Origin of the sequence: endosymbiont of Galathealinum brachiosum, assembly GCA_003349885.1 — a bacterium.
In the GTDB taxonomy this organism is placed as follows: domain Bacteria; phylum Pseudomonadota; class Gammaproteobacteria; order SZUA-229; family SZUA-229; genus SZUA-229.
Window position 1 is genome coordinate 346,028 of record QFXC01000013.1, and the last position, 57,671, is coordinate 403,698.

Here is a 57,671-nt window from a genome sequence, read left to right on the forward strand (position 1 = left end):
GTATCCAGCATTCTATTGAACTGACGAGCAAGCTGGGCAGCTTCATCAGTACCCTGTGCAGGTGCTCGACGATCGGTTTGTAACCCCTTTTCAATATCAGTAGCCACTTCCTGAATGCCATATAATTTTCGGGTTAATCGTATACCCATTATATTTGCGAGCACCATGCCCACAACAATTGCCACTAACGCATAAATTACACCATCTATAACTATATTTTTAATCTGCTCCTGAGTTGTATGTTGAGCAATACCAATTCGAATCCAGCCTACATGCTCTTCGGCTACAATTACCGGTGTAACTACATCAACTAACTCAGCTGTTTGAAAGAGAATAGTAAGCTCTAATCTATCAGGTAAATCAGTTATAAACTGACCTCTTCGTTGACGATCAGTATGGGCAAGAATCAGACCTTTTTCATCAACAGCCATAGCAAAATTTAATTCAGGGTAGGATCTTTGCGCATCGATAATTTCCTGAAGACCGGTCACATCATGTGATAATAACCAGCCACCTGATGATGTACTTACACTTTTAGCAAGTGCAGTTGCATAAGATACCTGCTCATTTAGTAATACATCCTGTTGTCGTAAACTAACATCCAGAATAAAAAGTGACATTAAAACTGCATGCACCATTACAACACCCAGAACGAGTTGTCGTCGTACACTTTTTGTTAAAAACGGCCAGATTTTATTTACAATCATTTTTGCTCTACTGGCCGAACTTTTGCTTCGAAGTTTTTAACAAACTCTCTAACAGGCGCATAGGATAAATCATTTGCCTGATGAAATTTTGATGTTGACATGTTTTTCAAAACAGCGAGCCCATCCGGACTATTCTTCAGGTTCATAAGTAAAAGCTGTACACGCTTTCCAAGTACATCGGGGATATCATCACGAACCATCACAGAATTATTCATAAGAGGAGCTGTTTCCCAGACCAGAGTAAGCTCAGCTGCTTCCTCTGGATGATCTCGCTGAAACAAACGCCATGGCGGGGGCCAGGTAACACCGACATCAGACTGTTTTAGATACGCATTCATAATGGCAGATTCCTGCGAACCAACGTAATTATTATTTATATCTTTATTCACATCTATACCCCGTTCATGTAAATGATACTGAGGCATTATGCAGGCAGCTAAAGCTGTATGAGATGGGTAACTTACCGTTTTCCCCTTAAGGTCTGTTATTTTAGTTATTAAACTATCTTTACGGACTATAAAAATTCCCTTGAAATCCTGTGCATCACCAGCCATCGCGATAACGCTATAACCCACCTTCATAGCCTCTAGTGTTTGCCAGGGATTGGGTAATATAAACTCGGGGTGACGTTCACGAAACTTATGTTCAAACGCCTGATAATCTCGGGACGATTCCAGCTTAAAGTTAACATCTTCAATATTTTTATTAAGATAGTTAACCAGGGGCTGGTATGCCTGTATTAGTTTTTTCGGATTATGTAATGGATGGATAGCCAGATAATAAGTTTTATCTTCCTGATCATTTGATTTTACTGAATACTGGGGGCCTTTTGATGCTCCATTATCATTATCACAAGCTGAGAGCACTAGAGCCAGGACCACGAGTAATACACTTTTCCATAAGTAACTGTATTTATTCATTTAGTTTCAATCCCTCACCTTTCACATGGTCAAAGTATAGACCAGAATAAGTGGCATTTACTGTATCAATTACCCCTTTATAAAAGATAATAATCTTATGTGACTTCATCACATACTCTCATCCTAAACTCCCTCAAAATAAGCCCATTATTAATAAATTATTTCTGAGGTGTAACTATGTGTAATGTTGGTGGAATCGATCGTATTTTACGTGTAATTGTTGGTCTGGCAGTTTTAAGCCTGGTTTTTATTGGTCCACAGACTCCATGGGGCTGGTTAGGTTTAATTCCTTTGGTGACGGGTGCATTTAGTTTCTGCCCGCTTTACCCATTACTGGGTATTAAGACCTGCGCAACTAAAGACTAATTTTAAGAATTCGGTGATACAGGGATTTATCACCTTTTTTAAAATTGAGCATTTTCTAATTAGTGCTCAACGGGTGGAGCAACTCTAAGTACTTCTTCGACAGTTGTTAATCCTGCCGCAACTTTCTGTGCGCCACTTAACCGTAATGGCCGCATGCCTTCAGCCATAGCCTGTTTTTTCAGATCCTGCATTTTAATATCGTCAACAATCAGATCTTTAATCTTATGACTGAAAGTAAACATCTCATAGAGCCCCATTCTCCCCATAAATCCGGTATTTCTACATTCCAGACAACCCACCGGTTTAAATACCTTTTTAGGCTTTGCCGGCTTCCAGGGTTTCACCAATGATTTCCAGATCCCTTCATCTATTTCAGCCTCCTGCTTACAATGGGGACACAATACTCTCACCAGACGCTGAGCCATGATACCCAGAATAGTTGACTGAATTAAATACGCTGGCACACCTACCTCCATTAAACGGGTGACCGCAGATGGTGCATCATTGGTATGCAGAGTAGAAACGACAAGATGTCCAGTTAATGCTGCCTGAATAGCAATATCAGCGGTTTCCCTGTCTCGAATCTCTCCTATCATAATGATATCTGGATCCTGTCGTAACAAAGTACGCACACCTGTTGAGAAATCCAGACCTATATTATGTTGTACCTGCATCTGGTTAAAACTACTTTCCACCAGCTCTATAGGATCTTCTACTGTACAGACGTTCACTTCCGGTTTCGCCAGCTGTTTCAAACTGGTATAAAGTGTCGTTGTTTTACCCGAGCCGGTAGGGCCGGTTACCAGAATAATTCCATTCGGCTTTTCAATCATTGATTGCCAGCGTTCATCATCAGACTGACTGAAACCCAGTTCTCTAAAGTTTTTAACCAGCACTTCTGGATCAAATATACGCATTACCAGCTTTTCACCAAATGCAGTCGGCATAGTCGACAACCGCAATTCGACCTCGATACCATCCGGTGTTCGTGTTTTTAAGCGTCCATCCTGGGGACGACGTTTTTCAGCCACATCCATGCGCCCCAAAATTTTAATTCGACTAGACACCGCGGCCATAACAGTAGAGGGCACCTGATAAACCTGATGCATAACTCCATCAATCCTGAAGCGCACATTACCCTGTTCACGTCTGGGCTCAAGATGAATATCACTGGCACGCTGATCAAAGGCATACTGTAATAACCAGTCAACAATATTAATTACATGCTGATCATTCGCATCCAGTTTTCCGGCACGACCTAGCTCCATTAAACTTTCAAGGTTACCAATTTCCTTACCGGTTCCCAGTGCTTCAGACTCTGCCCGGTTAACTGATTTAGAAACGGTATAGAACTCTAGAAGGTAACGAGAGATGTCTTCAGGATTAGATATAACCCGTTTGAATTCTTTATTATTGATACGGGAAAGCTCTTGTTCCCACTCACTCACATTCGGTTCAGCTGTAGCAATAGTAATGAACTTGTCATCAACAGAAACAGGTAAAATATTAAATCGAGCCGCATACGCATATGACATTACAGAGGTAACTTTTGCGACTTCAATTTTTAAAGGGTCTATTCGGTGATAAGGCATACCCACCTTATCTGCCAACCAGGTAGTTAGAATCTCTAATGATAGTAAACTACTGCCATTTCTTTGATCTATCCATTGACGCTCTGCAATAACACATAACGCATTTTTTTCCTGATATTCTTTACCCACCGCCAGTGTACGCAGCATATGTGCATTTTCACTGGTCACCATGCCGTCTTTTTCAAGCCAATTAAGCACCTCAATTATATCTAGCTTCTTATCGCTTTTTTTAATGACTGCATTCATATGGGGTTATGCCGTTTTGTTGTTTTTTATAAACTTTCAATGAGTGTAGCAAATAGAATAGCTCAAATCACCTTTTAACAGGTTCAGGAAAAACTCAATTAATAATTAAGCTTAATCAGTTTTTCGGGCTCAATCATTTTCGTGTAATAAAATACAGCTTCTAATTTATATTTATTATCTTTATCCGGTCGCATTGCAATAGACTCAATCTTTGCTGGAAATGCCTGTTGATCAACAATAACTTTTATTTCCTGACCTATATTAAATTGTGTTTTTTGCTGATAGCTTAATAAAGAAACTGCTGATGCCTGCTTCGCAGACACTAACTCAATAAATACTGCCGTTTTATTTTCATCTGAAATAACCATACTTTCAGTTATATTTGAGCTCAACACATAAGAAAAATCTCTTGCTTTTAATACTGAAAGTTTTGCCTGCCAACGGCTTAATAAACATTCAACATTTACTTCTTTCTGACTTTCAATTAATTTTTTATATTTTCCATCTATTATTTGCAACTCAACTTCAGACAATACTGTGCGTTCAAATAATTCTTCCGCCTGATCTAACTCAATTTTTGCATCAAATATTTCTGGATTAAACTTATCTGATTTTGCCTGACATTTTTTAATATGATAATTAAACGGAGTAATACCCAATTTTGCCAGAACCATACCTTCTTTAACTTTTTCTCCTACTTTAACCTGTACTTTATCAACAACACCATTCACGGCAAACCCATGTCTTTGGTAGTCGGTCCAGCCTAATTTCGCTTCAAGCTCGGCAGCCTGAGAAATCACATGAAATCCAATCAGCGTAATCATCACTAGTAATTTATTATTTTTCATAATCAATCCTCATTACTTATTGCAACAGATCTACGTCACCAGATAACAGTCGTAATTGCATTTTAGCTAAAGCCAGTTCAAAATTATTTTTAGCCTGTTTATATTGTATTTCTGAAATCGCGACCATCGAGTTACCCAGATTTGTTGCAACCTCCATTTCATACAAAGCACGACTTTTATCCAGCCTCAACTCCCTGAACTCCTGCGATGTTTGCAGCTGTTTTTTTCTTTGACTTAATACATTAATACTTTGCCACAGAGCCAATACACGTTTACGTAAATTAATTTTAATACTTAACAGTTTAGCTCGCAGCTTCATCCAGTCTGCCCTGGCTCTGGAAACATCTTTTTTGATACTGCTATTTTCATACAGGGGAATTACCAAACTAAGCTGAGCTCGCCATTCATCATTTGAACCCTTAATCCTTGCATATTCAGACACTTCAATTTCAGCATCTAAGCGGGGACCAAACTGATTACCTGCCGCTGATATTCTCTGACTCGCAGCTTCCAGCTGTTTCTCTACCAGTTTAATCTGAGGATTAGCCTGTAATACTTTTTCTAATAAAACTGAATATTCCGGTAATAATTTCTGAGAAGTATCTAAATCAGGCATTTTCAAATTTGAAGGCAATTCATCTGGTCTGTTTAACAGATCTGCTAATATTGCCCTGCTATGGCGTTGATTCATTTCACTTAACTGTCGCTGATGAAGAATATCTATATAATTATTTTCAGACTCCAGGAGATCCACATCAGATATTTGCGATAACGCATGCCGATCCTGTGCGGCCTCATAACTGATAAACGCGACAGCCATTGATTCATTATCCCATGCATATTTTAAATCGCTTAATATCACTTCAAAAAACTGTCTGGCTATATCAACTTTTCTTTGCCCAATGATAAAAGGTAAATGACTTTGTAGTGCCTGTTGTTCAGTTTGGGCTGCCAGTATATTTTCTGTAGACGAACCAAAATGATAAAGCGGCTTTATCACTCGTAATGAAACATGGCTATCATTAGATGACTGATCCAGAGCAATGGGTGATGGATCAATTAAAGCTGCTTCAAGCTCTAATTGTGCTCTAAAGCCTAAACTCGCTTCAGCCCGTTCAAGTTCAGATCTGGCCTCGACAATAGATGCCTGTGCTTCAATGATCTGGTAATGCTGAGCATCATCTGCCATATCCATTGCCTGCTTAAGAACAAGCGGATCAGGTAAAGGCTCAGCTATTAAAAGAGGAAGATAAATCAGGCCCATAAAAAAACTTAATATTTTATTTATAATATCCACTCTACTATTTTAAAATCTCGACTATTTTATTTACTGCAATTTTTAAATATTTAACAAAGTAATAATTTATTTAGTTATAGCAGCTTTACGCCTTGCACGTTTATAACGAGTAAAACTGGATTTTTTATATTCACCATTTACCATATATTCACCCAACCAGATAAACTCTTCAACACTGGATGTTGGCCCGGTATATTTAACTACTCTATTTCCATCTAAATCAAAAAAGGCGAATACTGGTGTTGCGCGAACCCGCTGCTGCTTAAATGAAAAATCTTTCTGTGTAGTCACATTACCCTGAAAGTCTGTCATTTCAACATCACCATCAATATTAACCAGAAAGATTTTAAAATGCTCTTTATAAAACGAAACAACTTCAGGCTGATTTAGAACGGTGGTTTTCATACGATGACAAAATGGACATTCATCCATTTCAAAAAAGATAAATACGCCTGCTTTACCTTCTTCTCTGGCTGTTTCGAGCTCTTCAGAAAAGTCGCCAAAGCCCTGATCAAAAAACACCAGCTCTTCTGCATGTATCCTGGTTTGTATAGAAACAGATAAAATGAAGATAAAAAATAAAAAACTACTTTTTGAATAATACTTAAACATACTTTTATTCTTTTCTAGCGACTCAGAAACTTCATTATAAGACAATCGTCTTAAAAAGTTATATATTTTTTACTTTTCTAATACATATTAAAATTCACTGAAAAAAAAAGGCCCGCATTTGCGAGCCCTCTTCAAAATCAGATCAAATAAGATTTTTGCTTATTGAGCAAGATACGCCTCATCAGAAGCCTCAGTTGAACCAACTGACCATGCACCACGTGTTTTAGCATGATCGATTGCAGCATCAACATCAGAACCAGATGCACTACGATCGATATCAAAAACCTGACCAGGATAAATCAAATCAGCATCTTTAATCTGGCTGCGATTCGCTTTATAAATTAATGGCCATTGGTAAGGGTTAGCATAAATGCTGTCTTTAGCAGAAATATTCCACAGATTATCACCACCAACAACTTCATATGAATTATCACCGTCCATCATTGCTCCACCCTGACGAGAAGAAGCACTGTCTTCAGAAGCGCCCGCTCCAGAAATAGCACCACTTTCCTTCAGTCTGGCATCCTGTTCTTTAGCCTGTTTCATAGCCATTTCAGCCTGACGCTGCGCCTGGTTAGCCAGTGTCACAGCTTTGTCATAATCACCAGCTGATAATGCTGCTTCAGCGCTCTTAATGATTTTTCCTGTATCACGCCATTCAGCGTTCATTTTCTTAGCCTGGGCATTAGTTGATTTTGCATCGGCAATTGCCTGCTCTGCAGTCGCCTGAGATGCGCCTTCATCTTCAGAGGTTGATGCACAACCTGCTACGAGGCCTAACACTAGCATCATCATAAAGAATGATTTAAAAAGGTGGTTAAATTTCATCTTAATACGTCTCCGGTAGACTTTTTTATAGTTAATCATAAGAAATTAGCAATGACACCCTGAAGTGTCAAGCAAATACCCTAAATAGGTTAGCTTTCATTAATACGTGTGACTTAAGTCATATTAAGCACTGTAGTAAACTGACTCCTAGTGATGCATCCGTAAATACGGTATTCTTGCCTCCCCCCAATAAAAAACACAGTCAGGTTCTCTAAAGATGACGGATACTACAAAAATATTCCATAATCCTAATTGTTCTAAATGTCGTTCAGCGATGGAACTGCTTTCAGAAAAAGGCATTCAGGCAGATGTAGTAGAATACCTGCAGGCTCCACCTGATAAACAGGAGCTTGAAGATATACTTAATATGCTGAAAATTGAGCCTCGTCAGTTAATGAGAACCCATGAATCTGAATATAAAGACAATAATCTGGCTGATGAGTCACTTAGTCGAGATCAACTCATTGATGCCATGATAAAATTCCCGATATTAATTGAACGCCCTATTGTCATCAGTAATGGCAAAGCTGCCATTGGGCGTCCTACTGAAACCATACTAGAGATTTTATAAGTGATTGAGATAATGGTCCTGTACTACAGTCAGGGTGGTTCTACCGCAGAAATGGCCCGCACGATCGCCAGAGGTGTTGAAGAAATTGAAGGCGTAGAAGCACGCTTACGAACAGTTCCGGCTATCTCAACCGTATGTGATGCAACTGCTCCTGTAGTGCCTGAAGCGGGTGCAGCTTATGCAGAGCACTCAGATCTGGAAGAATGTGATGGACTGATCCTGGGCAGCCCAACTCACTTCGGCAATATGGCTGCGGCTTTAAAGCATTACATAGATGGCAGTGGCAGCATGTGGATGTCCGGTGCTCTCATTAACAAACCTGCTGCTGTTTTTACCTCAACAGCCAGCATACACGGTGGACAGGAGTCCACTCTGTTAAGCATGCTCATTCCACTATTACACCATGGAATGATACTGATGGGTCTTCCTTACAGTGAAGCTTCATTACATAAAACAACAACAGGCGGCACACCTTACGGCGCAAGTCGACTCAACACGGATAGCAACACTCCACTAGATGAGGATGAAAAAAACCTGTGCCTGGCACTGGGGCGTAGAGTTGCAGAAACCGCAGTGAAACTAAAATCCACATCATAGAAAATAATGAATAATATAAAACTTACACGATTATGCACACTGGTTGGCTATTTTGGTTTACTGGTTTTCATTCCTGCCTGGCACTTACTGGTAGTACCTTTAAAGCCTGAATATATGTCAGTTACCTTGCTTGTGCAGGTAGGTCCTCTTATGTTTCCACTAAAAGGAATCCTGCATGGCAGGGTATATACCCATGCATGGGCGATGTACCTGGCATTATTTTATTTTATCTTAGGCGTCTGGTATGCAGGTGATGAAAGCACCCGCACTTTTGGCGTTATTTTTAGCCTGCTCAGTATCATGTTTTTTATTGGCTCCATGCTCTATACACGATTTCAGGGTATGGCAGAAAATGCCGCTGCTGCAGAGCGGACTGATACTGAAAATTGATCTAGATCATCTTCAAAATCCAACAACACGTTAGTCTATAAGGGCTTTCTATTTATAGGAAGGCCCTTACCCCTTATTTATGGAGCCGTTATGTATTCCCTCAGTGAGTTAAAAAAACAGAACCAGGAAATCAGTGATCTAATAGAAGTTCTGCGCGTATTATTCAATGATAAGAAACTGGTAAACAACCCTTTTGTCTGTGATCTGGTTTCACGTTTCAATGAAAAAGTATGGATGCATCTGGTATTTGAAGATAACACTATCTATTCCGAACTTGCCAAACACCATAATCCTGATATTAGTGAAATAGCAAAAAGCTTTCACGACAGTGCTAAAGAAATAAAAAAGGAATTTTCATGTTATGTAAAACACTGGTGTAAAGCTTCAGGTGCCGATCACCACCAGCAGGCTTTCTGTGGTGACTCATCTGCAATACTGGATAAAATCACACAGCGCATAGAATTTGAAACAGATAAGATATTTCCGCTGGTTGAGAAACACGTAGAAAATTAAACCCGCTACAGGATTAACAAATACACAAAGTACAGGCTTGAAACTCTGCACTCTGATAATATCGACAAGATAACAAATATCTTTTTCTGCTTATTATCATGACAGGCTTATTTATCTTTAATAATTAATGCCGCAAACGCATACTAAATAAATTAATACTCACATCTATTTTTACTTTTTTTGAAACTATGTCAATAAATACAAACAGAGTAAAAACTCAGCAAAACAACACTTTATTGTCTAATATTAAGCATATGTTTAATCGTCTCATAATATTTATATCAATCACCCTGCTTATTTCCGCCCCCTTTAATCAAAGTAACGCCTCAGACCTTGCTAAAGAAAAACGCATGATGGAGCAGGTTGCCGATTATGTTATGGACGGAGAAGTCACATTATTAAAAGACGGTTCACACGACTTCCTGTCCATCTACATGGAGTCAGATGAGCAACCTGCAAAAGGTGCCATTATCATTCTGCATGGTCGGGGTTACCACCCAAACTGGCCAGAACTTGTCTACCCTCTGCGCACTGGATTACCGGAGCATGGCTGGAATACACTTTCGATTCAAATGCCTGTTTTAAGCAATGATTCGACATTTTATGATTATATGAAGATTTTACCCGAGTCACACCCAAGAATAAGAGCTGCTGTTGATTTTTTAAAACAGGAGAACAATAAGAATATTATTATTCTAAGTCACAGCTGTGGTGTGCATATGGGCTTTGACTGGTTACACAAAAATCCGAAGGCAGGTATAACAGCTTTTATCGGTGTAGGTATGGGTTCAACTGATTATGGACAGCCCATGTTAAAGCCATTCCCACTAGAAGACATTAAAATACCCGTGCTCGATATACGAGGTGAAAATGATTACCCGGCAGTAAAAAGAAATGCCCCGAGAAGGCTGGAAAGAATAAAACAGGCAGGCAATCCTAAATCGCAACAACGTATTGTGCCTAAATCAGATCATTATTTTACAAATCGTGGTGATGCACTGTTAGAAGAAGTTGCTGACTGGTTAAATTCGCTATAACCCTATCTAACGATAAAAATTTAAACTTTAACTTTATCAATCACCCAATACAGATTTAACAAATGGAATAGTTAACCGTCTATGTTGCTGCAACTGTGCTTTATCGAGCGTTTCTAAAATCACAAACAGATCAGCAATGTCACGATGACAATTATTCAATAAATAGTTCGCTACATTATCTGCCAGATCAAAACCACGGCACTCCGCTCTTTGTTGCAATGCCAGACACTTTTCAGTATCACTTAACTCATTCAGTTTAAATACCGGACCCCATTGTAATCTTGAAATTAAATCATTGAGTTCAATGCTTATTTCAGTAGGCGGTTGATTTGCTGAAATAACCAGACGGGTATTATTTTCTCTGGCACGGTTTATCAGATCGAACAACGCTTCCTGCCAGTCCGGTTTGTCGCATAATAGCTGCACGTCATCTATGCAGCACACATCCATCTCTTCCTGCCCCTGAAACACTTCAGGCGAATAGCTTATTAACTGATGCAATGGCAAATAGCTGACGTTTATATTAGAGCCGGAATAATACTGACATAACGCCTGTAAAATATGCGTTTTACCGGCATTATGCATTCCCCAGATATAAACCTGTTTTTCAGAATCTAGTTTTTTATCTTTTAGTAGATCCACCAGCAACTGGTTATCACCTGTGACAAAATTATCAAAGGTAAAACTATCCTTAAGTGTGATATCCAGAGTTAATTGAGTAAACATTAATTTAAATTATCAGAAAAAATTTCAGGTAGCGTCATTAAAAATAGAACTGGATTTATACTCATTATGCATGTGACGTATCATTACTGCCAAAACAGCTGCAACCGGTAATGCCAGTAAAATACCCACAAAGCCAAACAATTGGCCACCAGCTAAAATAGCGAAAATAACAGCAACAGGATGCAAACCAATTTTATCACCCACTAACACGGGTGTTAACAGCATCCCTTCAAGCATCTGCCCAATACTAAATACAATAATAACCGGTATTAACTGCATCAAGTCATGGGTTTGCAATAACATGGCAACACTCGCAGCAATAATGCCAACAATAAAACCTAAATAAGGAACAAAACTAACCAGCCCTGCGAGCATACCAATAAGTAAAGCCAGTTTTAAATCAATAAACCACAGCCCTGTAGAATATACCGCACCTAAAGCAAGCATCACAATAAACTGACCGCGTAAAAACGCAGATAACACCTCATCAGATTCACGTGCAAGTTTTCTAATTATCGACTGGTTTTTTCTCGGCACCAGATCATCGATGTGTGTCATTAAGACATCCCAGTCACGTAACAGATAAAATGTCACTACAGGTATTAACACCATATTAGCTGCCCAGACTGTCAGAGCCAAACCCGATGATGCTACAGATGAGACCACCTGAGATATTATTCCACCTGCCTGAGCATAATGAGCTGCAAATAATTTTTTAAGTAAATCAAAGTCAAATACCGAAGTGTCTATGGCAAGATATTTAGCAACCTGAGGTAAAACATTATTTTGAATATGATCCAGGTATTCCGGCATATTTGAAACAAGATATGCTATCTGCTTACCCAATAACGGCAAGATTAAAAAAGCCATAATTGTTAATAAACTGAACAGCGTTATAAAAACAATAGTAACTGCTAAACTACGTGACAATTTAGATGAAAATCTGGGCTGGAATTTCATCTCCAGTCGATCTGCTATCGGATCGCCTAAATAAGCCAGTAATGCCGCAGCAAAAAAAGGCATTAATACGGGTGACAATAAATAAAAAACAAACCCTGTCAACGAAACGATCAGTAACATCATCCATTTTTGTGACTCTGAAATCTGGCTCATCCATTTAACCTGTAACGTAATATATATTTTGGTGTTTCTGGCAATTCATTTTCAGATTTTTTTTCACCAGTTTCATCACCATCCGGGTTTTCATTTAAAACCTGTTGTGTCGGCTCATCTGAATTATCAACTGGTAAATCTGCTGACACCTGTTTTTTCTCCTGATGATTGTCTGGACGCGTATCAGGCACCAGAACTTTACCCAGTGCAATAATACGTTTTAGATCACTTTCATCACCACTCAGCTCGATATGAAAATCAACCTGATATTGATTCACTTCAGTCGCATATACATTTTTAACTGGTGCCAGTGAAGACAGATAATGTGAAGCAGCTGCATATTTACTAACGCTATTTAAATCACTCACACGTAATAAAATCTCTCCATCGTTCTCATTGCCGGCAAAGACCGCAAAGCGACTGGAGATCTGATCAGTCGCCACGCCTACACCACTGCCCATAAGAATCTCCAGGTCCGGTGAAGTTAATTTCCAGCTCTCAGTTCTGTCTTCCATTAATAATGACCAGTTAACCGTCCAGCTTCCCTTTGACCAGTTCATGCGCCCAAGAACCACTGCATCCACCGAATAACGTTCACTAGCCTGTTTTACCGGACCCCAGAACTCGCCCCAGACATCAATAAACTTAATCATCTTTTTATCACGAGCATCATACTCGGGCCAGATAACAGGCAATCCCCGGCGTTTAGCCTCTTTACTCACAGCCTGTTTAATTTGTGAAACATCTGATTTTTTTAATAAATAACGGTTATTACCATCTTTAACCGCTAACCAGACAAGCACATTAGGACGCTGATAACCCCAGATAGGCATACTGTTATCCCGTAATAACTGCCTGACTTTTGCCCCGTCAAACTGCATCCATAACTTGTATTTAGGCGCAACCAGAGTACTGGTTTTTTTCATATAATCATCAATTTCAGGCTGACTCATGGCTTTATAATGATACTGGCGTACCATACGAGTCGCCTGTTTTAAATCAATCTGAGTAGGAGCCAGGCTGGTACCAGATACTCGCACTGACACCTCAATCAAACCTTGTTCAAATGCAGCGCCCCGAATCTGCTTTTCCTGACTGATTACAGGCAAACTTACTTCGTAAATTTGTTTAATTACAGCTGCCTGTGCATTTACTGAGAGGATAAATAAGCTAATTATGTTAAAAAATATTGTTTTACGGTTCATTTTCATTCGTGACTATTGCAAGGAAGATGTACAATACCACATCTTTTAATAGTGATGGTTTATCAGGTTCGCAATGTCTCAATCAGATTCACAAAATTCTTCAAAACAATCCCTTAGTTACCGTGATGCCGGTGTCGATATAGACGCAGGTGCTGATCTGGTTGAACAAATAAAGCCCCACGTTAAGCGCACTATGCGCCCGGAAGTGTTGGGTGGACTAGGCGGATTTGGTGCCTTATTCGAAATTCCTCTTGATCGCTACCAGAAACCGGTACTGGTTTCCGGCACTGATGGAGTGGGCACCAAACTTAAACTGGCATTAGAATTAAACAAGCATGACACGATCGGTATTGATCTGGTGGCTATGTGTGTAAACGATATACTGGTTTTAGGTGCTGAGCCGCTCTATTTCCTTGATTATTATGCAACTGGAAAGCTTGATAACGCGGTTGCTACAGATGTAATTAAGGGAATTGCAGAAGGCTGTATTCAATCGGGCTGTGCTTTAACAGGTGGCGAAACCGCAGAAATGCCGGGCATGTACAGTGAAGGCGATTACGATCTTGCCGGCTTCTGTGTCGGTATTGTTGAAAAAGACCAGATCATTGATACCAGCAAAGTTGAAGCGGGCAATGTTCTCATTGGTATCGCCTCATCTGGCCCGCATTCCAACGGTTACTCTCTTATTCGTAAAGTAATCGAAGTGAGTAATGCCGATTTAAGTGAAACCTGTGGTGAACAGACACTGGGTGAAGCATTACTAGCACCTACTCGTATATACGTAAAAAGCATTCACGCTCTACTTGAACAAATTGATATCCACGCCATGTCTCACATCACCGGTGGTGGATTAACTGAAAACCTGCCTCGTGTAATGCCTGAAAATACTCGTGCACAGCTTGATGTGAATAGCTGGGAATTACCTGAAGTATTTAAGTGGTTACAGCAACAGGGCAATATTGAAGATCTGGAAATGTATCGCACATTTAACTGCGGTATTGGTATGGTATTAATCATTAATGAAGAAGATGCAGATACCGCCATCGATGTGCTGAACAAAGCAGGTGAATCTGCATTTAAGCTGGGTTCAATAACAAGCTCCAACGGTGCACCAGACGTAATTATTGAATAAGTTCTGTTTTAATGAGTACACCCAGTTTAAATATCGTTGTACTGATTTCAGGCAGCGGCTCGAATTTACAGGCCATTATTGATGCTGTTACTGCAGGTCAGTTACATGCAAACATTAAAGCGGTTATTAGCAACCGCCCGGATGTTAAAGGGCTAGAACGAGCCCTGTCTGCAAACATCCCTGCTCTCACACTTGATCACAAACAGTTTGATAGTCGGGAAGCTTTTGACCAGCAGCTTATTCAGGAAATAGACCAGCACCAGCCAGACCTGATAATCCTTGCAGGTTTTATGCGTATACTCACTGATGATTTTGTTAAGCATTACAACGGTAAAATGCTGAACATTCATCCTTCGTTATTACCTGAATTCACGGGCTTAAATACCCACCAGCGAGCACTTGACGCGGGTGTTAAACAACATGGTGTCACTGTGCATTATGTCAGTAATGAACTCGATGGTGGCCCACTTGTCTTACAGGCAGTCATTGATGTAAATGAAAATGACACAGTTGAATCATTACAACAACGCATTCACCAGCAAGAACATATTATTTATCCAATGGTTATTGAATGGGCCGCACAACAGCGACTCGAAGTCATTGATCAACAGGTTTATCTGGATAAACAACCACTGGAAAACCCGGCCAAATGGATAAACAACCAACTCATCAATTAAATCTGGATAAATCTGCAATCGTTTATCTCCTGCTACTGTCTGCTTTACTGTCATTATTTACATCTAAAGCAATAGCAGAAAATTCACCTGTAAAATCAGATACCTATTTAACTGAAACATTAGAAGAAACGAGCTTTATTCTGCCCCCTAACCATCAAAGCCTGTACAGCATGGAGAAATATGGTTCGCATGTGGGTGAAATGAAAAATAAATTACACTATAAAGATGGCACAATTAACTATACCTCCAGCGCTGAAGCCAAAGGTCTGGCTTCACTTTTTATAAAAGCAGAGCCCAAAGAAACCAGCATCTTAAACTGGCCAGAAAATAAACAGTCATCTCTCCCTCAACAGTTAAGTTTTAGTTACATTCAGGGTAAAAAACATAAAAAAAATCAACAGATTATGTTTGAGCATGTGGAAACAGGTGAAACACAAATTACAGGCAGCTATAAATTCAAGCCTTATTCATTACAAAGCACCCAAACTGTCTGGGGCAGACAGTTATTACCCCTGTTAATGAGTAGTGATCTGCAGCTTGACCCTCATACCACCAGCAATAGTTTTTATATTACTGACAAGGGACATCTGCAAAAATACACCTATACTCTGGTAACGAGTGAAGACATAAAATTTAAAAACAAAATACAGCCTGTTTTAAAATTTAAACTAAGTAGAGAAGGTAGCCGACGCATGTCATATGTCTGGTTATCCAGAGATCATTACTACCTTCCTCTAAAAATTGAACAATATAAAGACGGTGACTTAAACGTCCGTATGTTAATGACACACCTGAACCTGGATTAAACAGAATTAAGATGACTGATATAAACGAAGAAGATGACGACTGGGTAAGTAAAAGCCAGCGCAAAAGAGAATGCGATGATGTTCTGGAACTGGGTGAAAAGATGATCACCATGAACCAGGATGAGCTTGATCAAATCACCATGGATAGTGAATTGCGCCAGGCTCTTGATGATGCACAGCGTATAAAATCCAATAACGCGCTTAAACGTCAAAAACACTATATAGCCAAAGTTATGCGCGGCTTAGATGATCAAACACTCAGCGGTCAGGTAGAGCGTGTATTACATAAACATGACATCTATAATGCTGAATTCAAACGCATGGAAAAGTGGCGTGATTCAATAATAGAAAATGGTGACAGGGGAATTAATGATTTTCTTGAACAATACCCTCATGCGGATCGTCACCACCTGAGACAACTGGTTCGAAATGCCGTCAAAGAGAAAAAAAACAACAAACCACCCGCAGCTTATCGTCAGATATTTAAATACATAAGAGAAGTTTCTGATGAAGCCACCAGCAACGATGCGAATGACTATTAGCTCTACTATACTAAAACTACCTATAATAAATTAATTTGAGTAATTTTCATGGACTTTACCAGCATACATAATTTCTACGAACATCTGGTGATTGATTACCTTCAGGCAGAGGTTATTCCTAGTCATGAAGATCAGTCTACCGATTTCTTTCTTGATGTCGCCTGTTATGCGCTCTCAAAACTACCGTCACGATATATGCGTCACGAAATTGATATGGCCTTTTATCTGGAATCTAAAGAGCGCGCTGAGATGATGGCTGAAGTAAAAAAACACGTAGATGAAGCAGTTCAATACATCACACAGAACTTTAATAAAAACGAACGTTACGAGCCTTAATTAAAAATAGCACGATACATCACAATTAAGGACTGACCTCACTTTTTGAGTTCTGTCCTCGATTGTGATTCCACAGACGTTATTCAGTGCAACTAACTTAAGCTGCCTTAAAGCTCAAACCTTCACCATCCAGCTCAACATCAATTACATCACCCGGTGAAAAATCACCTTGCAATAACTTTTGTGCAAGTGGGTTTTCCAGTTGTTGCTGAATAGCTCTTTTTAATGGCCTTGCTCCATATACCGGATCAAAACCTGCTTCACCCAGCCTGTCTAATACCGTCTCACTTAAATGTAGATCAAGATCTCTATCCTGCAAGCGCTGGCGTAGGTTTTCGATTTGAATAGCAGTAATCGAACGTATCTGTTCACGACCCAGAGTATGAAATACAACAGACTCATCCACCCGGTTAATAAATTCAGGCCTGAAATGCTGACCGACAATCTCCATAACAGCAGATTTCATTCCATCAAAATCACCCTTTTCAGTAAACTCCTGGATATGTTGCGAGCCAAGATTCGATGTCATGATAATAACGGTGTTTCTAAAATCAACGGTACGACCCTGACCATCTGTTAAACGACCATCATCAAGAACCTGTAATAACACATTAAAAACGTCCGGATGTGCCTTTTCAACTTCATCCAGCAAAACAACTGAATAAGGTTTACGGCGCACTGCTTCCGTTAAGTAACCACCTTCCTCATAACCTACATATCCTGGAGGCGCTCCAATTAATCTGGCCACTGAATGTTTTTCCATAAATTCCGACATATCAATGCGCACCATTGCATCTTCGGTATCAAACAAGAATTTAGCCAGTGCTTTTGTAAGTTCCGTTTTACCTACACCAGTAGGCCCTAAAAATAAAAATGAGCCATTCGGGCGATTAGGCTCAGACAACCCTGCACGTGAACGTCGTATTGCATTTGATACTGACTCAACAGCTTCACTCTGCCCCACCACTCGTTTGCCTATTTCATCTTCCATGCGTAAGAGCTTTTCTTTTTCACCTTCCATCATTTTTGCAACCGGTATTCCGGTTGAACGTGAAACGACTTCAGCAATTTCCTCTTCGGTAACTCGATTACGCAGTAAAGTCATTTCCTGCATTTCTGCCTGCGACGCCATATCAAGCTCTTTTTCCAGCTCGGGAATACGCCCATACTGTAATTCAGACATACGAGTCAGGTCATTCGCCCGACTTGCGGTTTCCAGTTCCAGTCGTGCCTGTTCAAGTTTTTCCTTAATACTGGCACTGCCATGCAGCGCCGCTTTTTCAGACACCCAGATTTCATCCAGTTGCTGATATTCCTGCTCAAGCACATCTATCTCTTCCTGAAGTTTTAACAGACGATCCCTTGAAGCCCGGTCATCTTCTTTTGTCAGTGCTTCACGTTCAATTTTTAACTGAATTAAACGCCGTTCCAGTCTATCCATCACCTCTGGTTTAGAATCAATTTCCATACGAATACGGCTGGCCGCTTCATCAATTAGATCAATCGCTTTATCTGGTAACTGTCGATCAGTTACATAACGATGAGATAAAACCGCAGCTGAAACAATTGCAGGGTCTGTAATATCAACACCATGATGAACTTCATAACGTTCTTTTAATCCACGTAAAATTGCAATGGTATCTTCAACCGTAGGTTCTTCTACCAGTACTTTTTGAAAGCGTCTCTCCAGTGCAGCGTCTTTCTCAATATACTTACGATATTCATCCAGTGTTGTCGCACCCACACAATGTAACTCACCTCTAGCTAATGCAGGCTTCAACATATTACCCGCATCCATAGCACCTTCGGATTTACCCGCACCCACCATCATATGAATTTCATCAATAAATAAAATCACCTGACCTTCCTGTTTAGAAAGATCATTGAGCACTGCTTTTAAACGCTCTTCAAATTCACCTCTAAACTTTGCACCGGCAATTAATGCAGCCAGATCAAGAGAAAGCAAACGTTTACCTTTTATACCCTCAGGCACTTCACCATTTACAATACGTTGAGCCAGACCTTCAACAATAGCCGTTTTACCTACACCCGGCTCACCAATTAATACTGGATTATTTTTTGTTCTGCGCTGCAATACCTGAATTGTTCTACGAATTTCTTCATCACGACCGATAACCGGATCAAGCTTTCCCTGCTCCGCTCGTTCAGTTACATCTACAGTGTATTTTTCAAGTGCCTGACGCTGTTCCTCTGCATTCGGGTCATTTACATTCTGCCCACCACGTACTTTTTCTATGGCATCTTCGAGTGCTTTTTTATCCGCACCAAATTCACGTAAAATTTCACCAATTCGTGATTTTTCTTCCATTGCAGCAAGCACAAACAACTCGCTCGATATGTAATCGTCTTTACGTTTTTGCGCAAGCTTGTCTGTTACATTTAATACACGCCCCAGATCATTAGACAGATGCACATCACCCGCATTACCTTCCACCTGAGGTAGATGCTCTATCTCCTCACCTAACTTGGAACGCAAACCATTTACATTTACATTACTCATGGTTAATAAATGACGTACCGTTCCACCATCCTGGTCAAGTAGAGCCAGCATTAGATGAAGTGGTTCTATAAACTGATGATCTCGTCCAACCGCGAGAGACTGCGCCTCAGAAAGCGCCATTTGAAATTTGCTGGTTAATCGATCCATTCTCATGGCATTGCCTCATTTAAATTTTCTATTAATCAACAGATATGGGTATTAACATTTTTTTCAAGGGGGTATTAATCAGAATAACTAAAATCTAATCAATATAACAGGCAGATTCAATGTCTGGAAAAACAGGGGTTTTATTATATTTAATAGTTAACTCAGACAGGTTACACCTTAATTAATAAAACCTTTAACTTTACGTCTCTGAGCTAATAATATTATTTTTTAATCAGCGAACAATTTAACCAGTTCATCAGTTAACATTGGTTTTCCCATCAAATACCCCTGCGCAATATCACAGTTGTTTTTTTCTAAAAAGGCCCAATGTTCTTCAGTAGAGACACCTTCAGCTACAACTTTTAAACCGAGTTTATGCGCCATAGCAATGACCGCAGCAGATATTTCCATATCATCTTTATCGTTCGGTATATCACTAATAAAATCTTTGTCTATTTTTAACGTATCAATTGGTAATCGTTTCAAATAATTTAATGATGAATAACCGGTACCAAAATCATCTATAGTAAGCGAGATACCTAGTGCTTTTATCTGGTCAAGTAATTCTATCGCATGATCTATCTGCTCCATTAACGTGGTTTCTGTAATTTCAAGTTCCAGGTTTACTGCTTTAAAATCTGTTTCAGAAAGAATATTCTGTATCGTCTCTAGCAGATACGGATCTCGAAACTGACGCGTTGACAAATTAACAGCTAACTCAAGATCACGCATACCCTGATTTTCAAGATTTTTTATTTCTTTACAGGCCGTTCTTAAAACCCACTTACCCAGTTTAACCATCAACCCTGCAGTTTCTGCTATTGGTATAAAGTACTCGGGTGACAACTCACCTTTTTCTGGATGATTCCATCTAATTAACGCTTCTACACCAACCAGGTCTTTAGTTTTAATATCACACTTTGGTTGATATTTAATGTAAAGCTGATCCGTATCCAGTGCATGCCTTAAATCATTTTCAATCGTTAAGTGATCTACAATTTGAGTATTCATTTCCTCCGTGAAAAACTGATAATTATTTCTTCCTGAAGACTTGGCTTTATACATTGCCATATCTGCATTTTTCAATAATATATCTGCATTCAAACTGTCAACTGGTGCCAGAGTAATCCCTATACTTGGCGTTATTAATATTTCTTTCTTTAATAACTGTATCGGATCAGACATCTTATTCATTATTTTTCTGGCCACAGAAGATGCACCCGACATACCATCAATATCCGTCAACAGGATGACAAATTCATCACCACCCATTCGTGCAACCGTATCCTGATACCTTACACACTGGCGTAACGTTTCAGCAACTTTCATTAATACAGCATCACCCACATCATGGCCTAGTGAATCATTAATACGTTTAAATTCATCTAAATCCAGATACAATAACGCGGCAGTAGCTTCTGTTCTCTTTAAGCCTTTTAATACCTGCTCAAGTCTGTCCCTGAATAAAATACGATTTGCTAGCCCGGTTAAACTATCGACATAAGCCAGCTCCTCCATTCGTAAATGCGCTTCTTTAAGCTGTGACACATCCTCAAAAACAGTTACAAAATGAGTGATTTTAGATTGTTCATTAGTAATAGAAGATACCGACATTAACACCCATATTTTTCCACCATCTTTTTTTCTAAGCTGCATTTCTCCCTGCCATTCCTGCCCAAGATTTATTCTTTCCCATAAATCATTTACTACCTGCATATCTATATCTTCCGGCTGAAATATACGTGCATTCTTATTCAATAATTCATCTTTTGTATATTCTGTTACCGAACAGATTTTGGGGTTAGCATATTCTATATTTGCATCTTGATCAGTAATTACCACCATCGAGCCACTTTGCTCAACAGCTGATGACAACATTTTTAACTTAAGTTGTTGACTACGAACATCTGTCATATCCTTGATGCCTTCAACTACACCATCATATTTTTCCTGATCATCAAGAAACGGTGCAGATTCAACCTGAATTAATACTGCATGTCCCCGTTTATGTAATACCTCTATTTCATAAATACTTGAGTTACCTTTTTTACGTTCGACAATCTGTTTTTTTATAATTTTCTGATTATTTTTATTTTCAAAATCAAATACTGAACGACCTAACATTTCATCTATGCTATAACCCAACATATCTGCCAGCGCCTGATTTACAAATCGAATATTATTATATCGATCAATAACCCATATGCCTTCGTTCAGGTTTTCAACAATTCGTTTATATCTGTTCTCACTTGCTGCCAGATCCCGCATAACGGTAAACACATGCTGAGCCCAGCCTTTTTCATCTCTTTTTATAACACTGGCAAACACTTCAACTTCGCACCAGTCACCCTGCTTACGTTTAAAACGTAAATTACAATTGAGTTTCTTAATTTCACCAGAATATAATTTATTAAACAGGCTTATTATTCTGGCATGATCATTAGGGTGTATTTGCTGCCCCCACCAACTTTGAAAAATTTCAGCTGAGGGAATTTCTTCGGGTTTATAACCCAGGATTTGAGCCCATGAATTAGAAAAATTCAGGCTAGGTGAAGGGGGTAAACAAAAATCACATAAACCAACATTGCACAGGCTGATGGCCAGAGCATTGGACTGCTGAATATCTAAACTTAATCCCTGTGACATATATGTTTTTTTAACCCATTACTTATTACTTTAATAATAGGTGATAAACAGAGAATATGTTGATATGGCTAGTTTTCTGCGTGTAAATTTTATTTTTTATATTTTTTACGTTTAAACAAGTCACTGCGACGACTAACTAATCGGTCCAGAAACAGCAGACCATCCAGGTGATCCATTTCATGCTGTATTGCTCTAGCTTCAAAACCGCTAGACTCAATTTCATGTGATTTACCGGTTTCATCCGTATAGTTCAGTTTGATTTTCTCAGCACGAATAACATTACCCGTAAAATCTGGAACTGATAAACAACCTTCACGCCCCATATCCATGCCATCCCAGGCAGTAATTTCAGGGTTAATCATTATCATATGACCGTGGTTATCGACAGGTTTTCGCATATTGGAAACATCAACTATCACTACGCGTTTAAACATATCTACCTGAGGTGCTGCAATACCAACGGCACCCGGTCCCTGCTTTCGAGTTTCTTCAAGCTCTTTTATAAAGTCGAGTATTTCTTTATCAATTGTTTCAACACTTTCAGATAATTGTTTTAAGCGCTGATCAGGATAGATCAAAATTTCCATTTAACGACTAACCCCTTAATGTATTAATTTCATCGAGGTTAATTTCAATATCCGTATTTAAATCATCAAGTGCTTTTTGCAAAGGATCAATGCCATTTTTTGCGATACCTTCCATTGTCATAATGTAAATCGGCTTATCTTTACTTCCACCAACATCTGTTTCCAGATCAATAATATTCAAACCGGCAAGCGCTAATGCTGATGTTACCTGCGCAACAATGCCACCTCTATCGGCTCCATAAACGGTAACCTGAACATCCGGTTCTATTCTTGATACATCAGTATTTACATCTTCATCAATATGTAGATGCAAATTCATTTCTTTACAAATACCATCCAGTATCTGATGCAGGTCTTTATCACTCTCATGAGAAACACGTAACATAATGGCGAAATTAGCACCTAGTCGCATCATAGATGCCTGAGCCAGATTGCATCCTCGCTGATACAGAGCATCTGTCACCGCTGCAACAATGCCCGCCTGATCTGCCCCTACCAATGTTAAAACCGACCACTTCATTAACTGTCTCCAGATTTAATTTATATAAAATCATTCAAACCAGATTAGACTGGCCTGACGTCCTGTTTTACCATCTCGTCGAAAGGAATAAAAGCGATTCGCATCATTGTAAGTACAATACTCACCACCATATATTGCTCTTATGCCCATGTTTTCCAGTCTTAGTTTTGCCAGTAGATAAATATCAGCTAAATAATGCCCCGGTCGATTTTCTTTAAAAGCCTCTATCGATTTAGCCTGATTATCTATAAAAATATCACGAACTTCTTTACCCACTTCGAAAGCCTGTGCACCTATAGCCGGCCCCAGCCAGACCAGCAATTGTCCATGCCTTTCATTTAGCGCAGCAACCGTAGATTCAATCACGCCATCAGCCAGCCCACGCCAGCCTGCATGTGCAGCAGCTACTTTTGTGCCCTTTCGGTTACAGATTAAAATAGGCAAACAATCCGCCGTCATTACCGTACAGATCGTATTCGCTGCCTCACTAAAGGATGCATCGGCATCAGTTAGAGCCGAAGATTGTTTTGATTTTATATATTGCGCATTGACGGCACGATTACCATGCACCTGATCGAGCCACACCGGTTCATCAGGAAGATGAAACTGCTGTTTTAATAATTCACGATTAGTTAGAACCTGCTGTGCGTCATCCTCCACATGCAGTGCCAGATTCAAACCGGCATATTCTCCTGTGCTTACCCCATCATTACGAGTAGTACAAAATGCATGAACATTATCTGCTGCGGGCCAGTCAGGTTTAATAACCTCTATGATTGGATCTTTAATGTTGACTTTAATGCTCATCCGTAAATTCATCTGAAAACTCTTCCATGAAATCACTCTGGTAATATTCGTCATCCTGACTTACCTGTGCAATATCATCTTCCAGTACTTTTACGAGCTGTTTCATATCATCGGGTAAAGGGGCGCTCCACTCCATGTGTTTGCCTGTAGACGGATGTATAAGCCCAAGTTTTCGAGCATGTAGAGCCTGACGATCAAAACCACGTAACATTTCTTTTAACTCATCACCACATCCCGGTGGAAGCTGCAATCGGCCACCATAGGTTTGATCGCCCACTAGCGGGTGTTTCACATGAGCCATGTGCACACGAATCTGATGGGTACGCCCGGTTTCAAGATTAACCTTAATACGACTATGCCCTCGATAACGATCCAGAACACGAAAATGCGTTATAGCCTGTTTACCTTCGGGCTTTACTGCCATTTTTTTACGATCACGACCACTTCGGCCAATTCCTTTATCAATTGTTCCACCCGAAGTGAATACCCCTAAGACTATAGCGAGATATTCACGGTGCACAGTGCGTTCCTGCAACTGCTCTACTAACAATTTATGTGCTTTTAGGGTTTTGGCAACCACCAGCAAACCGGAAGTATCTTTATCCAGCCGATGCACAATGCCTGAACGGGGCACCCCATGTAATTTTTCATCATGAAAAAGCAGTCCGTTCTGCAAAGTACCGTCCGGATGTCCTGCACCCGGGTGCACGATCAACCCTACGGGTTTATTGATAACCAGAATATCATCATCTTCATAGATGATATCCAACGGGATATCCTGAGCAATAACCTCTTCATCACACATTTCATGCTCAATGCTAACCTCAAGTAACTCACCACCAATCACCTTGTCTCTGGCCCTTGGAGTAGCTCCGTCTAACTTAACCCGCTCGGCTTTAATCCACGCCTGTAGACGGCTACGGGAATAATCAGGGAACATTTTCACTAAAACCGCATCTAATCTCTGAGATGCATATTCAAGTGGAATACTTATTTTTACTGTTTCATGGTTTATACCATCGGACATAGACGACTTCTCTTGTATAATGTCTGCTTAATCTGAACTGAAAGCATTTTAACCGGCTCAATATTAAATAACACTGCTTAACTTTTTTATTTACACAACATGCTACACCGAGAATTATGACACGATTACTTTCTACCCTTATTTTATCTTTGTTTCTTATCGCCTGCAGCGATGACGGCGTTAAAAGCGACCCTTACGCCGACTGGAGTGCACTCGACTTTTATGATGAAGCCAGCACAGCTCTGAATGCAGGGGAGTTCGAGGAAGCCATTAAAAACCTTGAAAACCTCGAAGCACGCTTCCCTTTCAGCCCTTATGCCAGACAGGCCCAGCTGGATGTAGCATATGCTTATTATAAATTCGAAGAACCGGAATCAGCTATAGCCGCTGCGGATCGTTTTATTAGAATTAACCCAAGAGACAAAAATGTTGATTATGCCTACTACTTAAAAGGCCTGGCTGACTACAACCGGGGCACAGGATTTCTGGACAGCTACTTCCCCCGCGACCTGTCACAACATGATAACAAATCAATGGGCGATTCTTTACGCAGCTTTTCCACACTGGTTGAGCGTTTCCCAGACAGCCGTTATGCCAATGACGCATACCAGCATATGGTATTTTTACGCAATAAACTGGCAGAAGCCGAAATACATGCAGCTGAATATTACATAAAACGTAAAGCCTGGTTAGCCGCAGCCAAGCGCGGTCAATACGTACTGGAAAACTACCCGACAACCCCAGCCAGCCGTAAGGGTCTGGCCATTATGGTGCAGTCTTATAAAGAACTAGGGTTAAATGACCTGTCAGCTGATGCACAATCTGTTCTGGATGCAAACCCGATTGTGACCGAAAATCTGGCGGATAATACAAATACAGAGCTGGAAGCACCTGAGAAGTAAACTTGAAAGGCATAAGTCACTGCTCAGGCACATAACCATCGGGGACTGAGCATCTTTCCCGCTCTGTCCCCTGTTGTGATACCATCAAGAGCTTTACAGAGTCAGTTTACTACCACTGTCAACGCATAGTGGTATGCGTTAAAGGGCACTTTCACTCTACTCCCAAAACTATAAATATTATTATTTTTAATTAAGCCTTCTTCACATGTTTGGATTTAAGCTTTAATCCGCCTAGCCCTGAAATTTTACAGTCAATATCATGATCTGCATTCTCAGCAGGATCAATCAAGCGAATATTTTTAACCTTAGTACCCACCTTAACCACGGATGAAGAACCCTTTATTTTTAAATCTTTTGCGACAATAACCGAGTCGCCACTATTTAGAATATGTCCGTTCATATCACGCACTAAAGACTCATCAAGCGATTCATCTTTAGGCCACTCATGTCCGCATGATGGACAAACAAACATGTCTCCATCTTCATAGGTATATTCAGAAGCACATTCAGGGCATTTAGGTAAAGGCATAAGATTAGACAGTCTTGAAATAAGTTACGCTATTGTAATAGTTAACTACGTTAAAATAAAACCAATTGGAATTTTACTCTGCCCACAATATTATTTTCCATCGGGGAAAGAGCATCTTTCCCGCTCTGTCCCCTGTTGTGATGCCATCAAGAGGTTTACGGAGTCGGCTTACTACACTGACAGGGCATAGTTGTATGGGTTAAGGGGACGGAGCGCACAAAGCAGCGTTCCATCCCCGATGGCTATGTACCTTAGCAGGGTAATTAAACCCGACCGGAAAAATTGACTAAACCTAACCTCTCCGATAACCCGACGTAATCGGATATCGTCTATCCCTCCCAAACGCTCTTTGTGTAATCCTTACCCCCGGTGGTGCCTGCCTTCGTTTATACTCGTTGATTTGCACCATTCTTAATATTTTATCCACAGTCTGTTGCTCATAACCCGCATCAATAATCTGTTGTCTGGGTTTATCTTCTTCAACGCTCATTCTTAAAATGGCATCCAGTATGGCGTAATCTGGCAGACTATCCTGATCTTCCTGATCTTCTCTTAATTCAGCTGAAGGAGGCCTGTCTAAAACCCGTTGCGGGATAACCTGTTTAACTGAATTTCGATAATCACACAGCGCATACACCAGTAGTTTTTCAACATCTTTAAGCGGCGCAAAACCACCTGCCATATCACCATATAAAGTGCAGTAACCCACCGCCATTTCACTTTTATTACCTGTGGTCAGCACCATTCGACCCAGCTTGTTAGACAATGCCATTAATATCACACCCCGACAACGGGCCTGAATATTCTCTTCTGTCGTATCCACTTCAGTATTAGCAAATTCATCTTTCAATGTTTCAAGAAAAACCTGAAATGTGGGCTCAATTGAAATCACCTTATAATCCACACTCATTATGTCGGCCTGAGCAGCTGCATCATCCAGACTCATTTGTGCTGTGTAACGAGATGGCATCATCACCGCATGCACCTGATCACTACCCAGCGCATCAACCGCTACTGCCAGTGTTAATGCTGAATCAACACCTCCGGACAACCCAATAACCACACCATTAAATCCATTACCCTTTACATAATCTCGAACTGACGTAACCAGCGCTTTATAGATATTAGACAAATCACTTTCTGGTTGATGAAACGGTGTGTTTACAGCGGTTACCGATTGATCTTCATGCAACTGATAATGCAATAAGGCCGGTTCAAAATCGGGCCCTCGGCCCACTAGTTCAGACTGGGCATTCATCACTAAAGAGTCACCATCAAACACCAGCTCATCCTGTCCACCAACCAGATTCAGGTAAAACATAGGTAAAGCAGCCTGTTTTTGACGATGACGTAACATATCCAGACGTTGTTGATGTTTATTTCGGTGATAGGGAGATGCATTTAGTATAACAATCGCCTGTGCGCCGGCATCTTTAGCTTTTTGAACCGGTTCATCAAACCAGGCATCTTCACAGATAATAATGCCTATTTTCTGCTGTTTGATTTCAATTAACAGCGGTTCCTTACCCGACTGGAAATAACGTTTTTCATCAAAAACAGCATAATTTGGCAGGCTATATTTGTGATACTCACCCGTCACCTTACCTTCAGAGCAAACAACAGCGGCATTAAATAACTCATGCTGATGTAATCGCGGTGCACCAAAAACAACGATTAAACCAGCTGTATTAATCGCAATTTCATTGATTGCAGCTTCAATTTGATTAATAAACCCCTGACGCATAAGAAGGTCTTCAGGTGGATATCCACTCAGCGCCAGCTCGGGAAAAATAACAATATCGGCACCTGCCTGTTTTGCCAGATGCGATTGGGATATGATTTTCCGGGCATTCGCTTTAATATCACCTACCAGAAATTGTTCCTGAATCAGGCATAGTTGTACGGCTTCAGTCATAGTGTGTGTTAGTTTAGAATAGTTTCAATTACTTAATTTTATCAGAGATAAGGGCTGTTACCGAAAATGTTTAAAAGTGTTTTAATTATTATTTTTGTTATTGTCATGCTTTTTGTTATACGCACCGTATTACAACGTCTAAAACAACCTGCCACTAAAGCTAAGTCACTCAATACTCAGGACACTGTCAAATGCCTGCAGTGTAATACTTACATACCCCGTAACGATGCTATTGTTAAAGGTGACACGGCTTTTTGCAGCACACAACATCTTGAAGACTGGAACCAGAACCATTGAGTTACGACACTAACAGCCCTGATTACTCCACCATGACTAATCAAGGCGATGAAATTACCTGGCGAGCGCTGAAGCAACTTAACTTATACCGTTTAGTTCTGGCAACCGGATTACTGGCAGCGTTTAATAACAGCGAGTGGATGATTTTTCTTGGTAGCCAGAGTCCAGAGGCTTTCGTATTTACAGCTTCTATTATGCTTATTGGCGGCCTGCTTTATGTGGTAACCGGTTTAAGAGGTCGCCCCAATTTTGAAACACAGATAGTTATTACAAATGCCAGTGATATTCTGTTAATTACTCTGTTATCGCATTTCAGTGGTGGTTTAAGCAGCTCTTTAAGCGTTTTATTAATCATCAATGTCACAGCTACAGGCACATTCTTACGTGATCGTGATTCTTTTTTATTCGCTGCTTTGGCTTCCATTGCGGTACTCAGCGAACAAACCTACAGTATGGCGCAGGGTATCAGTAACGCAGCCGAATACACCCGTGCCGGTTTGTTAGGCCTTGTATTCTTTGGCACAAGTTTTCTTGCATCTATATTATCTAAACGCGCCCGTGAATCTGAAAAACTAGCTATAGAGCGCGAAGCGGACATTATAAGTCTGGAAATTTTAAATGAAGATATTATTCAAAACATGCGAACAGGTATTATCGTAGTAGATATTGACGGACATATTCGTTTGGCCAATAGCTCAGCCGAAGCCTTACTAGGAAACATTTCTTTACAGGACAACCCTTTACTGGAAAACATTCTACCCGCTTTAGACGCGCGTTTTCTTCAATGGCAGGAACAACCCTATACTCATCACAAAGCAATTCGTCAGGAGCACGGATTACCGGATATTCAGCCCGGGTTTCGTAAGTTACAACGTACAGAACATGAAACAACGGATGACGATAGCGGAGGAACGAGTGATACATTAATTTTTCTGGAAGATGCAACCCAGCTAAACCAGCGTTTTCAACAAATTAAACTTGCTTCGTTAGGCAGGTTAACAGCAAGCATTGCCCACGAAATACGCAACCCCTTAAGTGCGATTAATCATGCTGCGCAACTACTAGATGAAGGAAACCTAAGCCCTGGCGATAAAAAATTATCCTCCATAATAACTACACAAGTGCAACGATTAGACAAAGTGATAGAAAATGTATTACAACTATCGCGTCAACAACAGGGCAATATAGAAACTATAGAATTAAAACGATGGCTGCAGTATTTTTGTGATGATTTTTTGCAAACTAACAAACTAGGTAAAGACCAGTTACAGCTCGATATATTATTAGATGAAGTCATCATTTTATTTGATTCCAGTCACCTTACTCAAGTAATGTGCAACTTATGCACGAATGCTATCGTACATAATGACAAAGCACTTGAAAAAATTAAAATTATTATTAGATGTGGTCACGATAAAAAATATGATCAACCATTTATCGAAATCATTGACAACGGTCCTGAAATCCCTAAAAAAATAGTTCAACAAATTTTTGATCCCTTTTTTACTACAAGCACAAAAGGTACAGGTCTGGGTTTATATATCACCAAGGAAATGATCGAAAGCAATAGAGGTAAAATAATCTATACTAAATCAGGCGATGGCGAAAATTGCTTTAAATTATTATTTATTAGCAGAAAATAAGCTGCAAACAACGCACCTAATACTCACCTGACATTCGGTTTCAATTACTGAATAATAAGTAAATATTAACTGTCCCGTCCTGAAATACGTTGACGGTTAAATTAAGCCAGCTGCATTTCGCAGTTGGCTTTTTTATGCACTTCATCTGGTGTTTTCATATCCAGACTCAAGTGCCGCCTAAATCGATTATAAGCTTCAATGGATTCTTTCACCAATTCTTTTAAATCATCGAACGTTTTACATCTATAAATTAAAAATTCCTGTTTTAATATCCCGTTAATGTGCTCAGCCGGTGCATTCTGGTAGCAATCATATCCGTCTGTCATTGAAGGCGTGATTTTATATTTATGCAGGGCATCCTGATATAAAACTGAACAATATTGTGATCCTCTATCAGAGTGATGCAGCAACGGCAATTGACTTTTTCTGTTACTTGCCGCTTGATCAAGTGCTTTAACCACATCACTGGCTTTCATTCCATGGTTCAACTCATGCCCCATTGTTTTGCGTGATAACGCATCTGTCACAAGAGATAAATAATGTACATCTTCATCACTTTCAACATAGGTAATATCACTGAACGAAGACCTGTTCCGGTCGTTTTATATTAAGACCCTTAAATAAGTTAGGGTGTTTTTTCATCCAGTGTTTGCTGTAGGTTGTCTTGGTGTAACTACGTCTGTGCCTTATTAATAGCTTTCCCTCGCGCAAATAATCAAACAAACCATCACGGCCTATTTTAATGCCGAGATCCTCTAGCTTGGGTTTAAGCAAAAAATATAATTTCCTTGTTCCAAGGTGAGGCAGGTATCACCGTATATCAAGTACGAGAGCTTTGATTGGCTCCCATTTTTTTTACGTTGTTGATCACGCTGATGTTGTTGATAAACAGCTTGTCTGGATATCCCGAAGAGACGACATGAAGCCGCCAGGCTTACACTCTCTTTTTGCTGGAGGCTCCTAGCGCTTCGGGTAAAAGCTTTTTTCGAATGGCGCCTCCAATTTGTTCATCGATGATATCAACCATTTCATTAAGAACTAGATTGCGTAACCGCTCATCGTCAAGCTCGCTCTCTAGCCGTTTAATTTGTTGAGGTGGGGTTTCTTTTGAAGGGTTCATGGACAACTCACTGGGTTTTAGACCAGTCTAATTTACCATGTTTACGCAACCAGACTAAAACAGTGCTTCTGCCTTGAATACCATAGGTGGACTATGCTTGTTTATACGTTAATTCACCCGACTCAATGCGTTCTATAATGCCCAATTTAAAGCCCGGGCTATAATCTTGTTGAGTACGTTTACGTGCTATAGGGTTATTCTTTTTCATCAATAAGTCCTCAGAGTGACAACTTATCTCAGGACGGGACATAGGCAAATAAAAAGCCCCGCTTTACAGCGGGGCTTTTCAAACTAAACTAACTAGCTAAGTTTTAAAGCCCAGCACCGTCAACACATTGAGGTGTCGTTGCACCACCTGACATACTTACCGCTACATAAGAGATCTCACCGCTAGTATCTGCAACAGTCGCTGTAACTCGGCAAGCACCTTCACTGTAAATGATATCACCGCCTACACCTATAACTCCAGTGAAGTCAGCCGCAGCTATCGCCGTCACCTCAGCCGCCGCCGCAGCATCTGTAACCAAACCTGCACAGCCTACACCCGTTACAACACAAACCTGTCCTTTCTGTGCCCAACCAATCGCACCTTTCATAGCTGCACCACCGTGAGCACCACCGATGTAGTCCTGATACGCTGGTACTGCTACCGCTGCCAGAATACCGATGATCGCAACAACGATCATTAATTCGATTAGTGTGAAACCCTTTTGGGCTGTTGCCTTGATAGACTGTAAATTTTTCATGTTGCCTGCCTCTTTAAGTTTGATCAGAAATTTTACAAGTAAGCCGCTTATTCGCTTAACTTCACCTGTAGAAACTGTATAGCTTTCGTTTTAGCTTGTATGTAGTGTTGCAGAGCATGTGCCAACTCTGTTAAAACAACCTGAAAATATTTTAATTATCAATAGAATCAATAGGATAAGACTTTATATTCGTAATTTTAATATTATTTAAAACTATTCAAACTGTGACAATTTTGTAGAAAACCTACCATTTTGTCACTTTGTAACAAACATAATTGTCATATTCAATATTATTCTGTTTGTTAATTGCTTAGCAAAGGCTAGAATAATGAAAAACTCTTTGTGGAAGTAATAGAAACATTGAAATCAACCGTTACCCCATCAAAAGCACTCATTGTTGACGATGAACCTGATATCTGCGAATTAGCTGAAATAACGCTTAATCGTATGAACATTGATACTCGCTCGGCCAATGACCTGCAAACAGCCAGGCACCTACTTGAGACTGAAAAGTTTGATATCTGCATTACTGATATGAACTTGCCTGATGGTAATGGTATTGAACTGGTTGAACATGTACAAAGTGTTTATCCTGATTTACCCATCGCTGTGATCACGGCATATGGCAGCATGGACTCTGCAGTTCGTGCTCTCAAAGCAGGTGCTTTTGATTTTGTATCTAAACCAATAGACTTGCATATATTTCGCAGCCTTATCAATTCCGCAATAAAACTAACCCGAAGACCAGACAGCGACACAAAATTTCTACCGCCTGACAATGAAGCAAGATTATTAGGCCACTCAAAATCCATGAATGAGCTCAGAAACAAAATATCCCGACTAGCTCGTAGTCAGGCCCCTGTATTTATACATGGGGAGTCAGGTAGCGGCAAAGAAGTCGCTGCGCGTTTAATTCACCAGAAAAGCGCACGTGCAGACAAACCTTTTATTGCGGTTAACTGTGGCGCTATACCCGCTGAATTAATGGAAAGTGAATTTTTTGGTCACAAAAAAGGCAGCTTCACCGGTGCTTCATCAGATAAAGAAGGCTTATTTAAAGCAGCCGACAAAGGCACTCTCTTTCTAGATGAAATTGCTGATTTACCCCTTCAGATGCAGGTAAAGCTACTACGCTCCATACAGGAAAAATCGATTCGCCCTGTTGGTGAACACACAGAACAGACCGTCGATGTTCGAATTCTCAGTGCCAGCCATAAAAATCTGATGCAACTGGTTGAACAAAATGAATTTAGAGAAGACCTGTTTTATCGTATTAATGTTATTGATCTTGAAATCCCCCCACTTAGAGAGAGACAGGAAGATATAGCTGAACTGGCTAATTATCTATTAGTGCGTATTTCACTTAAATCAGAAATCAATAACTTAAATCTGGCTGAAGATGCACTTACTTCTCTCTGCCAATATCACTTCCCAGGCAATGTCCGTGAATTGGAAAATATTTTAGAACGCTCTATCGCGCTTACAGATAGTAATCAAATTGATGCGAGTAACCTTCAATTTCCACAAACGAAAAGTATCGTTGAAACAGAAGATGTGACTCCTTCCAGCCAAACGACTAACGGTAATCATAATAATTTACATCTTGTAGATCAGGAAATAGCGACCATCAAACAGGCTCTGGAGAAATCACGTTGGAACAAAACAGCCGCTGCGTTATTGCTAGGCCTGACCCCAAGACAATTAAGCTATAGAATTAAAAAGTTAAATATAAAATAAATCCTTAGTCCTGTTTTTTATACCCGCAACAACTAAATTAAAATACCGCTATATAAGAATACAATTAAATAAAAAACCACAAACACTAATCTAATGCTTTTTATTTTTCTTCAAGCCTGTTTTAAATACATCCATGATGAAACATGCACATTTGTTAAACACTCTACAGATTCATCAACATATTAAAATGGTTTATAAATTAGCTAGCTAAATACTTGATTTCAACTACAATTCTCTTGTATAAACGTATACTCTTAACATTAATAATTATTATTGAGCTCAAATATGGCACCAGACCAAAAACTCAGTGGATTGACCCGTAGACTGGTGTTAGATGGACTTTTAGAAGAAAAGCAGGCTTTAGAAGCGCAAACCGAGGCTAAGAAAGAAAAACTCAATCTTAGCCAGTATCTGGTATCAAAAAAACTCATTGCCGCAAATAAACTCGCAACCATCGCATCTAATGAATTCGGAATTCCTCTACTCGACCTGGATAGCCTTGATGCTGAATCAATACCCAATGGCCTTGTTAATGAAGATTTAATTAAAAAACATCAGGTTCTTCCTCTTTATAAACGTGGGAACCGTCTCTACGTTGCAACCTCTGAACCCACTAATTTGCTCGGTATCGATGAAATTAAATTTCAGACCGGTATTAATACCGAAGCGATTCTTGTAGAAGCTGACAAGCTAACTAAAATTATAGAAAAAAGTCTGGAAGCCAAAGACGACGGCATGAACGAATTGCTGGACGATGATCTGGATGATCTGGACTTTGAAGATACTGAAACTACTGCCTCTGAAGACGATTCTTCATCTGAAGCAGATGATACCCCGGTTGTTCGTTTTGTTAATAAAGTACTACTGGATGCAATCAAAAAAGGGGCTTCAGATATACATTTTGAACCTTATGAAAAACGCTATCGCGTACGCCTCAGAATTGATGGTGTTCTGCGTGAAGTTGCTTCGCCTCCGAATGCAATGGGCGGACGATTATCTGCACGTATAAAAGTTATGTCTCGCATGGATACTGCTGAACGACGTATACCGCAAGATGGTCGTATAAAAATGCGTATTTCCAAAAATAAAGCTATCGATTTTCGTGTAAACACCTGTCCCACTTTGTTCGGTGAAAAAATTGTTTTGCGTATATTAGATGCATCAGCAGCCAAACTGGGTATCGATATGCTGGGTTATGAACCAGCGCAAAAAGAACTTTACATGGAAGCACTGGCAAACCCTTACGGTATGATTCTGGTTACCGGCCCAACTGGTAGTGGTAAGACGGTTTCTCTATATACCGGTCTGAATATCCTGAATACAGAAGATAGAAATATTTCTACTGCGGAAGACCCGGTAGAAATAAATCTCGAAGGTATCAACCAGGTTAATATGAACCCGAAAGTCGGCCTTGATTTTAACTCAACATTACGTGCTTTTCTTCGACAGGACCCGGACATCATTATGGTGGGTGAAATACGCGACCTTGAGACAGCGAGCATCGCAATCAAAGCCGCACAAACCGGTCACATGGTTATGTCCACACTGCATACTAATGATGCACCGCAGACATTATCTCGTCTCATTAACATGGGTGTTCCTCCCTTTAATATAGCATCTGCGGTTAACCTGATTATTGCCCAACGTCTTGCACGACGTTTATGCGAAAACTGTAAAACTGAAGAAAATATACCTAAAGAAGCTCTGGTAGAAGAAGGCTTCCCTCAGGAAGATATAGATAAAGGCATAAAATTATACAAAGCTGTTGGTTGTGAGCAGTGTGATAAAGGATTTAAAGGGCGAGTAGGTATTTATCAGGTAATGAAAATTTCAGAAGAAATGGGCCGAATTATTATGCGTGAAGGTAATGCTTTAGAGCTTGCCGATCAGGCCCAGAAAGAAGGCATTCCAGACCTACGACAATCCGCAATAGTAAAAGCCATGAGTGGTGTAACCAGTCTGGAAGAAATTAACCGCGTGACCAAGGATTAAAAATGGCACAGAAAAATAAAAAAATTGAGAAGAGTTCTTTTCTTTGGGAAGGAAAAAACAAAGAAGGCAGGGTCATGAAAGGTGAAATCCATGCCCATAGTATTGCTCTGGTAAAAGCTGAGCTTAGAAAACAGGGAATACTCCCAAAAAAGGTTAAGAAAAAATCTTCCAGTTTATTTAAGTCTAAGGGCAAAAAAATTACACCTGCTGATATTTCTATATTCAGTCGTCAAATGGCGACAATGATGAAAGCTGGCGTACCATTAGTTCAATCATTCGATATAACCGCCGGCGGCCACTCCAATAAAAACATGTCCGATTTGATTTATGCAATTAAAGCAGACGTTGAAGCCGGTGGCTCATTTGCAGAAGCCATCTCAAAACACCCTTTACAATTTGACGATCTATTTGTCAATCTTGTAGCCGCAGGTGAACAATCTGGTGCACTGGAAACTCTGCTTGAAAAAATTGCGACTTATAAAGAGAAAACTGAAGCATTAAAAGCCAAAATTAAAAAAGCATTAGTTTACCCAGTCTCTGTACTGATTGTTGCTTTTATCGTTTCCGCAATACTGCTTATATTTGTGGTGCCTATCTTTGCTGATTTGTTTTCAGGTTTCGGTGCTGATTTACCTGCATTTACTTTGTTTGTTGTAGGTATTTCAGATTTCATGGTCGCATACTGGTGGATAGTTTTTGGCATTATAGCCGGTTCCATTTTTAGTATAAAAAACCTATTCCGACGCTCTAAAAAATTCCGGAACACTTTAGATAGAGCCTATCTAAAGTTACCCGTAGTTGGTAATTTAGTATTAACCTCATCAGTCGCCCGGTTTTCACGTACGCTGTCTACCATGTTCGCTGCTGGTGTACCACTGGTTGAGGCTCTAGATTCGGTAGCAGGTGCATCGGGTAATAATGAATATGTAAAAGCCATTTTAACAATGAGAGATGACTTGGCCAGTGGCCTGCAATTACAAAGCAGCCTACAGGCTTTTCCTGAACTATTCCCTAATCTTGTTGTACAAATGGTATCCATTGGTGAGGAATCAGGTGCACTAGATGAAATGTTAGGTAAGGTCGCTGACTTTTATGAAGCAGAAGTCGACAATGCGGTTGACTCACTTACAAGCTTGATGGAACCATTAATTATGTCCTTCCTTGCCGTTGTCATTGGTGGTCTGGTTATTGCTATGTACCTGCCAATATTCAAAATGGGTCAGGTTGTTGGTTAATTTTATACAAAACACCCTGATTGAGTTTCAAAATAATCCATGGTTGTTTTTTACAACGGTTACTTTAATTAGTTTGAGTGTTGGAAGTTTTTTAAACGTTGTTATCTATCGCCTGCCCGTTATGATGCAAAACGAATGGCGCACAGACTGCAAAAACTTTCTGGAACTAGAGCCCGATAAAAAAACACCAGAAATTTTTAATTTATCCAAACCGGATTCAAGTTGCCCTAATTGCGGACATAAAATTCGTGCCTGGGAAAATATTCCTGTGATTAGTTATATGGTTTTAGGTGGTAAATGCTCATCATGTAAAACACATATTTCAATTCAGTATCCTGTTATTGAAATAGTAACCGCATTATTGTCTGTGCTTATTGCAATTAAATTTGGCGTTAGTGGTGAAACATTTTTTGGTTTAATTTTTACCTGGGCATTAGTTTCTCTCACTGTGATTGATGCTAAAACCCAGTTATTACCAGATGATATTACGCTACCTCTACTCTGGCTCGGTATTTTAGTAAATACCTCCGGACTTTATACAGATCTTGAATCATCAGTATTTGGCGCAATAGCGGGTTACCTTATACTCTGGTCTATTTATAAATTATTTAAATTAGTTACCGGTAAAGAAGGCATGGGATACGGTGATTTTAAATTACTTGCCGCCCTGGGCGCATGGATGGGTTGGGTAATGCTGCCGCAGATAATTTTACTTTCATCACTTGTTGGTGCTGTAATAGGTATATCTATGATTATGATACGTAAACATGATAAAGGTGTACCAATTCCCTTCGGACCTTATCTTGCTATTGCTGGCTGGATTGCATTTGTCTGGGGTGCAGAAATAAATCAGTTATGGCTTAATATTCAGGCATGATTAAAATTGCCTTAACCGGCGGTATAGGTTGTGGAAAAAGTACTGTCTGTGAACTATTTTCACAACACGCCATTCCTGTTATTGATACCGATATCATTGCACGCGAGCTGGTTAAACCAGGCGAAGATACTTTAATTGAAATAATTGATTATTTTGGATCAGAAATATTATTACCTGACAGATCACTCGACAGAAAAGCATTAGCCGGTAAAGTTTTTAATAACTTAAAAAGCAAAAAAGCTCTGGAATCAATACTCCACCCTAAAATTAGAAAAGCGACACAATCACAGATAAATAGCTTAAATACCTGTTATGTCATTATTGCTATCCCCTTATTAGTTGAAACTAAACAACTGTCTGACTATGACTATGTACTTGTAGTTGACTGTAGTGAAGAGCAACAAATAGAACGAACAATCTACCGCGATCATAGAACCTTAGATGAAGTACAATCGATTATAAACTCACAGGTTTCGCGAGAAGAACGAAACTCGGTTGCAGATGATATTATTGATAACTCTGGAGACAGAAAATCACTTGTCACACGCATTGATCAGCTCCATGCTAAATATATGAATTTTTGCAAATCAGCTTAATCTGCGCCCTTAACAGCGAAGCACATAACCTTGTTTATTAGAAATATACTTCAATATAGATAAATAACCAAATTCTATGACATACCTTCAATACACCAGTTTGTTTCACACAACTATAGTTAAGGGCTTATGTTAAGACCTGTTTTATGTCAGAATGGCGTATTAGCACTTAACTCCCTACAAACATGTCTGAGCAACTCATCTTTGAGCAACCCCTGAACGAACACATTCGTACATTTTTACGTCTGGAACATTTATTTAATCAGTTTCATCAACATGTTGATCATCAATCTGACTGGGATACACATAGCGCTGTAAAAGCTATTCTCGATATACTGAGCATGCTAGGACGTGGCGACATCAAACGTGAAACAATCAAGGAGCTCGAACGCCAGAACGTCAACTTACAGTCATTTGTTGAAATACCCGGCATTAACCACGACAAATTAACTAAAATCATCCATGATCAGAAAAAATGTTTGCAGGAATTGCATGCTATTGGCGGTATTGTTGGTCATGAGTTGCAACAACATGAATTACTAAATGCCATTAGACAACGATTAAGCATGCCTGGTGGATTATGTGAATTTGACCTACCTGTCTATGCTCATTGGCTAAATCAACCTTTTGAAAAGCGCACTGAGATCTTAAACCAGTGGTTTGCTCCATTCAAAACATTAAATACAGCTATTGATTTAATTTTACAGGTTATCAGGGACAGCACTGATGCAATAGATGAATCAGCAGAAGACGGCTTTTATCAAAAAAACCTTGATGCTAATTTAACCTGTCTAATGATAAGAGTAATACTGCCTGATGATACAACAGTATTTCCCGAAATTAGCGCGGGGAAACACCGATTCACTATTCGTTTTTTGAAGGCAGGAAATTTAGCAAATAGACCTGAACAGGATAAAAGCAATATAGATTTTAAATTAGCCTGTTGTATTTTATAAAACGTCTTTCACGGTTATTTATAAATTCTACACAACTAATTAAATTCAGTTACATTATTCAGATTGTGAAAATTTATACTGAGTAATAACAGATTTATTATCAAACATCATTTTTACATTTAAAATCCAGTCATTTCTGCCTAATGTGCATACAGGTAAAATAACTTTAGCCTGCCAGTCAGTTTTATTTTTAACCAGACTATGCTTGTTATAGCCCATATCCATCCCCTCCATATCAAAAGCCAATTCAATAAAGTCCGGCTGTAATCCATTTATTTTTACCAACACTAAAAATGGCGAAAGGGCTGAGGGCACACCATTAAACTGAAGATTATAATGGATATCATTTTTATCCATTATACAAATCTGTTTTGTCGGGTCACAATATGAAATATGAGTAATTTCACTTGTATCTATTTTTTTAATATTAGCCTGTCCCAACCATTGACCCGCAAAATACGTAAGCACAATAACCATAACAAAAAGAAAAATCGTTTTCATTTCCTATGATTTCCAGAAACTTGAAATTGCAGCGACACCTTGTGCACCTGAAGATTTTGCATCACATATATCAGACTCTGCCATCCCACCTAAAGCGTAAACTGGTACTTCAACATTTGACGATATTTGAGCAAATTTCTCCCAGCCTATACCTTCAACACCGGGGTGACTTTTCGTTTCTCTTACTGGTGACAATAATATAATATCAGCTTCAAGTTGTTTTGCTTTTTCAATTTCCTGCTCTGTATGGCAGGATACTGAAAGTAATGACTCTTTATCAATAGGGCGCTGCTGAATTGAATGCAGCATTTGACTACTTAAGTGCAATCCATTTGCATTAGTATCTAAAAAAACATCTAACGTTGTATTTAATAACAGTATTGCACCATGCAATTCACATAATAAAGTAGACATTTTTACAAGGTGTTTATATTCAGTCACAGATGTATTTTTACATCTTAACTGAACCAGTGATATACCACTTTTAAGACTATTCTCTAATTTTAATTTGAAATCTTCAGTATTTTCAAAAGACCCTGTAATCATATATCTCTCAGGTAATTTTAATGTCTGAATTATTTCACGATTTGCAGTAGGAAATTCTTTTGCATTTAAATCAGAAATCAACCGCCACTTGAGCTGCTGACCTTCAGCACCCTGTGGTTCCCCTGAATAAGATTCAACTTTCCATATATCTAGTAGAACTTTTTTATCAGGATACTGATATGTGATTTTTTTAAACGATGAAGCTTTATCAATAGAAATACCAAGTTCCTCATCTATTTCACGCTTTAGAGCATCTAACGCAGACTCACCGTCTTCAAGTTTACCTCCAGGAAATTCCCAAAGTCCTCCCTGATGCACACCTGCTGGTCTAAGTGAAATCAACACCTGATTTTTTTGATTGATAATTATTGCGACTGCAACATGGATTAAAGCAGACATGTCTACCTCATATACTCTATTTTATTAAGCGCTTAACTACGATACTCAGAATTTATTTTTACATAATCATAAGACAAATCACTGGTCCAGACACAGGCAGATTGATCACCCGTTTGCAGCTCTATACGAATTGTAATTTCCTGTTGATTCATAACCTGTTGCCCCTGCTCTTCTGTATAAGCCACATCTCGCCCACCATTAGAAACGATACAAATATCACCCAGGAATATTTTAATTTTATCTATATCAAAATCAACACCAGCACGGCCGACAGCAGCAAGAATGCGCCCCCAGTTCGGGTCACTGGCAAACAGAGCCGTTTTAACAAGTGGGGAATGGGCAACAGTGTATGCAACCTGACGCGCATCGGATATTGAACTTGCAGAATTAACCTGTAAGGCAACAAATTTTGTTGCCCCTTCAGCATCACGAATAATGGCCTGAGCAAGATACAGGCAGACCTCACTAATGACATTTAATAATGCTTTGTAATCATCATTAACCTGAGTAATAACATCATTTCCAGCATGACCTGTTGCCATCAAAACACAGGCATCATTCGTTGATGTATCACTATCGACCGTAATCGAATTAAAAGAGATGTTAACCGCAGAAGTTAAACACTGTTGTAACAGGTCTTTATTAATCACCGCATCTGTAGCGATGTAAGCTAACATAGTAGCCATATTTGGCTGTATCATGCCTGCACCTTTTGAAAGACCGGTAACAGTTACTGTTTTGCCCTGTAATGTTATCTGACGTGAAATACCTTTTAATTTAGTATCTGTTGTCATTATGCCACGGCCCGCATTAAGCCAGTTATTCTCAACTAACTTCTCATGCAACACAGGTAAGGCAGTTTCTATTTTATTAACAGGTAAGTTCTCACCTATAACTCCCGTTGAAAAAGGTAAAACCTCATCAGGTTCACACCCAGCCTGTTGTGCAACCAGAGCACAGCTTTCAAACGCATCCTGCATACCCTGCTCACCGGTACCAGCATTTGCATTACCTGAGTTTACTAATAAATAACGCGGTGTTTTTGATTGCATATTTTTTTTTGCAACACTAACAGGTGCTGCACAGAATTTATTCTGAGTAAAAACAGCTGCACATTGACTATTATCTGCTAGCTCTATTAAAACAAGATCATCCGACTGATTTTTTTTAATACCTGCAGCGACTGTTGCCAGCCTGATACCTTTAACAGGTAAAAGCGAATCTGGTTCAACTAAATTTACAGCCATATTTTAATTACCTTTCGCTTAACTTAACTTACCGTGGCATTGTTTGAATTTTTTACCTGAACCACAATAACACGGATCATTTCGGCCAATTTTCTTATCATTTCTTACAAAAGGTTTTTGTCCTGGTTGCTGCTTTTCTGCATCAGACCTTTCTTCATCTGTTGCCATTGACGCATCAGCATGCTCATAACTCATATCCATTGGCATATGCTGTTGACGTTCCAGTTCATCGATTTCTTCCTGAGAACGAATTTCAACTCTGGCTAACGTTGACATTACTTCCTGTTTTATTTGCTCCAGCATTTCAGTAAACATTTCAAACGATTCACGCTTGTATTCCTGCTTTGGATTTTTTTGTGCCATCGCGCGTAAATTTATACTCTGACGTAAATAATCCATTGCCGCCAGATGCTCTTTCCAGTGCGAGTCCAGTACCTGTAATAGAATATATTTCTCAAATCGGCGTAACTCATCGGCACCAATAGCTGTTTCTTTTTCTTTATAAATATTCTTCAGCTCTGTATCAACTTTTTCCGCCAAAGTATATTCATTCAGCTGATCATCATCATCAAGCCATTGCTGAATACTTAATACTCTTCCTGTTTCATCTTCCAGCGTTTTAACAAGCCCTTCAATATCCCACTGCTCTTCAAGCGTTCCTGCAGGCACATAATTTGATACCAGTGTATTAATCACATCAGCACGGATAGATTCGATAATGTCATTCAAATCATCTTCAGCCATCATTTCATTACGTTGCTGATACACAACCTTACGTTGATCATTCGCAACATCATCATATTCAAGTAACTGTTTTCGAATATCGAAGTTATGCCCTTCAACTTTACGTTGTGCATTTTCTATCGCTCTGGATACCCACGGATGCTCAATCGCCTCTCCTTCTTCCATACCCAGTTTTTTCATTAAACCAGACATTTTATCTGATGCAAATATTCGCATCAGATCATCCTGTAATGAAAGATAAAATCGAGTAGATCCGGCATCACCTTGACGACCTGAGCGACCTCGTAATTGATTATCGATACGACGCGACTCATGGCGCTCACTACCGATAACATGAAGACCACCCGCAGTTAACACAGCTTCATGCCTTTCCTGCCATTGCTCAGTAAATTTTTCTTTTTCTGAATCTGAAATTTCACCTTTTTCAGCTAATTCAACATCAAGGTTTCCGCCTAGAACAATATCTGTGCCACGACCAGCCATATTTGTTGCAATGGTTACTGCACCAGGAACACCTGCTTCGGCAATAATACCAGCTTCTCGTTCGTGCTGTTTTGCATTCAATACATTGTGTTTTACTTTTAATCGGGTTAACAGTTCAGAAAGGTGTTCTGACGCTTCTATAGACGCAGTACCAACCAGGACAGGTTGCTTGCGTTCAATACAGTCTTTTACATCTTCAGCGATTGCATTAAATTTTTCTTCAACAGTAAGAAAAATAAGATCGCCATTATCAACTCTGGCAACATCAAGATTAGTGGGTATAACCATCACTTCCAGGTTATAAATGGACTGAAATTCAAATGCTTCCGTATCTGCTGTACCAGTCATACCGGCTAATTTATTATATAAACGGAAATAGTTCTGAAACGTGATACCGGCTAATGTTTGATTTTCATTTTCAATATTTACGCCTTCTTTCGCCTCAATTGCCTGATGTAAGCCATCTGACCAGCGACGACCTTCCATTGTACGCCCCGTAAACTCATCAACAATAACAATTTTTCCATCACTAACAATGTAACTTACGTCTTTTTGAAATAAAACATTTGCTCGTATTGATGCCGTTAAATAATGAATGAGATTAATATTCGTCGCACTATAAAGGCTGTCATTATCATCTAGAATGCCTTCTCTAATAAGTAACTCTTCAACTTTTTCATGGCCTTGTTCTGTGATTGCTACCGATTTATTTTTTTCGTCAACCGTATAATCACCCGTAGGTTCTTCTTCTTTTGTTTCGCCCTCTTCACCTTGTTCTAATTCTTTAATTAACCCATTAAATTTCACATAAAGTTCAGAGTTATCATTAGTTGGTCCGGAAATAATTAGCGGCGTTCTCGCTTCATCAATTAAAATCGAATCAACTTCATCGACAACAGCAAAATTTAATTCACGCTGAACTTTTTCTTCAACACTAAATGCCATGTTATCGCGCAGATAATCAAAGCCAAATTCATTATTGGTTCCATAAGTAATATCAGATTCATAAGCCTGTTTTTTAGCTAACGGCTCCATACCGGATATAACAACTCCGGTGCTCAAACCTAAAAAGGCATAAAGCTTACCCATCCAGCCTGCATCACGTTGTGCCAGATAATCGTTTACAGTAATAACATGTACACCCTTAGAAGACAGGGCATTTAAATAGGTAGCAAGCGTTGCAACCAGCGTTTTACCTTCACCTGTACGCATCTCGGCAATATTGCCATTATGAAGAACGATGCCACCGATCATTTGCACGTCGAAGTGGCGCATACCCAGCACACGTTTACTTGCTTCTCTTACGGTAGCGAATGCTTCTGGTAACAGGTCATCAAGTGATTCACCCTGATTAAATCTCTCACGGTATTCAACTGTTTTAGCCCCTAGCTGCTCATCGCTTAAGCCTTCATTATCAGACTCATAATTATTAATTTTATTTACGACTTTGCGATATTTTTTTACCTGACGATCATTGCGGCTGCCAAAGATCTTTCGCATTAGGGTGGATGCCATTGTGAATCCTTATAACTACATGTTTTGCTTAAAAAGAGAGGCTGTATTATGCCTTAGAAAGCCCTGTGGCTTAAGGGTAAGAGTGCAAATAATTGAATTTAATCGGATTTATTTGATGTTTTACCGAGATGAGGCGCAAATAGAATATGTTAGCAACAATCATTAACTGCTTTTAACCAGCAGTAGAATTTTTTCAATTTAATTGACTGGTTGTTTTTCGCCCTGTTAAGACACATATCCATCGGGGATGGAACGCATTTTTGGCGATCCGCCCCCTTACCGATGCCATCAAGAGTTTTACGGCGCCAGGAATTCACACCGTCAGTACCTGGTGGTGCGGATTAAGGTAATAACTAAATTTTGACTCTATTTTCTTTGAACAAATTTCTGTGGGTTAATCTGACGACCATTCTTTATCACTTCAAAATGCACATGAGGCCCTGTAGATCTGCCTGTTGAGCCCATGAGAGATATTACCTGACCCTTTTTAACCGTATCACCTACTGATACAAGATTGGTTTTATTATGACCATATCGCGTGATATAACCATTACCATGATTGATTTCTACTAAATTCCCATAACCATAACGTTTACTGGACCAGGTAATCACTCCGCCTGCAACAGCTAACACATCAGATCCTGATTTAGCCGCGAAATCCATACCTTTATGAAATTGAAGCTTGCCTGAAAAAGGGTTTGTACGCGTACCATAATAAGACGAAATCCAGCCTCGCTTAATGGGGCGACCAGCAGGAAATACTTCTTCCTGCATGTTACTGCTAATTAGAATATTTTCTAAAACACGCAACTGCTGCTCTCGATCCTCTAACTCTGAAATGACAGCATCTATTTCACTACCAAAATCCATTTCCTGTAATCCCGGCTCATCCGGTCCACCTAACCCTGGATTATCTTCAAAATTAAATTCACCTCTATCAAGCTTTGCAATGGTGACAAGTTTTTGACCTAATGCGTTAAGACGCATGGCATGAGCCTGAATTTCACCTAATCTTGCTGCCAGAGCATCAATATCAGCTCGAGCATTAAAGCGAGTCTGATTAATCAATTGCCTCTGCAGTTTAATTTCCTGCTGAATTGAGCTAACACTGGAAGATGATGCCTGAGATTGACCAACCCAGTAGCCCATCATGCCTAGCGCCCCTGAAAATAACACCGCAAATACTGACAGCATCATGAATTGCACAGGACTGCCGATTTGTACACGACAGGGTCGACCTCTAAATTTACTTAATAATATTATATCCATGCACGAAAACTTTAATGTAATGTATAACCTTAAGAATACCCTATAAGCTATAATAGCCCAAATTCGATCAAAACTTAAAATATTTAACTCGAACAGGTGATTTTGACATAAAATGACTAAACCACAAGTAATTGATCACTTTTATACAACAACTTTGAACAACGGTTAAAATGGACAACATTTCAGAAAAACTCAACCTGAGATTTATAAAAAAAGCGCTAGAACTTAAGCGCCTTAACCATGCCGTAAAGATTTCATTACCCGTAGACTGCCATGATCACATGGAAGTTGCTGATGTAAGAAGCAATCAACTCATTATATTAACAGACTCTCCTGTCTGGCAGACACGATTACGTATGTATAGCCAAACGATATTAGAAGCCCTGCATCAGCACGCGGGAGTGAAATTAACACGAGTAACGTTAAAACTCATTCCGCCTAAACGTATTGTAAAAGAGAAATCACCGGTTTTTCGCACATTAAGCGAAGATAACGCTAACCTTATAGAGCAAACCGCAAACTGCATTTCTGACCCTGCATTACAGGCTGCTCTGCTACAACTCTCTCGTAAAACAAAAAAGCCCTGAATTAGTTCAGGGCTTTTTTGTTTTTAATAATTAAATACTATAAATTAAGAATAGGCATTAAGCCTGTACTGGTTTTGAATATGAAATCGGAGATATCGACTCTTCATCTTCAAAGGTAACTTCTTCCCATGCTTCTGGTGTTGCTATTAATGTTTTTAACAATGCGTTATTTAGCGCATGACCTGAACGATAACCAGAATAAGCACCAATCAAACTATGACCCAATAGATAAAGATCACCAATTGCATCTAATATTTTGTGTTTTACGAATTCATCCTGATAACGCAAACCATCTTCATTCAGTACACGAAACTCATCCACACCGATTGCATTATCTAAACTTGCGCCTAATGCCAGGTTACTTTCACGTAATTTTTCAAAATCACTCATAAATCCAAAAGTTCGCGCACGACTGACTTCTTTTACAAATGAAGTTGATGAGAAATCTATTTCAGCCTGTTGAGGTGCTCCATTAAAAACAGGGTGATCGAAATCTATAGTAAAACCTACTTTAAAGCCTTCAAATGGTTCAAATTTCGCCCATTTGTCTTCTTCTTCGACTAAAATTGTATTCTTGATTCTAATAAAACGCTTAGCGGCCTGCTGCTCTACTATACCTGCTGACTGCAGTAAAAACACAAATGGACCTGAACTACCATCCATAATAGGCACTTCATCTGCACTCACATCAACATACGCATTATCAATACCTAAACCTGCCATTGCTGAAAGCAGATGCTCTACTGTTGATACTTTTGCGCCATTTTCACCAATTGTTGTTGATAACTTGGTATCACATACATTTTCTGCTTTTGCATGAATATCTACAGGCTGATCAAGATCTACACGTCTAAATACAATGCCTGTGTCTGGCGATGCCGGACGTAAAGTTAGATATACCTTATTACCTGTGTGCAAACCAACGCCGGTTGCACGGATAACATTTTTGATGGTGCGTTGACAAATCAAGTCAATATTCCTTAATAATGGCCATTATTCATGGCGATATTGCCCACTGGACAAATTTGCACGAATTATACATGCTTTTGTCACAATTTGAACATAATTAAATGTTAATAAAAGAATATTATAGGCAAGTTTACTAACAAAACATTAAACTTGCGCACAGTTTTTAGATATTACCTTAGCTTGATAATATCTTACCTGAGCAATTTATACCTTTTATTGAGCACTTTTAATCAGCCTGACGTCGCAAAAATGCAGGAATATCCAGCATTTCATCATCCAGTGAGCCAGACAAACCATCACCCACAGCTTTTTTACGCTGAATTGTAGGTTTATCATAATCCCCATAATCAACATCACCGGTGGTAGTTCGCTTCACAATCTTCATAGGGTCTTTACTCATACCAGCAGGCGCCTGACCTAAACCAGTTGCAACAACCGTTACTCGTAACTGATCTTCTAATTCAGGGTCTATAGCTGTACCCATTACAACGATGGCCTCATCTGATGCAAATGAACTTATTATTGCACCGATATCTTCAAACTCACCCAAAGTTAAGTTAGTACCAGTTACATTAACAAGAATACCTCGTGCACCCGAAATATTTACATCTTCTAATAATGGACTAGCAACCGCAGCTTCAGCAGCTTCTGCCGCACGACTCTCACCACAAGCAATACCTGATCCCATCATACCCATGCCATTTTGTGACATTACTGTACGTACATCCGCGAAATCCACATTGATCACACCAGGGTGTGTAATTAACTCAGTAATACCCTGAACCGCATTATGCAAAACATCGTTTGCACCGTTAAATGCATTCATTAAATCAAACTCACGCCCATAAACACTTAATAATTTATCATTGGGAATAGTTATTAATGAATCAACATGCTGACTTAGTTCCTGTATGCCCTGCTGCGCAATCTTCATTCGATTAGCGCCTTCAAACACAAATGGTTTTGTTACTACACCAACACAAAGTATGCCCATGTCTCTGGCAATTTGAGCTACAACTGGAGCTGCACCGGTACCGGTTCCACCACCCATACCAGCAGTAACAAAAATCATGTCGGCACCCATAATAATTTCCTGGATACGCTCACGATCTTCTAAAGCTGCCTGACGACCAACATCCGGGTTAGCACCGGCACCAAGACCTTTAGTTATATTGGTACCAATCTGTAACGATGTGGCTCCACTGATTTTAGTCAGTGCCTGTGCATCTGTATTTGCACAAATAAAATCCACGCCCTCTATACCTGTGGACATCATGTGCGTTACAGCATTACCACCGCCACCACCAACGCCTACTACTTTTATGACAGCGTCTTGAGCAACTGAATCCATCAATTCAAACATGTGTGATCTCCTCATTTGTATTATTATTCAAACAAAAATTAATTGTCTGAGATTTAATTTTAAAATTTTGTTGTACCCCGTACTTCAAAGGGCATTTTATTTTCGGTTTTAAAAGTTCCCCTGGAACCAGTTTTTCATTCGTCCCCATACGCCTTTCATGCCCCCTTCTGTTGAGAAATATTGAGTACCGCTACTTTGATGTTGCTCACCAAATAACAACAGGCCTACACCCGTTGCATGGATTGGATTTGAAACCACATCAGCTAAACCACTAACATACTGTGGCGATCCGAGTCGTACTGGCATGTGGAATATTTCTTCCGCCAAATCCACAACACCTTCCATTTTTGAACTGCCGCCAGTCATAACAATACCCGCAGCAATAATATCTTCAAATCCGCTTTTTCTTAACTCAGCCTGCACCAGACTAAGTAATTCATCATAACGAGGCTCAACCACTTCGGCTAAAGTCTGGCGTGATAATTTACGTGCTGGTCTGTCACCCACACTGGGCACTTCAATGGTTTCATCCGCATTAGCCAACTGGCGTAAAGCGCATGCATATTTAATTTTTATTTCATCTGCATATTTAGTCGGTGTACGTAAAGCAACAGCAATATCATTTGTTACCTGATCACCTGCTATTGGTATCACTGCAGTATGTTTTATTGCGCCTTCTGAAAACACAGCAATATCCGTTGTACCACCGCCGATATCAACCAGACAAACACCTAACTCTTTTTCATCTTCTGTTAATACAGAATAACTGGAAGCAAGTTGCTCTAAAATAATATCGTCAACTTCAAGCCCGCATCGCCTTACACATTTAATAATATTTTGAGCCGCACCAACCGCACCTGTCACAAGATGCACTTTAGCTTCTAAGCGAACACCAGACATACCAATAGGTTCACGTATACCTTCCTGCTCATCTATAATAAATTCCTGTGGAAGAATATGAAGAATGCGCTGATCTGCAGGAATAGCGACGGCTCTCGCTGCATCAATAACACGATCTAAATCCATCTCACTTACTTCACGATCTTTTATCGCAACAATACCGTGAGAATTTATACTTTTTATATGGCTACCAGCTATACCAGCGTAAACCGAGTTGATTTGACAACCAGCCATTAATTCAGCTTCTTCAACCGCTCGTTGAATAGATTGCACTGTAGATTCGATATTAACTACAACACCTTTCTTCAAACCTCTAGACGGATGCGAACCCAGACCTATAATCTCAACATCACCTTCAGGTGTTATTTCGCCTACTATTGCAACGACCTTAGAAGTACCAATATCCAGCCCAACAATTAAATTTTTATCTGTTTTTTTTGTCATTATTCCTATGCCTCTTTCCAGGCTACTGAAAAGCCGTTGGTATACCGCATATCTATATGTTTAATTTTACGTTTTTGTGTTTCCAGCGTTTCTTTATAAACTGAAACAAAACGATTTAATCGCTCATGCATTTGTTTACGCCCCAATCTTAATTCCATTCCAGTTGTCATTCTTAATGTCCAGGATCTTCGTGCATTCATTTCTATTTTTTCTATATACAAACCTGTTTCTAATAACCAGGCCTGCATTCGCGCAAGCTCCTGCAACATTAACTTGTGCTGCCCCTGAGGCCCTGATAAATGTGGCAATTTAACAGTCGGTTTATTTGCAGGCTCAAACAACTCACCCTTAGCACTGACAACTCCATTATCACCCCATAATACAACCGGCTTTTTCTCAATAACTCTAACCAGTAGCTTGTCTGGCCATTGACGTCTTACCGAAACATCTTCTACCCAGGGCAAATCCACTAATGCATTTCTTACCTCTGGTAAATCAACATTGAAAAACCCACCATTTACAACAGGTATCGCTTTATCCTGCAATTTCCCTTTATCAAGAAAATCAAATTCACCTTCAATCTTTACTGACTGTATGGGTAACATTTGATCTAGATTGATTTTGTTATGCACAATCAATACAAGTAACAAAGCAGCCATAGCTGAAAGAAACTTCGGCTTCCATATAAAAACAATAAACTCTTTTAAACGATTCGTGATTTTACCAATATCACGTTTTTTTATTATTTCACCTCTAACGGCCTGACGTTTATTTAATTTGTTTTTTTTGTTTTTATTTATACCTACCCTATATTTGTTATCCATGAACTGATGCACCCTTAAGTATCTCTAACACCAGATTTTCAAATGTTAATCCCGCCTGTTTTGCTGCCATTGGAACCAGACTATGATCTGTCATTCCAGGAATCATATTTACTTCTATTAACCATGGATGTTTATCTTTATCTAACATAAAGTCTACTCGACCCCAGCCTTCTCCCATTACAGCTTTGAATGCTTTAAACATTAATTCGGCTAATTCAGTTTCAAAACTTTCATCTAGACCGCACGGACAGATATAACGAGTATCATTTGAAACATACTTAGCCTGATAATCATAAAATTCATTATCTGTCTCAAGACGAATCATTGGCAAAACCTGCTCACCTAATATTGCAGCAGTATATTCTTCACCCTGTATAAATTTTTCAGCCATAATAACCCCGCCACAATCACATGCTTTTTTCCATGCGGGTATCATTTCATCATGCGAATTAACTTTACTAATACCAATACTCGAACCCTCTAATACAGGCTTGATCATCAATGGCAAACCTAAAGCGTCTAACGCTCTATCACAGTCCGATTCATTCTTTAATTCAATAAAGTCTGGGGTAGGCAAACCCATTCCACGCCACAACTGTTTACAACGTGACTTATCCATAGCCAGAGAAGAACCTAGTACACCAGAACCTGTATAGGGCATTTCCAACACATCTAAAAGCCCCTGAATAACACCATCTTCACCGCCACGTCCATGCAACACATTAAATACATGACTAAAATCACCTTCACGCAATTGCTGACAAATATCACGACCAACATCAATTGCCGTAACTTTAACTCCCTGCTTTTTTAAAGCTTCATAGACTGCCTGGCCACTATTTAAAGAAATCTCTCTTTCAGCTGACCAGCCGCCCATAAATACAGCCACATTTTCAAAATTACTCATCATCAGCTTCTCCGACAATTTTCACTTCTGTTTGTAACTCGACACCCTGGTCTTTTTTTACTGTTTTTTGTACGTGATTTATTAAATTTTCAACATCACTTGCTTTTGCATTATTCTCGTTAATAATAAAATTAGCGTGTTTTTCAGATACAACCGCACCACCAATTGAGTAACCTTTCAATCCACACTGCTCAATCAACCTTGCCGCATAATCATTTTGTGGATTTTTAAAGACCGAACCACAACTAGGCAGCCCAGTTGGTTGTGTTTTAGCTCTTTTATCCAACAAATCTCTAACTCTTAATGCTGCCTCATTTCCATCACCCGATTTAAACTGCAACTCAGCACTAATGAACCATTCATCTTTATGCCCACTTACACTGCGATAATTTATCGCATAATCTTTATTTGTTCGTGTATAAGTATTTCCCTGTTTATCAATAGTAATAACAGACTTAACAAGAGGCCATGTTTCACCACCAAAAGCACCAGCATTCATAGCTAAAGCCCCCCCAAACAAACCGGGGATTCCTGCAAAAAACTCACCTCCAATCAGATTATTTCGGTGACATAGTCTCGCCAGCTTCGCGCAGCTTGTTCCCGCTCCTACTCGCAGACAGTTATCGTCCAAAACTTCAATTTCAGACAAACTTCCTTTTAAAGAAATAACCGTACCTCTGATACCCTTATCCCTAACCAGTAAGTTACTACCAAGACCCAGAAACATAATATTTTCATCTTCTGGTAACTGATTAATAAAAGCAGCAAGATCATCCATATCTTCAGGCGTGTAAAACTTATCAGCCGCTCCACCAATTTTCCAGCTGGTGTGTTTAGCCATAGATTCATCAATCAGCAACGTACCTTTGAAATTATGTAAGCTGGAAGCAGCCATCATTTTGCTAATGCCTCCGGTAATTTCTCAGCTATTGAACCAATACTTCCTGCCCCTAGAGTAAGCAGTACATCACCTTTATTAATTATATTTATTATCGAGTTATTTAAATCTTTTAAATTTTCTACAAAAACCGGATTAACGCGGCCTCTTGCACGAATAGCTGCGCACAGTGCACGTCCATCGGCCCCTGCTATATGCTCTTCACCCGCTGAATATATTTCAGTTACTATTAATGCATCTGCCATAGATAACACATTACTAAAGTCTTCAAATAAATCACGTGTACGCGTGTAACGATGAGGCTGAAAAACAACAACAATCCGACGCTCACTCCAAGCATTTTTTGATGCTTCAAGTGTCGCTTTTATTTCAGTTGGGTGATGCCCGTAATCATCTACTAGTAACACATTCCCTTTAACGGTTTCAATCTCACCATACTGCTGCATTCGTCGACCAATACCATCAAACTCCTGCAATGCTTTTTGCATCTTATCTGTACCTACACCTAACAGGTGAGCAACTGTAATTGCAGCCAGTGAATTTAATACATTATGTTTACCCGGCATGTTCAATGTTATTTCTGTTACTTCATCAACCTCAGGTAACACAAGATCATAATGACATTGCATGCCATTACATTTGATATTTACGGCTTTGACATCCGCCTCTGACTCAATACCATAGGTAACTACAGGTCGTGATATTTTATTCATGATCTGTTTGTTTTCTGAATCATCCAGACAGATTATGGCTTTACCGTAAAATGGTAAATGATGTAAAAACTCAACAAATGAATGCTTGTAACGATCAAAATCACCATCATGTGTTTCCAGATGATCTGCATCGATATTAGTTACAACGGCCATCATCGGCTGCAACAACAAAAATGAAGCATCACTTTCATCTGCTTCAGCAACAAAATATTTGCCTTCACCCAACTTTGCATTTGTTGCAGCACTATTTAATTTACCACCAATCACATATGTTGGATCAAGGCCAGCCTCTATTAACAAACTCGCAGTTAAACTGGTAGTTGTTGTTTTTCCATGCGTACCCGCAATGGCAATACCATGTCTGAAACGCATAATTTCAGCTAACATTTCAGCACGTCGAATAACAGGAATACGGTGTTCTTTTGCTGCCACAACTTCAACATTGTCAGTCGATATTGCTGTTGAAACCACAACCACTTCTACATCTTTTACATTACTGGCTTTCTGACCAATATATACAGTCGCCCCCTGAGCAAGCAGACGTTCTATAGCTGCATTTTTTTTAACATCTGAACCAGAAACTTTATATCCAAGATTCAATAAAACTTCTGCTATGCCGCACATACCGACACCACCGATACCAACGAAATGTACTCGCTGTATTTTTCTCATGGGATGGGTTTCAATTAACATCGTACCCTCCTGCCATTAAACAAGCTTCAGCAACCAGTTTTGTTGACTCTGGCATTCCAAGTTGTCTTGCTTTATTTGCCATTTCTAAAGTTTTTTCACGATCCATATCTTTTAAAACATCAACTAAAGTATCAACATTTAAATCATTCTGATTTAATAAAATAGCTGCACCTGCATCGCTTAAATACTTTGCATTGTATGTCTGATGATCATCTACTGCATATGGGTAAGGCACCAGAACAGAAGCAACACCCGCTGCAGCTAATTCAGAAACTGTCATTGCACCCGCACGACAAATAACCAGATCAGCCCATGAATACATTGATTCCATATCATCAATATATTCAAGCACCTCTGCTTTTATTTTTAGATGCGAATAATTTAAGCGTGTCTGATCAAAATTACCCGGACCCGCCTGATGTTTAATTTTTAACTCTCGGTCCTGTAATATTTTTGCACATGCCTGAGGTACAATTTCATTTAATCGTGCAGCACCAAGACTGCCTCCAAACACAAGAATTCGTAATGCCCCATCACGCTCTTTATTTCTCTGCTGAGGAGACGACAATGATGTTATTGATCTTCTCACAGGGTTACCAACATGAACCGTTTCAGTTTTAAATCCACCTGGAAATGCTTCCATAACTTTATTTGCTATTCTGGATAACATACGGTTACTCATGCCTGGCACTGCATTTTGTTCATGTATAAGTAGTGGAGTGCGAGTTACCCATGCCATTAAACCACCGGGTGCTGATACAAAACCGCCCATACCTAAAACAACTGATGGCTTACGTTTATGTAATATTTTAACCGCCTGATAACAGGCCATAATAATTTTTAGTGGCGCAAGTAATAATGTAAATAATCCTTTGCCACGCAGACCACTCATACCTAACCAGTCAACATCAATACCTGCCTCTGGAACCAGGCGCGCCTCTATACCTTTCTTTGTCCCCATCCAGACCACTGGAACTCCTCGTTGCTTTAATTCGTCAGCAACTGCAAGCGCAGGGTATACATGTCCTCCTGTACCACCGGCCATAATCATAACGGGACGCATTAATACATCATTCATGCTGCCTCCTGTATCAGATCACCAATATCTTTATTTCTTTTTTTCGTAGAACCTGTTTTAGCTTTACGTTTTTTGCCAGCTGAGGACTTTCTCGCTTTAGCCTGCCCACTTGAACACTCATAAGAAATTCGCAATAGCAAACCAATAGATGCACTCACAACTATTAGACTACTTCCGCCATAACTCATAAGCGGAAGCGTTAAACCTTTAGTTGGTAGCACCCCCATATTTACGCCTATATTAATAAATGCCTGTAACCCCAACCAGATTCCAATACCGTATGACAAATAAGACGCAAACTGATTACCACATGACTCTGCTTTTCTCGCAATCATAAAAGCTCTAAACACTAACGCCGTATACAAACTTATAACTAGAACTACACCAATAAGACCCAGCTCCTCAGCTAACACCGCAAATAAAAAGTCAGTATGCGCTTCAGGAAGATAAAATAATTTTTGTACACTTGAGCCTAAACCCACACCTGTCCAACCACCCGAACCAATCGCTATAAGTGATTGAGTTAACTGAAAACCACTATCAAATGGGTCAGCCCACGGGTTCACAAATGCGGTTAGTCTTTGTAAACGATAAGGAGAAGTAATCACAAGCAACGCAGCAGCAGAACCGAACAATGTAATCACAGCAACAAACTGTGTAAATCTAACACCCGCTAAAAATGTCATACCTAACACTGTCATCATAATAACAACTGACGCACCGAAATCTGGTTCAAGCAATAGAAACATACAAACAAGCCCAATCATCATCATAGGTTTTAAAAAACCCCATAAAGTTGAACGAACCTGCTCACCATGTCTCACAAGGTAACCGGCTACATAAATCATCAGAAACAGTTTAACTATTTCTGACACCTGTAAATTCAGAATGCCTATAGGTATCCAGCGTGTTGAGCCATTTACTGTTTTTCCAACACCCGGAATTAATACTAATATCACCATCGCAAAAGATAATGCCAGTAAAATCATTCCAGATTTCTCCCAGTAAACGAGACGTATCTTAAAAATCATAATCGCAGCCACCAAACCAAGAGAAGCTGCTATCAACTGACGATATAAATAAAAAAATGGAGTTGATGTTTTACTATCAGCAATACTAATAGAAGCTGAAGCCACCATCACCAGACCAATAGCTAATATACTAATTACCAGCATAATTAGTACTCCATCCAGACCGTCTAACATGAGCGGTTTCTGCACCATGGGTTTAGCCGACCCACGTTTCACAATGTTTTGTGTTTGCTGAAACAATAAACCTACATTCATTGCAGATCCTTTATTTCTTTTACAAACATTTCACCACGATGCTCGTAACTATCAAACATATCAAAACTCGCACATGCAGGTGATAATAAAACAGTATCATCAGGATGAGATAAATCTGCTGCTATATGTACTGCATCTGCCATATCTTTGGCATAAAAAACAGGCACACAGCCCTGTAAAACATTTTCTATTTGAGGTGCATCTTTACCTATTAATACAACTGTTCTAACATTTTCACACACAGCAGACCGAAGGGGCATAAAATCTGCATCTTTCGCAATTCCACCTGCAATGAGTATTAATTTATTTTTAACTTGTATTCCCGTAATAGCTGCTAAAGTTGCGCCTACATTTGTTCCTTTAGAATCATTCACCCATGTCACATGATTTTTTTCAGCTACCCACTGGGTTCTATGCTCCAGACCAGTAAAGCTTTTAAGCGCC

The 57,671-nt window shown here is 39.5% G+C and carries 54 protein-coding genes and 2 pseudogenes (2 of these 56 running past the window's edge); 21 read left to right on the top strand and 35 right to left on the bottom strand.

Annotated features, from left to right (window positions below; all coding sequences use genetic code 11):
• Both DIZ80_14370 and DIZ80_14375 read right to left on the bottom strand, forming a co-directional pair.
• A protein-coding gene (locus DIZ80_14370) for a hypothetical protein (protein ID RDH81285.1) crosses the window boundary here: on the bottom strand, nucleotides 1-707 show its beginning. It extends 1,936 nt beyond the left edge of the window; only the first 707 of its 2,643 coding nucleotides appear in the window; its start codon is at nucleotides 705-707; the stop codon falls past the left edge of the window.
• On the bottom strand, nucleotides 704-1,627 hold the full coding sequence (locus DIZ80_14375; protein ID RDH81286.1) for a phosphonate ABC transporter substrate-binding protein: 924 nt from the start codon (nucleotides 1,625-1,627) through the stop codon (nucleotides 704-706). Before DIZ80_14375 ends, DIZ80_14370 begins: the two co-directional genes overlap by 4 nt.
• A 177-nt stretch (nucleotides 1,628-1,804) precedes the next feature.
• Between DIZ80_14375 and DIZ80_14380 the strand changes: the two genes are divergently transcribed.
• Nucleotides 1,805-1,993 carry a DUF2892 domain-containing protein gene (locus DIZ80_14380; protein ID RDH81287.1) on the top strand — a complete coding sequence of 63 codons (189 nt, stop codon included), beginning with the start codon at nucleotides 1,805-1,807 and terminating at the stop codon, nucleotides 1,991-1,993.
• Between the two features lie 59 nt (nucleotides 1,994-2,052).
• Here the strand turns inward: DIZ80_14380 and DIZ80_14385 are convergent, their stop codons facing one another.
• The 5 genes from DIZ80_14385 to DIZ80_14405 all read right to left on the bottom strand — a co-directional run bounded on the left by DIZ80_14385 (nucleotide 2,053) and on the right by DIZ80_14405 (nucleotide 7,455).
• Nucleotides 2,053-3,831 carry a type II secretion system protein E gene (locus DIZ80_14385; GenBank protein RDH81288.1) on the bottom strand — a complete coding sequence of 593 codons (1,779 nt, stop codon included), beginning with the start codon at nucleotides 3,829-3,831 and terminating at the stop codon, nucleotides 2,053-2,055.
• Nucleotides 3,832-3,929: 98 nt separating this feature from the next.
• Complete coding sequence (locus DIZ80_14390) at nucleotides 3,930-4,679, bottom strand: hypothetical protein (protein ID RDH81289.1); 750 nt, start codon at nucleotides 4,677-4,679, stop codon at nucleotides 3,930-3,932.
• 16 nt (nucleotides 4,680-4,695) lie between these two features.
• Entirely contained in the window at nucleotides 4,696-5,976 is a 1,281-nt protein-coding gene (locus DIZ80_14395; GenBank protein ID RDH81290.1) for a hypothetical protein, read from the bottom strand.
• A gap of 66 nt (nucleotides 5,977-6,042) precedes the next feature.
• Nucleotides 6,043-6,588, bottom strand: coding sequence for a thioredoxin (locus tag DIZ80_14400; protein ID RDH81291.1), 546 nt, complete (start codon nucleotides 6,586-6,588; stop codon nucleotides 6,043-6,045).
• Between the two features lie 159 nt (nucleotides 6,589-6,747).
• Entirely contained in the window at nucleotides 6,748-7,455 is a 708-nt protein-coding gene (locus DIZ80_14405) for a hypothetical protein (GenBank protein ID RDH81292.1), read from the bottom strand.
• Between the two features lie 178 nt (nucleotides 7,456-7,633).
• On the opposite strand from DIZ80_14405, the gene arsC reads away from it, so the two are divergent.
• From arsC to DIZ80_14430, 5 genes are all read left to right on the top strand, one after another.
• On the top strand, nucleotides 7,634-7,987 hold the full coding sequence (gene arsC / locus DIZ80_14410; protein RDH81293.1) for an arsenate reductase (glutaredoxin): 354 nt from the start codon (nucleotides 7,634-7,636) through the stop codon (nucleotides 7,985-7,987).
• On the top strand, nucleotides 7,988-8,584 hold the full coding sequence (locus DIZ80_14415) for an NAD(P)H-quinone oxidoreductase (protein ID RDH81294.1): 597 nt from the start codon (nucleotides 7,988-7,990) through the stop codon (nucleotides 8,582-8,584).
• A 6-nt stretch (nucleotides 8,585-8,590) separates the two neighbouring features.
• On the top strand, nucleotides 8,591-8,974 hold the full coding sequence (locus DIZ80_14420) for a DUF2069 domain-containing protein (protein ID RDH81295.1): 384 nt from the start codon (nucleotides 8,591-8,593) through the stop codon (nucleotides 8,972-8,974).
• A 90-nt stretch (nucleotides 8,975-9,064) separates the two neighbouring features.
• Nucleotides 9,065-9,487, top strand: coding sequence for a hypothetical protein (locus tag DIZ80_14425; protein RDH81296.1), 423 nt, complete (start codon nucleotides 9,065-9,067; stop codon nucleotides 9,485-9,487).
• Between the two features lie 188 nt (nucleotides 9,488-9,675).
• Nucleotides 9,676-10,524: a hypothetical protein gene (locus DIZ80_14430; protein RDH81297.1), complete on the top strand. Its 849-nt coding sequence runs from the start codon at nucleotides 9,676-9,678 to the stop codon at nucleotides 10,522-10,524.
• Nucleotides 10,525-10,560: 36 nt separating this feature from the next.
• Here DIZ80_14430 and hda read toward each other — a convergent pair whose 3' ends face one another.
• Genes hda through DIZ80_14445 form a run of 3 tightly spaced genes read right to left on the bottom strand, consistent with a single transcriptional unit; the run spans nucleotide 10,561 to nucleotide 13,574 of the window.
• Nucleotides 10,561-11,250 (bottom strand): DnaA regulatory inactivator Hda, encoded by a 690-nt coding sequence (gene hda, locus DIZ80_14435; protein ID RDH81298.1) that lies wholly within the window; start codon nucleotides 11,248-11,250, stop codon nucleotides 10,561-10,563.
• Between the two features lie 24 nt (nucleotides 11,251-11,274).
• Nucleotides 11,275-12,354, bottom strand: coding sequence for an AI-2E family transporter (locus DIZ80_14440; protein RDH81694.1), 1,080 nt, complete (start codon nucleotides 12,352-12,354; stop codon nucleotides 11,275-11,277).
• A gap of 5 nt (nucleotides 12,355-12,359) precedes the next feature.
• Nucleotides 12,360-13,574, bottom strand: a complete 1,215-nt coding sequence (locus DIZ80_14445; GenBank protein RDH81299.1) for a hypothetical protein — start codon at nucleotides 13,572-13,574, stop codon at nucleotides 12,360-12,362.
• Nucleotides 13,575-13,641: 67 nt separating this feature from the next.
• On the opposite strand from DIZ80_14445, the gene DIZ80_14450 reads away from it, so the two are divergent.
• From DIZ80_14450 to DIZ80_14470, 5 genes are read left to right on the top strand one after another with little or no spacing between them, the layout of a single operon-like run.
• Nucleotides 13,642-14,700: a phosphoribosylformylglycinamidine cyclo-ligase gene (locus tag DIZ80_14450; GenBank protein ID RDH81300.1), complete on the top strand. Its 1,059-nt coding sequence runs from the start codon at nucleotides 13,642-13,644 to the stop codon at nucleotides 14,698-14,700.
• An 11-nt stretch (nucleotides 14,701-14,711) separates the two neighbouring features.
• Nucleotides 14,712-15,377, top strand: coding sequence for a phosphoribosylglycinamide formyltransferase (locus DIZ80_14455; GenBank protein RDH81695.1), 666 nt, complete (start codon nucleotides 14,712-14,714; stop codon nucleotides 15,375-15,377).
• On the top strand, nucleotides 15,350-16,183 hold the full coding sequence (locus DIZ80_14460; protein RDH81301.1) for a hypothetical protein: 834 nt from the start codon (nucleotides 15,350-15,352) through the stop codon (nucleotides 16,181-16,183). Before DIZ80_14455 ends, DIZ80_14460 begins: the two co-directional genes overlap by 28 nt.
• Before the next feature lie 11 nt (nucleotides 16,184-16,194).
• Nucleotides 16,195-16,725, top strand: a complete 531-nt coding sequence (locus DIZ80_14465) for a ribosome-associated protein (GenBank protein ID RDH81302.1) — start codon at nucleotides 16,195-16,197, stop codon at nucleotides 16,723-16,725.
• A 48-nt stretch (nucleotides 16,726-16,773) separates the two neighbouring features.
• Nucleotides 16,774-17,061, top strand: coding sequence for a competence protein ComFB (locus DIZ80_14470; GenBank protein ID RDH81303.1), 288 nt, complete (start codon nucleotides 16,774-16,776; stop codon nucleotides 17,059-17,061).
• A 97-nt stretch (nucleotides 17,062-17,158) separates the two neighbouring features.
• On the opposite strand, the gene DIZ80_14475 is transcribed toward DIZ80_14470, so the two are convergent.
• The 6 genes from DIZ80_14475 to DIZ80_14500 form a co-directional block, all read right to left on the bottom strand.
• Complete coding sequence (locus DIZ80_14475; protein ID RDH81696.1) at nucleotides 17,159-19,729, bottom strand: ATP-dependent chaperone ClpB; 2,571 nt, start codon at nucleotides 19,727-19,729, stop codon at nucleotides 17,159-17,161.
• 228 nt (nucleotides 19,730-19,957) lie between these two features.
• On the bottom strand, nucleotides 19,958-22,375 hold the full coding sequence (locus DIZ80_14480) for a hypothetical protein (GenBank protein RDH81304.1): 2,418 nt from the start codon (nucleotides 22,373-22,375) through the stop codon (nucleotides 19,958-19,960).
• Between the two features lie 89 nt (nucleotides 22,376-22,464).
• Complete coding sequence (def, locus tag DIZ80_14485) at nucleotides 22,465-22,962, bottom strand: peptide deformylase (protein ID RDH81305.1); 498 nt, start codon at nucleotides 22,960-22,962, stop codon at nucleotides 22,465-22,467.
• A 7-nt stretch (nucleotides 22,963-22,969) separates the two neighbouring features.
• Entirely contained in the window at nucleotides 22,970-23,482 is a 513-nt protein-coding gene (locus DIZ80_14490; protein ID RDH81306.1) for an amino acid-binding protein, read from the bottom strand.
• A 30-nt stretch (nucleotides 23,483-23,512) separates the two neighbouring features.
• Entirely contained in the window at nucleotides 23,513-24,256 is a 744-nt protein-coding gene (gene pgeF / locus DIZ80_14495; GenBank protein ID RDH81697.1) for a peptidoglycan editing factor PgeF, read from the bottom strand.
• Nucleotides 24,257-24,278: 22 nt separating this feature from the next.
• Nucleotides 24,279-25,316 carry a 23S rRNA pseudouridine(1911/1915/1917) synthase RluD gene (locus DIZ80_14500; protein ID RDH81307.1) on the bottom strand — a complete coding sequence of 346 codons (1,038 nt, stop codon included), beginning with the start codon at nucleotides 25,314-25,316 and terminating at the stop codon, nucleotides 24,279-24,281.
• A gap of 116 nt (nucleotides 25,317-25,432) precedes the next feature.
• Between DIZ80_14500 and DIZ80_14505 the strand changes: the two genes are divergently transcribed.
• Nucleotides 25,433-26,218: an outer membrane protein assembly factor BamD gene (locus tag DIZ80_14505; protein RDH81308.1), complete on the top strand. Its 786-nt coding sequence runs from the start codon at nucleotides 25,433-25,435 to the stop codon at nucleotides 26,216-26,218.
• 190 nt (nucleotides 26,219-26,408) lie between these two features.
• On the opposite strand, the gene DIZ80_14510 is transcribed toward DIZ80_14505, so the two are convergent.
• Entirely contained in the window at nucleotides 26,409-26,747 is a 339-nt protein-coding gene (locus DIZ80_14510; GenBank protein ID RDH81309.1) for an alkylphosphonate utilization protein, read from the bottom strand.
• Nucleotides 26,748-27,039: 292 nt separating this feature from the next.
• Entirely contained in the window at nucleotides 27,040-28,662 is a 1,623-nt protein-coding gene (locus DIZ80_14515) for an NAD+ synthase (protein ID RDH81310.1), read from the bottom strand.
• Between the two features lie 66 nt (nucleotides 28,663-28,728).
• On the opposite strand from DIZ80_14515, the gene DIZ80_14520 reads away from it, so the two are divergent.
• The gene (locus DIZ80_14520; protein RDH81311.1) at nucleotides 28,729-28,959 is read left to right on the top strand and encodes a hypothetical protein; all 231 of its coding nucleotides are present in this window, start codon (nucleotides 28,729-28,731) and stop codon (nucleotides 28,957-28,959) included.
• Between the two features lie 32 nt (nucleotides 28,960-28,991).
• A complete protein-coding gene (locus tag DIZ80_14525) occupies nucleotides 28,992-30,602 on the top strand; it encodes a hypothetical protein (protein RDH81312.1) in 1,611 nt (536 codons plus the stop codon).
• Nucleotides 30,603-30,703: 101 nt separating this feature from the next.
• Here the strand turns inward: DIZ80_14525 and DIZ80_14530 are convergent.
• Nucleotides 30,704-31,930 (bottom strand): annotated as a pseudogene (locus DIZ80_14530) (IS3 family transposase).
• Between the two features lie 103 nt (nucleotides 31,931-32,033).
• Complete coding sequence (locus DIZ80_14535; protein RDH81313.1) at nucleotides 32,034-32,468, bottom strand: general secretion pathway protein; 435 nt, start codon at nucleotides 32,466-32,468, stop codon at nucleotides 32,034-32,036.
• A 372-nt stretch (nucleotides 32,469-32,840) separates the two neighbouring features.
• Between DIZ80_14535 and DIZ80_14540 the strand changes: the two are divergent.
• From DIZ80_14540 to DIZ80_14565, 6 genes and pseudogenes are all read left to right on the top strand, one after another.
• Nucleotides 32,841-34,205, top strand: a pseudogene (locus DIZ80_14540) (sigma-54-dependent Fis family transcriptional regulator).
• Nucleotides 34,206-34,490: 285 nt separating this feature from the next.
• Entirely contained in the window at nucleotides 34,491-36,197 is a 1,707-nt protein-coding gene (gene pilB / locus DIZ80_14545; protein RDH81314.1) for a type IV-A pilus assembly ATPase PilB, read from the top strand.
• Nucleotides 36,198-36,199: 2 nt separating this feature from the next.
• The gene (locus tag DIZ80_14550) at nucleotides 36,200-37,432 is read left to right on the top strand and encodes a type II secretion system protein F (protein ID RDH81315.1); all 1,233 of its coding nucleotides are present in this window, start codon (nucleotides 36,200-36,202) and stop codon (nucleotides 37,430-37,432) included.
• Nucleotides 37,433-37,436: 4 nt separating this feature from the next.
• Complete coding sequence (locus DIZ80_14555) at nucleotides 37,437-38,309, top strand: prepilin peptidase (protein ID RDH81698.1); 873 nt, start codon at nucleotides 37,437-37,439, stop codon at nucleotides 38,307-38,309.
• Nucleotides 38,306-38,905 carry a dephospho-CoA kinase gene (locus tag DIZ80_14560; protein RDH81316.1) on the top strand — a complete coding sequence of 200 codons (600 nt, stop codon included), beginning with the start codon at nucleotides 38,306-38,308 and terminating at the stop codon, nucleotides 38,903-38,905. Before DIZ80_14555 ends, DIZ80_14560 begins: the two co-directional genes overlap by 4 nt.
• Before the next feature lie 185 nt (nucleotides 38,906-39,090).
• Complete coding sequence (locus tag DIZ80_14565; protein RDH81317.1) at nucleotides 39,091-39,861, top strand: cell division protein ZapD; 771 nt, start codon at nucleotides 39,091-39,093, stop codon at nucleotides 39,859-39,861.
• A gap of 54 nt (nucleotides 39,862-39,915) precedes the next feature.
• Here the strand turns inward: DIZ80_14565 and DIZ80_14570 are convergent, their stop codons facing one another.
• The 5 genes from DIZ80_14570 to DIZ80_14590 all read right to left on the bottom strand — a co-directional run bounded on the left by DIZ80_14570 (nucleotide 39,916) and on the right by DIZ80_14590 (nucleotide 46,565).
• On the bottom strand, nucleotides 39,916-40,362 hold the full coding sequence (locus DIZ80_14570) for a hypothetical protein (GenBank protein RDH81318.1): 447 nt from the start codon (nucleotides 40,360-40,362) through the stop codon (nucleotides 39,916-39,918).
• Between the two features lie 3 nt (nucleotides 40,363-40,365).
• On the bottom strand, nucleotides 40,366-41,307 hold the full coding sequence (locus tag DIZ80_14575) for a hypothetical protein (GenBank protein ID RDH81319.1): 942 nt from the start codon (nucleotides 41,305-41,307) through the stop codon (nucleotides 40,366-40,368).
• Between the two features lie 32 nt (nucleotides 41,308-41,339).
• Nucleotides 41,340-42,554, bottom strand: a complete 1,215-nt coding sequence (gene argJ, locus DIZ80_14580) for a bifunctional ornithine acetyltransferase/N-acetylglutamate synthase (protein ID RDH81320.1) — start codon at nucleotides 42,552-42,554, stop codon at nucleotides 41,340-41,342.
• A gap of 18 nt (nucleotides 42,555-42,572) precedes the next feature.
• On the bottom strand, nucleotides 42,573-45,296 hold the full coding sequence (locus tag DIZ80_14585) for a preprotein translocase subunit SecA (protein RDH81321.1): 2,724 nt from the start codon (nucleotides 45,294-45,296) through the stop codon (nucleotides 42,573-42,575).
• A 366-nt stretch (nucleotides 45,297-45,662) separates the two neighbouring features.
• Nucleotides 45,663-46,565, bottom strand: coding sequence for a hypothetical protein (locus DIZ80_14590; protein ID RDH81322.1), 903 nt, complete (start codon nucleotides 46,563-46,565; stop codon nucleotides 45,663-45,665).
• A 170-nt stretch (nucleotides 46,566-46,735) separates the two neighbouring features.
• Between DIZ80_14590 and DIZ80_14595 the strand changes: the two genes are divergently transcribed.
• Nucleotides 46,736-47,152, top strand: coding sequence for a hypothetical protein (locus DIZ80_14595; GenBank protein ID RDH81323.1), 417 nt, complete (start codon nucleotides 46,736-46,738; stop codon nucleotides 47,150-47,152).
• A gap of 57 nt (nucleotides 47,153-47,209) precedes the next feature.
• Here the strand turns inward: DIZ80_14595 and DIZ80_14600 are convergent, their stop codons facing one another.
• The 10 genes from DIZ80_14600 to DIZ80_14645 all read right to left on the bottom strand — a co-directional run.
• Nucleotides 47,210-48,121, bottom strand: coding sequence for a UDP-3-O-[3-hydroxymyristoyl] N-acetylglucosamine deacetylase (locus tag DIZ80_14600; protein RDH81324.1), 912 nt, complete (start codon nucleotides 48,119-48,121; stop codon nucleotides 47,210-47,212).
• A 226-nt stretch (nucleotides 48,122-48,347) separates the two neighbouring features.
• Nucleotides 48,348-49,484 carry a cell division protein FtsZ gene (locus tag DIZ80_14605; GenBank protein ID RDH81325.1) on the bottom strand — a complete coding sequence of 379 codons (1,137 nt, stop codon included), beginning with the start codon at nucleotides 49,482-49,484 and terminating at the stop codon, nucleotides 48,348-48,350.
• A gap of 108 nt (nucleotides 49,485-49,592) precedes the next feature.
• Nucleotides 49,593-50,831 (bottom strand): cell division protein FtsA, encoded by a 1,239-nt coding sequence (gene ftsA / locus DIZ80_14610; protein RDH81326.1) that lies wholly within the window; start codon nucleotides 50,829-50,831, stop codon nucleotides 49,593-49,595.
• Between the two features lie 2 nt (nucleotides 50,832-50,833).
• Nucleotides 50,834-51,652 (bottom strand): cell division protein FtsQ, encoded by an 819-nt coding sequence (locus tag DIZ80_14615; protein ID RDH81327.1) that lies wholly within the window; start codon nucleotides 51,650-51,652, stop codon nucleotides 50,834-50,836.
• On the bottom strand, nucleotides 51,645-52,562 hold the full coding sequence (locus DIZ80_14620) for a D-alanine--D-alanine ligase (protein ID RDH81328.1): 918 nt from the start codon (nucleotides 52,560-52,562) through the stop codon (nucleotides 51,645-51,647). Before DIZ80_14620 ends, DIZ80_14615 begins: the two co-directional genes overlap by 8 nt.
• Nucleotides 52,552-53,457, bottom strand: coding sequence for a UDP-N-acetylenolpyruvoylglucosamine reductase (locus DIZ80_14625; GenBank protein ID RDH81329.1), 906 nt, complete (start codon nucleotides 53,455-53,457; stop codon nucleotides 52,552-52,554). The genes DIZ80_14620 and DIZ80_14625 overlap by 11 nt, the downstream gene beginning before the upstream one ends.
• Nucleotides 53,454-54,842 carry a UDP-N-acetylmuramate--L-alanine ligase gene (locus DIZ80_14630; protein RDH81699.1) on the bottom strand — a complete coding sequence of 463 codons (1,389 nt, stop codon included), beginning with the start codon at nucleotides 54,840-54,842 and terminating at the stop codon, nucleotides 53,454-53,456. Before DIZ80_14630 ends, DIZ80_14625 begins: the two co-directional genes overlap by 4 nt.
• 10 nt (nucleotides 54,843-54,852) lie before the next feature.
• Nucleotides 54,853-55,926, bottom strand: a complete 1,074-nt coding sequence (gene murG / locus DIZ80_14635) for an undecaprenyldiphospho-muramoylpentapeptide beta-N-acetylglucosaminyltransferase (protein RDH81700.1) — start codon at nucleotides 55,924-55,926, stop codon at nucleotides 54,853-54,855.
• An 11-nt stretch (nucleotides 55,927-55,937) separates the two neighbouring features.
• Complete coding sequence (gene ftsW / locus DIZ80_14640; GenBank protein RDH81330.1) at nucleotides 55,938-57,227, bottom strand: putative lipid II flippase FtsW; 1,290 nt, start codon at nucleotides 57,225-57,227, stop codon at nucleotides 55,938-55,940.
• Nucleotides 57,224-57,671, bottom strand: partial view of a UDP-N-acetylmuramoyl-L-alanine--D-glutamate ligase gene (locus tag DIZ80_14645; GenBank protein RDH81701.1) — the final stretch only. It continues 899 nt past the right edge of the window; the window shows 448 of its 1,347 coding nt (coding positions 900-1,347); its start codon lies beyond the right edge, outside the window; the stop codon is at nucleotides 57,224-57,226. Before DIZ80_14645 ends, ftsW begins: the two co-directional genes overlap by 4 nt.

Coding starts and splice junctions, on each gene's coding strand:
- DIZ80_14450 (RDH81300.1), top strand. CDS start 13,642: ATGTCTCAATCAGATTCACAAAATTCTTCAAAACAATCCCTTAGTTAC.
- DIZ80_14630 (RDH81699.1), bottom strand. CDS start 54,842: ATGAGAAAAATACAGCGAGTACATTTCGTTGGTATCGGTGGTGTCGGT.
- DIZ80_14595 (RDH81323.1), top strand. CDS start 46,736: ATGGACAACATTTCAGAAAAACTCAACCTGAGATTTATAAAAAAAGCG.
- DIZ80_14455 (RDH81695.1), top strand. CDS start 14,712: ATGAGTACACCCAGTTTAAATATCGTTGTACTGATTTCAGGCAGCGGC.
- DIZ80_14465 (RDH81302.1), top strand. CDS start 16,195: ATGACTGATATAAACGAAGAAGATGACGACTGGGTAAGTAAAAGCCAG.
- DIZ80_14525 (RDH81312.1), top strand. CDS start 28,992: ATGACTAATCAAGGCGATGAAATTACCTGGCGAGCGCTGAAGCAACTT.
- DIZ80_14585 (RDH81321.1), bottom strand. CDS start 45,296: ATGGCATCCACCCTAATGCGAAAGATCTTTGGCAGCCGCAATGATCGT.
- DIZ80_14575 (RDH81319.1), bottom strand. CDS start 41,307: ATGTCTGCTTTAATCCATGTTGCAGTCGCAATAATTATCAATCAAAAA.
- DIZ80_14500 (RDH81307.1), bottom strand. CDS start 25,316: ATGTCCGATGGTATAAACCATGAAACAGTAAAAATAAGTATTCCACTT.
- DIZ80_14400 (RDH81291.1), bottom strand. CDS start 6,588: ATGTTTAAGTATTATTCAAAAAGTAGTTTTTTATTTTTTATCTTCATT.
- DIZ80_14560 (RDH81316.1), top strand. CDS start 38,306: ATGATTAAAATTGCCTTAACCGGCGGTATAGGTTGTGGAAAAAGTACT.
- DIZ80_14520 (RDH81311.1), top strand. CDS start 28,729: ATGTTTAAAAGTGTTTTAATTATTATTTTTGTTATTGTCATGCTTTTT.
- DIZ80_14505 (RDH81308.1), top strand. CDS start 25,433: ATGACACGATTACTTTCTACCCTTATTTTATCTTTGTTTCTTATCGCC.
- DIZ80_14385 (RDH81288.1), bottom strand. CDS start 3,831: ATGAATGCAGTCATTAAAAAAAGCGATAAGAAGCTAGATATAATTGAG.
- DIZ80_14570 (RDH81318.1), bottom strand. CDS start 40,362: ATGAAAACGATTTTTCTTTTTGTTATGGTTATTGTGCTTACGTATTTT.
- DIZ80_14420 (RDH81295.1), top strand. CDS start 8,591: ATGAATAATATAAAACTTACACGATTATGCACACTGGTTGGCTATTTT.
- DIZ80_14550 (RDH81315.1), top strand. CDS start 36,200: ATGGCACAGAAAAATAAAAAAATTGAGAAGAGTTCTTTTCTTTGGGAA.
- DIZ80_14405 (RDH81292.1), bottom strand. CDS start 7,455: ATGATTAACTATAAAAAAGTCTACCGGAGACGTATTAAGATGAAATTT.
- def (RDH81305.1), bottom strand. CDS start 22,962: ATGGAAATTTTGATCTATCCTGATCAGCGCTTAAAACAATTATCTGAA.
- DIZ80_14425 (RDH81296.1), top strand. CDS start 9,065: ATGTATTCCCTCAGTGAGTTAAAAAAACAGAACCAGGAAATCAGTGAT.
- DIZ80_14620 (RDH81328.1), bottom strand. CDS start 52,562: ATGATGAGTAATTTTGAAAATGTGGCTGTATTTATGGGCGGCTGGTCA.
- DIZ80_14615 (RDH81327.1), bottom strand. CDS start 51,652: ATGGATAACAAATATAGGGTAGGTATAAATAAAAACAAAAAAAACAAA.
- ftsW (RDH81330.1), bottom strand. CDS start 57,227: ATGAATGTAGGTTTATTGTTTCAGCAAACACAAAACATTGTGAAACGT.
- argJ (RDH81320.1), bottom strand. CDS start 42,554: ATGGCTGTAAATTTAGTTGAACCAGATTCGCTTTTACCTGTTAAAGGT.
- hda (RDH81298.1), bottom strand. CDS start 11,250: ATGTTTACTCAATTAACTCTGGATATCACACTTAAGGATAGTTTTACC.
- arsC (RDH81293.1), top strand. CDS start 7,634: ATGACGGATACTACAAAAATATTCCATAATCCTAATTGTTCTAAATGT.
- DIZ80_14565 (RDH81317.1), top strand. CDS start 39,091: ATGTCTGAGCAACTCATCTTTGAGCAACCCCTGAACGAACACATTCGT.
- murG (RDH81700.1), bottom strand. CDS start 55,926: ATGCGTCCCGTTATGATTATGGCCGGTGGTACAGGAGGACATGTATAC.
- DIZ80_14480 (RDH81304.1), bottom strand. CDS start 22,375: ATGTCACAGGGATTAAGTTTAGATATTCAGCAGTCCAATGCTCTGGCC.
- DIZ80_14490 (RDH81306.1), bottom strand. CDS start 23,482: ATGAAGTGGTCGGTTTTAACATTGGTAGGGGCAGATCAGGCGGGCATT.
- DIZ80_14470 (RDH81303.1), top strand. CDS start 16,774: ATGGACTTTACCAGCATACATAATTTCTACGAACATCTGGTGATTGAT.
- DIZ80_14535 (RDH81313.1), bottom strand. CDS start 32,468: ATGAAAAATTTACAGTCTATCAAGGCAACAGCCCAAAAGGGTTTCACA.
- DIZ80_14380 (RDH81287.1), top strand. CDS start 1,805: ATGTGTAATGTTGGTGGAATCGATCGTATTTTACGTGTAATTGTTGGT.
- pilB (RDH81314.1), top strand. CDS start 34,491: ATGGCACCAGACCAAAAACTCAGTGGATTGACCCGTAGACTGGTGTTA.
- DIZ80_14605 (RDH81325.1), bottom strand. CDS start 49,484: ATGTTTGAATTGATGGATTCAGTTGCTCAAGACGCTGTCATAAAAGTA.
- DIZ80_14515 (RDH81310.1), bottom strand. CDS start 28,662: ATGACTGAAGCCGTACAACTATGCCTGATTCAGGAACAATTTCTGGTA.
- DIZ80_14590 (RDH81322.1), bottom strand. CDS start 46,565: ATGGATATAATATTATTAAGTAAATTTAGAGGTCGACCCTGTCGTGTA.
- DIZ80_14445 (RDH81299.1), bottom strand. CDS start 13,574: ATGAAAATGAACCGTAAAACAATATTTTTTAACATAATTAGCTTATTT.
- DIZ80_14625 (RDH81329.1), bottom strand. CDS start 53,457: ATGATGGCTGCTTCCAGCTTACATAATTTCAAAGGTACGTTGCTGATT.
- DIZ80_14430 (RDH81297.1), top strand. CDS start 9,676: ATGTCAATAAATACAAACAGAGTAAAAACTCAGCAAAACAACACTTTA.
- DIZ80_14475 (RDH81696.1), bottom strand. CDS start 19,729: ATGGATCGATTAACCAGCAAATTTCAAATGGCGCTTTCTGAGGCGCAG.
- DIZ80_14510 (RDH81309.1), bottom strand. CDS start 26,747: ATGCCTTTACCTAAATGCCCTGAATGTGCTTCTGAATATACCTATGAA.
- DIZ80_14390 (RDH81289.1), bottom strand. CDS start 4,679: ATGAAAAATAATAAATTACTAGTGATGATTACGCTGATTGGATTTCAT.
- DIZ80_14375 (RDH81286.1), bottom strand. CDS start 1,627: ATGAATAAATACAGTTACTTATGGAAAAGTGTATTACTCGTGGTCCTG.
- DIZ80_14460 (RDH81301.1), top strand. CDS start 15,350: ATGGATAAACAACCAACTCATCAATTAAATCTGGATAAATCTGCAATC.